The sequence below is a fragment of the Burkholderia paludis genome (genome assembly GCF_000732615.1).
GTDB classification, from domain to species: Bacteria; Pseudomonadota; Gammaproteobacteria; order Burkholderiales; family Burkholderiaceae; genus Burkholderia; species Burkholderia paludis.
This window is the reverse complement of record NZ_JPGL01000018.1, coordinates 1-55343: the sequence shown is the minus strand read 5'-3', so window position 1 is coordinate 55343 and position 55343 is coordinate 1. Positions and strand designations below refer to the sequence as shown.

The 55343-nt window shown below is 69.2% G+C and carries 56 protein-coding genes (2 of these 56 only partly in view); 44 read left to right on the top strand and 12 right to left on the bottom strand.

The features are described from left to right. Positions 1–10 carry the 3' end of a type II secretion system major pseudopilin GspG gene (gene gspG / locus GQ56_RS0113375; RefSeq protein ID WP_265183112.1) on the top strand. The gene continues 470 nt to the left of window position 1, outside the view, so 10 of the gene's 480 nt are visible here — the last part of the coding sequence; its start codon lies off the left edge, out of view; it ends in the stop codon at positions 8–10. Beyond that, on the top strand, positions 1–527 hold the 3' portion of the coding sequence (locus tag GQ56_RS0113370; RefSeq protein ID WP_081894903.1) for a GspH/FimT family pseudopilin. The gene continues 16 nt to the left of window position 1, outside the view; only the last 527 of its 543 coding nucleotides appear in the window; its start codon lies off the left edge, out of view; it ends in the stop codon at positions 525–527. The genes gspG and GQ56_RS0113370 overlap by 26 nt, the downstream gene beginning before the upstream one ends. Positions 528–699: 172 nt before the next feature. Further along, positions 700–1446: a secretin and TonB N-terminal domain-containing protein gene (locus GQ56_RS0113365; protein WP_031399137.1), complete on the top strand. Its 747-nt coding sequence runs from the start codon at positions 700–702 to the stop codon at positions 1444–1446. A 6-nt stretch (positions 1447–1452) separates the two neighbouring features. Beyond that, positions 1453–2001, top strand: coding sequence for an RNA polymerase sigma factor (locus tag GQ56_RS0113360; RefSeq protein WP_031399136.1), 549 nt, complete (start codon positions 1453–1455; stop codon positions 1999–2001). Between the two features lie 11 nt (positions 2002–2012). Then, positions 2013–3008, top strand: a complete 996-nt coding sequence (locus tag GQ56_RS0113355) for a FecR family protein (protein WP_031399135.1) — start codon at positions 2013–2015, stop codon at positions 3006–3008. A gap of 258 nt (positions 3009–3266) precedes the next feature. Beyond that, the gene (locus tag GQ56_RS0113350; RefSeq protein WP_235212697.1) at positions 3267–3518 is read left to right on the top strand and encodes a FecR/PupR family sigma factor regulator; all 252 of its coding nucleotides are present in this window, start codon (positions 3267–3269) and stop codon (positions 3516–3518) included. A 268-nt stretch (positions 3519–3786) separates the two neighbouring features. On the opposite strand, the gene GQ56_RS0113345 is transcribed toward GQ56_RS0113350, so the two are convergent. Further along, positions 3787–4611: a hypothetical protein gene (locus tag GQ56_RS0113345; RefSeq protein WP_031399133.1), complete on the bottom strand. Its 825-nt coding sequence runs from the start codon at positions 4609–4611 to the stop codon at positions 3787–3789. 182 nt (positions 4612–4793) lie between these two features. On the opposite strand from GQ56_RS0113345, the gene GQ56_RS0113340 reads away from it, so the two are divergent. Beyond that, positions 4794–6431, top strand: coding sequence for a transposase (locus tag GQ56_RS0113340; RefSeq protein WP_031399132.1), 1638 nt, complete (start codon positions 4794–4796; stop codon positions 6429–6431). A 270-nt stretch (positions 6432–6701) separates the two neighbouring features. Here GQ56_RS0113340 and gspK read toward each other — a convergent pair whose 3' ends face one another. Then, the gene (gspK, locus tag GQ56_RS0113335; RefSeq protein ID WP_031399131.1) at positions 6702–7697 is read right to left on the bottom strand and encodes a type II secretion system minor pseudopilin GspK; all 996 of its coding nucleotides are present in this window, start codon (positions 7695–7697) and stop codon (positions 6702–6704) included. A gap of 36 nt (positions 7698–7733) precedes the next feature. Further along, a complete protein-coding gene (locus GQ56_RS0113330; protein ID WP_031399130.1) occupies positions 7734–8297 on the bottom strand; it encodes a hypothetical protein in 564 nt (187 codons plus the stop codon). A 640-nt stretch (positions 8298–8937) separates the two neighbouring features. Between GQ56_RS0113330 and GQ56_RS0113320 the strand changes: the two genes are divergently transcribed. The 16 genes from GQ56_RS0113320 to GQ56_RS0113240 all read left to right on the top strand — a co-directional run bounded on the left by GQ56_RS0113320 (position 8938) and on the right by GQ56_RS0113240 (position 24952). Beyond that, positions 8938–10107, top strand: a complete 1170-nt coding sequence (locus tag GQ56_RS0113320) for a TIGR03032 family protein (RefSeq protein ID WP_235212696.1) — start codon at positions 8938–8940, stop codon at positions 10105–10107. Further along, entirely contained in the window at positions 10104–10748 is a 645-nt protein-coding gene (cysC, locus tag GQ56_RS0113315) for an adenylyl-sulfate kinase (protein WP_034197699.1), read from the top strand. The genes GQ56_RS0113320 and cysC overlap by 4 nt, the downstream gene beginning before the upstream one ends. 149 nt (positions 10749–10897) lie before the next feature. Further along, positions 10898–12550: a ShlB/FhaC/HecB family hemolysin secretion/activation protein gene (locus GQ56_RS0113310; RefSeq protein ID WP_235212695.1), complete on the top strand. Its 1653-nt coding sequence runs from the start codon at positions 10898–10900 to the stop codon at positions 12548–12550. Between the two features lie 67 nt (positions 12551–12617). Continuing rightward, positions 12618–14414, top strand: a complete 1797-nt coding sequence (locus tag GQ56_RS0113305; RefSeq protein WP_031399126.1) for a DUF2341 domain-containing protein — start codon at positions 12618–12620, stop codon at positions 14412–14414. A gap of 19 nt (positions 14415–14433) precedes the next feature. After that, entirely contained in the window at positions 14434–14844 is a 411-nt protein-coding gene (locus GQ56_RS0113300) for an ExbD/TolR family protein (protein WP_011354695.1), read from the top strand. 4 nt (positions 14845–14848) lie between these two features. Continuing rightward, positions 14849–15547 carry a TonB C-terminal domain-containing protein gene (locus GQ56_RS0113295; protein ID WP_031399125.1) on the top strand — a complete coding sequence of 233 codons (699 nt, stop codon included), beginning with the start codon at positions 14849–14851 and terminating at the stop codon, positions 15545–15547. Between the two features lie 92 nt (positions 15548–15639). Continuing rightward, on the top strand, positions 15640–17451 hold the full coding sequence (locus tag GQ56_RS0113290) for a putative porin (protein ID WP_031399124.1): 1812 nt from the start codon (positions 15640–15642) through the stop codon (positions 17449–17451). Positions 17452–17463: 12 nt separating this feature from the next. Then, positions 17464–18147 (top strand): hypothetical protein, encoded by a 684-nt coding sequence (locus GQ56_RS0113285; protein ID WP_031399123.1) that lies wholly within the window; start codon positions 17464–17466, stop codon positions 18145–18147. Between the two features lie 59 nt (positions 18148–18206). Beyond that, positions 18207–18785 carry a YbjN domain-containing protein gene (locus GQ56_RS0113280; protein WP_031399122.1) on the top strand — a complete coding sequence of 193 codons (579 nt, stop codon included), beginning with the start codon at positions 18207–18209 and terminating at the stop codon, positions 18783–18785. 208 nt (positions 18786–18993) lie between these two features. Then, entirely contained in the window at positions 18994–19884 is an 891-nt protein-coding gene (locus tag GQ56_RS0113270; RefSeq protein WP_031399120.1) for a peptidylprolyl isomerase, read from the top strand. Positions 19885–19892: 8 nt separating this feature from the next. Beyond that, positions 19893–20756: a hypothetical protein gene (locus GQ56_RS0113265; RefSeq protein ID WP_031399119.1), complete on the top strand. Its 864-nt coding sequence runs from the start codon at positions 19893–19895 to the stop codon at positions 20754–20756. A 46-nt stretch (positions 20757–20802) separates the two neighbouring features. Further along, positions 20803–21180 (top strand): hypothetical protein, encoded by a 378-nt coding sequence (locus tag GQ56_RS0113260; protein ID WP_031399118.1) that lies wholly within the window; start codon positions 20803–20805, stop codon positions 21178–21180. Between the two features lie 65 nt (positions 21181–21245). Next, on the top strand, positions 21246–22679 hold the full coding sequence (locus GQ56_RS0113255; protein WP_031399117.1) for a Do family serine endopeptidase: 1434 nt from the start codon (positions 21246–21248) through the stop codon (positions 22677–22679). A gap of 60 nt (positions 22680–22739) precedes the next feature. Beyond that, a complete protein-coding gene (locus GQ56_RS0113250) occupies positions 22740–23219 on the top strand; it encodes a hypothetical protein (RefSeq protein ID WP_031399116.1) in 480 nt (159 codons plus the stop codon). A 99-nt stretch (positions 23220–23318) separates the two neighbouring features. Next, positions 23319–23798: a type 6 secretion system effector deamidase TecA gene (tecA, locus tag GQ56_RS0113245; RefSeq protein ID WP_031399115.1), complete on the top strand. Its 480-nt coding sequence runs from the start codon at positions 23319–23321 to the stop codon at positions 23796–23798. 260 nt (positions 23799–24058) lie between these two features. After that, positions 24059–24952: an IclR family transcriptional regulator gene (locus GQ56_RS0113240; RefSeq protein ID WP_031399114.1), complete on the top strand. Its 894-nt coding sequence runs from the start codon at positions 24059–24061 to the stop codon at positions 24950–24952. 47 nt (positions 24953–24999) lie between these two features. Here GQ56_RS0113240 and GQ56_RS0113235 read toward each other — a convergent pair whose 3' ends face one another. The 3 genes from GQ56_RS0113235 to GQ56_RS44245 all read right to left on the bottom strand — a co-directional run bounded on the left by GQ56_RS0113235 (position 25000) and on the right by GQ56_RS44245 (position 26904). Further along, positions 25000–25302, bottom strand: coding sequence for a DUF1330 domain-containing protein (locus GQ56_RS0113235; RefSeq protein ID WP_031399113.1), 303 nt, complete (start codon positions 25300–25302; stop codon positions 25000–25002). Positions 25303–25448: 146 nt separating this feature from the next. Continuing rightward, positions 25449–26528 (bottom strand): porin, encoded by a 1080-nt coding sequence (locus GQ56_RS0113230; protein WP_031399112.1) that lies wholly within the window; start codon positions 26526–26528, stop codon positions 25449–25451. A gap of 160 nt (positions 26529–26688) precedes the next feature. Then, on the bottom strand, positions 26689–26904 hold the full coding sequence (locus tag GQ56_RS44245; RefSeq protein ID WP_152601747.1) for a hypothetical protein: 216 nt from the start codon (positions 26902–26904) through the stop codon (positions 26689–26691). Positions 26905–26971: 67 nt separating this feature from the next. Here GQ56_RS44245 and GQ56_RS0113225 point away from each other — a divergent pair, with 67 nt between their 5' ends. The 15 genes from GQ56_RS0113225 to GQ56_RS0113155 all read left to right on the top strand — a co-directional run bounded on the left by GQ56_RS0113225 (position 26972) and on the right by GQ56_RS0113155 (position 41018). Next, the gene (locus tag GQ56_RS0113225; protein WP_027789384.1) at positions 26972–27289 is read left to right on the top strand and encodes a non-heme iron oxygenase ferredoxin subunit; all 318 of its coding nucleotides are present in this window, start codon (positions 26972–26974) and stop codon (positions 27287–27289) included. A gap of 1 nt (position 27290) precedes the next feature. Continuing rightward, positions 27291–27602 carry a recombinase-like helix-turn-helix domain-containing protein gene (locus GQ56_RS0113220; protein WP_031399111.1) on the top strand — a complete coding sequence of 104 codons (312 nt, stop codon included), beginning with the start codon at positions 27291–27293 and terminating at the stop codon, positions 27600–27602. Positions 27603–27659: 57 nt separating this feature from the next. Further along, positions 27660–28733, top strand: a complete 1074-nt coding sequence (locus GQ56_RS0113215) for an aromatic ring-hydroxylating dioxygenase subunit alpha (protein ID WP_031399110.1) — start codon at positions 27660–27662, stop codon at positions 28731–28733. Beyond that, positions 28726–29496, top strand: a complete 771-nt coding sequence (locus GQ56_RS0113210; protein WP_031399109.1) for an SDR family oxidoreductase — start codon at positions 28726–28728, stop codon at positions 29494–29496. Before GQ56_RS0113215 ends, GQ56_RS0113210 begins: the two co-directional genes overlap by 8 nt. Positions 29497–29525: 29 nt before the next feature. Further along, positions 29526–30053 carry a cupin domain-containing protein gene (locus tag GQ56_RS0113205; protein ID WP_031399108.1) on the top strand — a complete coding sequence of 176 codons (528 nt, stop codon included), beginning with the start codon at positions 29526–29528 and terminating at the stop codon, positions 30051–30053. Positions 30054–30071: 18 nt separating this feature from the next. Continuing rightward, on the top strand, positions 30072–30968 hold the full coding sequence (locus tag GQ56_RS0113200; RefSeq protein ID WP_031399107.1) for an alpha/beta fold hydrolase: 897 nt from the start codon (positions 30072–30074) through the stop codon (positions 30966–30968). Further along, positions 30965–31819: an IclR family transcriptional regulator gene (locus GQ56_RS0113195; protein WP_031399106.1), complete on the top strand. Its 855-nt coding sequence runs from the start codon at positions 30965–30967 to the stop codon at positions 31817–31819. The genes GQ56_RS0113200 and GQ56_RS0113195 overlap by 4 nt, the downstream gene beginning before the upstream one ends. After that, positions 31816–32613, top strand: a complete 798-nt coding sequence (locus GQ56_RS0113190) for an SDR family oxidoreductase (protein WP_031399105.1) — start codon at positions 31816–31818, stop codon at positions 32611–32613. The genes GQ56_RS0113195 and GQ56_RS0113190 overlap by 4 nt, the downstream gene beginning before the upstream one ends. Further along, the gene (locus GQ56_RS0113185; protein ID WP_031399104.1) at positions 32606–34273 is read left to right on the top strand and encodes a thiamine pyrophosphate-binding protein; all 1668 of its coding nucleotides are present in this window, start codon (positions 32606–32608) and stop codon (positions 34271–34273) included. Before GQ56_RS0113190 ends, GQ56_RS0113185 begins: the two co-directional genes overlap by 8 nt. Next, positions 34266–35081, top strand: coding sequence for an aspartate dehydrogenase (locus tag GQ56_RS0113180; protein WP_031399103.1), 816 nt, complete (start codon positions 34266–34268; stop codon positions 35079–35081). Before GQ56_RS0113185 ends, GQ56_RS0113180 begins: the two co-directional genes overlap by 8 nt. Before the next feature lie 72 nt (positions 35082–35153). Then, positions 35154–36644 carry an aldehyde dehydrogenase gene (locus tag GQ56_RS0113175; protein ID WP_031399102.1) on the top strand — a complete coding sequence of 497 codons (1491 nt, stop codon included), beginning with the start codon at positions 35154–35156 and terminating at the stop codon, positions 36642–36644. Positions 36645–36662: 18 nt separating this feature from the next. Continuing rightward, positions 36663–37625: a VOC family protein gene (locus GQ56_RS0113170; RefSeq protein WP_031399101.1), complete on the top strand. Its 963-nt coding sequence runs from the start codon at positions 36663–36665 to the stop codon at positions 37623–37625. Beyond that, positions 37622–38866, top strand: a complete 1245-nt coding sequence (locus tag GQ56_RS0113165; RefSeq protein ID WP_031399100.1) for an NAD(P)/FAD-dependent oxidoreductase — start codon at positions 37622–37624, stop codon at positions 38864–38866. The genes GQ56_RS0113170 and GQ56_RS0113165 overlap by 4 nt, the downstream gene beginning before the upstream one ends. 30 nt (positions 38867–38896) lie before the next feature. Next, positions 38897–40297, top strand: a complete 1401-nt coding sequence (locus tag GQ56_RS0113160) for an MFS transporter (RefSeq protein WP_031399099.1) — start codon at positions 38897–38899, stop codon at positions 40295–40297. A 169-nt stretch (positions 40298–40466) separates the two neighbouring features. Further along, positions 40467–41018: a GNAT family N-acetyltransferase gene (locus tag GQ56_RS0113155; protein ID WP_031399098.1), complete on the top strand. Its 552-nt coding sequence runs from the start codon at positions 40467–40469 to the stop codon at positions 41016–41018. A gap of 30 nt (positions 41019–41048) precedes the next feature. Here GQ56_RS0113155 and GQ56_RS0113150 read toward each other — a convergent pair whose 3' ends face one another. Both GQ56_RS0113150 and GQ56_RS0113145 read right to left on the bottom strand, forming a co-directional pair. Next, the gene (locus GQ56_RS0113150; protein WP_031399097.1) at positions 41049–41441 is read right to left on the bottom strand and encodes a hypothetical protein; all 393 of its coding nucleotides are present in this window, start codon (positions 41439–41441) and stop codon (positions 41049–41051) included. Positions 41442–41483: 42 nt separating this feature from the next. Further along, entirely contained in the window at positions 41484–42410 is a 927-nt protein-coding gene (locus GQ56_RS0113145) for an ADP-ribosylglycohydrolase family protein (protein ID WP_031399096.1), read from the bottom strand. Between the two features lie 553 nt (positions 42411–42963). Between GQ56_RS0113145 and hcp the strand changes: the two genes are divergently transcribed. From hcp to GQ56_RS0113125, 4 genes are all read left to right on the top strand, one after another. Further along, positions 42964–44631, top strand: a complete 1668-nt coding sequence (gene hcp, locus GQ56_RS0113140; RefSeq protein ID WP_031399095.1) for a hydroxylamine reductase — start codon at positions 42964–42966, stop codon at positions 44629–44631. A 13-nt stretch (positions 44632–44644) separates the two neighbouring features. Further along, positions 44645–45673 (top strand): 2Fe-2S iron-sulfur cluster-binding protein, encoded by a 1029-nt coding sequence (locus GQ56_RS0113135; RefSeq protein ID WP_031399094.1) that lies wholly within the window; start codon positions 44645–44647, stop codon positions 45671–45673. A gap of 132 nt (positions 45674–45805) precedes the next feature. Further along, on the top strand, positions 45806–46219 hold the full coding sequence (locus GQ56_RS0113130) for a PPC domain-containing DNA-binding protein (RefSeq protein WP_031399093.1): 414 nt from the start codon (positions 45806–45808) through the stop codon (positions 46217–46219). Between the two features lie 75 nt (positions 46220–46294). Then, complete coding sequence (locus GQ56_RS0113125; RefSeq protein ID WP_031399092.1) at positions 46295–46807, top strand: DUF4274 domain-containing protein; 513 nt, start codon at positions 46295–46297, stop codon at positions 46805–46807. Between the two features lie 116 nt (positions 46808–46923). Here the strand turns inward: GQ56_RS0113125 and acnB are convergent, their stop codons facing one another. Together acnB and GQ56_RS0113115 are read right to left on the bottom strand one after the other, a co-directional pair. Further along, positions 46924–49509, bottom strand: a complete 2586-nt coding sequence (acnB, locus tag GQ56_RS0113120; RefSeq protein ID WP_031399091.1) for a bifunctional aconitate hydratase 2/2-methylisocitrate dehydratase — start codon at positions 49507–49509, stop codon at positions 46924–46926. A gap of 356 nt (positions 49510–49865) precedes the next feature. Continuing rightward, the gene (locus tag GQ56_RS0113115; protein ID WP_031399090.1) at positions 49866–50339 is read right to left on the bottom strand and encodes a nuclear transport factor 2 family protein; all 474 of its coding nucleotides are present in this window, start codon (positions 50337–50339) and stop codon (positions 49866–49868) included. Between the two features lie 212 nt (positions 50340–50551). Between GQ56_RS0113115 and GQ56_RS0113110 the strand changes: the two genes are divergently transcribed. Next, positions 50552–51934 (top strand): lysozyme inhibitor LprI family protein, encoded by a 1383-nt coding sequence (locus GQ56_RS0113110; protein WP_052001181.1) that lies wholly within the window; start codon positions 50552–50554, stop codon positions 51932–51934. Positions 51935–52002: 68 nt separating this feature from the next. Here the strand turns inward: GQ56_RS0113110 and GQ56_RS0113105 are convergent, their stop codons facing one another. Next, complete coding sequence (locus GQ56_RS0113105) at positions 52003–52251, bottom strand: hypothetical protein (protein WP_031399088.1); 249 nt, start codon at positions 52249–52251, stop codon at positions 52003–52005. A gap of 672 nt (positions 52252–52923) precedes the next feature. Continuing rightward, positions 52924–53358 carry a universal stress protein gene (locus GQ56_RS0113095; protein WP_031399087.1) on the bottom strand — a complete coding sequence of 145 codons (435 nt, stop codon included), beginning with the start codon at positions 53356–53358 and terminating at the stop codon, positions 52924–52926. A gap of 370 nt (positions 53359–53728) precedes the next feature. Here GQ56_RS0113095 and GQ56_RS0113085 point away from each other — a divergent pair, with 370 nt between their 5' ends. Beyond that, entirely contained in the window at positions 53729–55213 is a 1485-nt protein-coding gene (locus tag GQ56_RS0113085) for an amidase (protein WP_031399086.1), read from the top strand. Positions 55214–55343 lie beyond the last annotated feature (130 nt).

Here is a 55343-nt window from a genome sequence, read left to right as displayed (position 1 = left end):
GTGGCAGTAAGGGCACGTGCATCGCGCACATGAAGCGCACGAACGCGCCGCGGCGATCGCGCCGATATCGTCAATCCGGCTTCACGCTGCTGGAGATGCTCGTCGTGCTCGTGATCGTCGGGCTGCTGGTCGCGGTCGTGACGCTCGCGCCGTCGCGCAATCGTCGCACCGATCTCGCCGAGGAAGCGCAGCGGCTGGCGAACCTGCTCGAATCGGCCGGCGACGAAGCGCAGGTGCGCTCGATGCCGATCGCGTGGCAGCCGGTGGGCGGCGGCTATCGGTTCGTGCAGCGCACGGAAAACGGTGCGTGGGCGCCGATGACGGACGACCTGTATCGCGCGCGTCGCTGGGGCGGCGAGGTGACGGGCGTGTCGGTGCGTTACACCGGCGGCGGCGAAACGCCGTCGCAGATCGTGCTCGGCAGCGAAAGCATCGACGTGCCGGTGACGATCACATTGTGGTCCGGCGACGTGCGGATGGCGGTGGTGGGCACCGGCATCGGCAACTTTGTCGTGCGCCGGCCATGAACCGCATGCGACGCCGGCGAGCGCGCGGAGCGCCGGATTGAATCGCGTCGCGACATGCTTCACCTGACTGTCATAGTGCCCGCTCACAATCTGACGTTCGTTTGTCGCGTAACCGCTCACGGGGGTGCGCGTTTCGCCGGCAACGTGCAACTCCACTTCCGTCCAGGGATTCATGACTCGTTCACGGGCGCCGACCGGTGTCCTGGCGCTCGTCGCGTGGCTGGCGTTCGTCGTGCCGTGCATGCACGGCATACACGCGCAGGAGACCGGTTCCATCGTCCGCCAGACGGGCAGCACGGTGCGTTTCGATTTGCCCGCGCAGCCGCTTGCGAAGACCTTGCGGGATTTCGCGCGGCTCACCGAGCTGCTCGTGCTGGCGCCGGCGCCGCTGCTCGACGGGCGCACGAGTGCGCCGGTGCAGGGCGACTTCGCGCCGCGCGACGCGCTCGAGCGGATGCTGGCCGGAACGGGGTTGCGTGCGGAATTCTCGCGTCCGGACGAAGCGATCATCGTCGCGCAGCCGGCCGCCGAGCAGGCGCCCGCGCCGGCCGACACGCCGGCGGATGCGGCCTTGCCGATCGACGGGATCGGCGATTCCGGCGAGCGGCACGCGTTCGCGGGCCTGCTGCAGGCGCATCTGATCGATGCGCTCTGTGCGCAGCCGGCAGCGGTGCCGGGCAGCTATCGACTCGTCGCGCAGGTGCGCATCGACAACAGGGGGGCGGTGGTGGCGGTCAACATGGTGGCATCGAGCGGTTCGGCCGCCCGCGACGCGGCGGTGATGCGCGCGCTGCGCGCATTGAAGCTGGACGACGCGCCGCCGGCGGACCTGCCGCAGCCGGTCACGATCCTGCTGCGTCCGGCCGGCAACGGCGTGCATTTCCGCTGTCCGGCGCCGCAGCCGGCCGTTCGGGGCTAGGCCGCGATGAGCGACAGCAACCGCACCGGGCTCAGGAAGGTGCTGGCGACGCGCTATGCGTACCTGGTCAGGCGCCTCGAACGCGTGACGGGGTCGAAGGACGGCGCCGCCGACGCGCTGCACGAAACCTGGCTGCGTCTCGAGAACGCGAACGTTTCGACGCAGGTGACGAACGCGGACGCCTATATACTCGGGATGGCGAACAATGTCGCGATCGACCAGCATCGCCGCGAACGCCGGCATCTGCACGACGACGATGTCGAGACGTTGCTGGAAATGCCCGACGAGCTGGCCGATCCCGAGCGGATCGTCGCGGCGCGCCGCAAGGTCGAGACATTGAAGGACGTGCTGCGCGGCTTGCCGCCGCGGCGCCGCGCGATCCTGCTGGCCGCCCGCGTGGACGGCCTGCTGAACCGCGAGATCGCCGAGCATTTCGGCATTTCGCTGCGGCTCGTCGAAAGCGAGCTGAGCGCGGCAATGAAGTACTGCCTGCAGCGCATGCAGGAAGACGGTGATCCGTACACGGGTTCGCGAGGCGGCCCGCGTAAATTTTGAGCATCCGGACGATGACGAAAGCCCAGGCCGAACCTGCCCACGACGAACTCGACGAAGCGAGTGCGTGGCTGCTGCGTCTGCGCTCGGGAGACGCGAGCCAGGCGGAAGCCGATGCGTTCGAGCGCTGGTGCGCCGATCGTCCGCAGGCCGCCGGCCTGCTGCGCGATACCTGGAGTTCGCTGCGCACGGCCGCGACCGAACTGGCGCACGAGGAGCGCGCGGCCGCAGCCTGGGCAAACGTTGCCAAGCGCGAGCGCACGATGCGCACCGGGCGGCGCGCATTCATCGGCTTCGCGGTCGCGGCGGGCGCATCGTGGCTCGCAGTGCGCCCGCCGATGCAGTTGTGGCCGTCGCTCGGCGATCTCGCGGCCGATTACCACACGGGCACCGGCGAGCAGCGCAGCGTCGCGCTGTCGTCGCGCGTGACGGTCGAGCTGAATACGCAGACGCGTCTCGATGTGCTGGCGGCGAGCGATGCCGCGCACGGCGTCGAAGTGGTCGCCGGCGAAGCGGAGATCGACGCGGCCGCACCGCCGGCCGGCCGCGCGACGCCGATCCAGCCCGTCACCGTGGTGGCGGGCGGCGGCCGCATGCAGGCGACAGTCGCGCGCTTCAACGTGCGGCGCACGGGGTCGCAGGTTTGCGTGACCTGTCTGTCCGGCACGGTTGCGCTTGCGCATCCGCGCGGTGCGCGCACGCTCGCGGCCGACGATCAGGTCGTCTACGACGATCGCGGCGTGCAGCCCGTGGCGCGCATCGATCCGGGCGCGGTCAGCGCGTGGCGGCGCGGCATGCTGGTGTTCAACGGCGTGCCGCTCGCGCAGGTCGTCGACGAGATCAACCGCTACCGGCGCGGCAAGGTCATCCTGCGCAGCGCGTCGCTCGGCGAGAACCGGATGCAGGCGCAGTTCCCGATCACGCGGCTCGACGACGTGATCGACATGGTCGGCCGCCTGTACGGCGCGCACATCACGCGGCTGCCCGGCAACATCGTGCTGCTGAGCTGACGGGCTTCCCCCGTTTCATTTCCTCTGTCTTCCCTCCGCCGGCGATGCGTTCGCGGCGCTTCCGGCCGTCCGCGCCCTGCGGGTTACGGCCGCTCGATACGACCTGATCAATGAGGGCCGGCAAACGCCGGGCTGCCCTTCATGGCGGCCCGGTGTGACGTCGTCGGACCCGAGGCGTGGGTGGCAAGCGCCCCGGCCGCGCAGCGATGCGCGGTGCGGGGGATGTGTGTCGATGGAGCTTCGGGCGGTGGCGTGATCATGAACGAATCGCAACGGGACACGGATCCCGGCGACGCGAATACGCGCGCCGATTCGATCCGCGAGGGCGCCGTGCGCTGGCTGCTGTGGTTACGCGCCGGCGACACGACGGAGCAGGAACTCGACGTTTTTGCGCGTTGGCGCGCGCAGAGCGACGAGCATGCTCGCACGGTCCGCGAGCTGATCTGGATGTGGGCCGTGCTGGAGACGGTCGGCCGTCAGGAGCCCGGCGGGCCGACACGCACGCATTGACGCGGCGCGGCGCAAGCCGTGCACCCGGGCGGTGCGCAAAACCGCGCCGGCGCCCGGGCGCCGCAAGAAAGTCTGCGGGTTAGGCGGGTTTGCTTCGACCTTGTATATGAGAGAGCGAGGGGGCCGTGAAGAGGGGCCGTGCAGAGAGGGCGGTGAAGCGGAGACCGGGGAACGGGGGCCGGAGACGGCTCCCGGATCGCCGTCCGGCCGCGCTGGCTCGCGGGTGGCCACGAGGTGCCGGTTGCGTCGCGCCAGCCCGGTTCACGATTCAGGCGGGCGACTGCGGCTGCAGGCCGGCGCGTGCGCCGTTCCAGGCGGCGTCGAGCGGATCGCCGGCATCGCGCAGCGGCTCGCGCAGAAAGGGAAAGCGTTCGACGAACGGTGCGGATTCTTGCAGGGCCACGATATGGTTGACCATCCATTGCAGCAGATCGCCGCCGTGCCGGACCTGTTCCGGGCGCCAGTCCGGCATCGTCGAGAAGAGGGCCGAGAAGCCGCTCCAGCGCGACGGGCGGTCGTTGTCGCCGGGCCGGAAATAGGTGTTCATCGCGACGTCCCGCGCATCGGTCAGCATGCCGACGAACAGCCCGTGCGGTGTCGGCACGCCGATCTGCTGCCAGCCTTCCGCGAGGGCGAGCGAGCGCATCACGCGCGCCGCGACGAAGGCGATACGGGTTTCATGTTCGATTTCCGCCAGCGACATCACGCCGTTGCGCTGCATGCAGCGCGCGACCGCGTGCGGGCGGATCGCGTTCGACGCGAAGCTGCGCAGCACGAGGTCGGGCACCGTCAGTTGCAGCTGGAATTCGCGCAGGCCGTGCTCGGCGCTCATCGTCGAGAAGTTGACGAACAACCCTTCGGCATGACCGAGCGCGCCGACATATGGCTCGAGCCCGAGGCGCGCGAGCTTCGGCGCGATCTGGCGTTCGAGCAGCCGCATCAGGTTGCGGCGATTGCGCACGCCCGTGAAATCGTCGAGGCCGCGCGTGACGACGTCGCTGATTTCCCAGCGGCGTTCGTCGGCGACGAGCCGCGGGGAGCCGCTCAGGTCGAACCGGGCGCGGCCATGGGCCACGCGGGGATCTACGTACATGCCGGTGCCTCGTGCATCGATTGCGGGCGGACCGCCGCGGCGGCGCGTCGCCGCGCGGGTCCGGTCGCCCACGATGCTGCGGCGTCGCGGGCGGCTCGTCAAGTGCGCGCGTATCGCGCCGCACGCGTGCGCGTGCCGTTGCAGCGGCGCGTGCGATCAACCAGACAGTGTGGGGTAATCCGATGATGCGCACGATCGTGGAACGCTTTGTCGAGCAGAGTCCGATGACGATCATGGCGCGGCTCGTGTTGCAATGCGCGTTGCACGACGATTGGATTGGCGTCGCGGCGGACGCCGGCGACGCGCTCGACGGCGAGTCGATCCGCGAGACGTTGTTCACCCTCGCCGTCGACGCGATCGCGTCGATGGCCGCGCGGCAGCGGACGCCGGATGCCGGCGTGGCCGCCGCGCCGGGGTTTGGCGCGGCGGTGACGGCACTGCACGATTGCATGAGCCGATGGCGTTCCGGCTGGGGGCGCGCGCTGGCAAAGGACAGCGTCGAACTGCTGCTGCCGGTCGCATCGGTGCGCAAGGTCGACGGTACGCGTGCCGTCGACGGGATGCGGTTGCGCGTGCTGGACGGTACCGGCGAGGCCTGCGCGCCACAGGCCGGCGGGTGCGACTGCGGACGCTCGTGCGACGACCCCGCACGCGATGCGGCGGCGGACGGTGCGCGCGTCCTGCCGGTCTACGATCCGGAACTCGGGATGATCGTCGACCTGCTGCCGTGCGAGCGTGGCCGAACGAACGAGCGTGCATTCGTCGGCGCGTTGCTTGAAACGGTCCGGCCCGGCGAGCTGTGGATTGTCGACGGGGGCTTCGATACGGACGCGCTCCTTTCCGGCTGGCCGCGCCGCGGCGGCGCGTTCGTGTTGCGCGAATACGGCCGCTCGGCCGCGTGCCGGCCGCTTGGTGCCTGGCAGGAGAGCGGTGCGTTCGGCGACGGACGCATTCGCGAACAATCCGTCGGGATGGCCGGCGAAGGCGGCGTGTCGGGCGTATTTCGGCGGATCGAATGGCACCGCACGGATTCCCCCGGCGAAATCGTCACGCTGTTGACCGATCTGCCGGCCGGGCGATTCGACGCACCGCAGGTCGTGGCGCTGTCGTGCCGGCGCTGGCGCGACGCGTTGCCGCTGGCGCTCGAGTCCGTCACGGGCGGCGCGTCGTTCGGCGCCGTGCCCGCCCGCGCGGCGCTGCTGGCGAGCGGGATCGCCGCATTTGCATACAACGCGTTCAGCGTGATGACGCGCGTCGTCGGCGGTGCGCTCGATCTCGATGCGCGCGACGTCGACCGCTTGCCGTCGCTGATCGCCGACGGCGTGGCGGCGACCTATGCGGGCATGATGATCGCGCTGCCGCCGGACTGGTGGCAGCGATACGACCAGTTGCCCGCGACCACGCTCGGCCAGATCGTGCGGATGCTCGCCGTGCACGTCGACCCGCGCAGCGAGCGGCGTCGACGCCGCGACAACCGGCTGTCCGCGAAGTCGCAGGCGTTGCTGCGTGCAGCGACGCTCGAACGCCTGATGCACGACGACGGCGACGATCCGGCTTCCAATGTGTTCAGCCTGCGCACGATCGCGATGGCGACGCGCGACTTCAGCAGCAATCCGTCGAAGGCGCTGCGGCATGCGGGCGAGGCGCTCGTGATGGTGACCAAGTACAACCGGCCTATCGCGCTGCTCGTGTCGATCGACGACTGGAACCGGCTGCTCGGCGAAGTGCGCGAGACGAGCTTCACGCGGCTGTCGTTCGATGCGGCGGTAACGCCGCAGGGGGAGCGTGCGGTCGGGTTGGGCGAATTGTCGCGGGTCTAGCGTTCCGTTTTGGCGACTCGCGGTTGTCGACAGTGGTGTGTTTCGAGCAAGGCGCCGGCCGGGATCCCGTTGCGACGGCATCGGGATCGCATCGGGACCGGGATAGCAGCCAAACCGCGACCATGCGAGACAGGACGGGGCGCTCGCCCGTCGCGGCTCATCGGCGCTCCGGCTACTCGGGATCATTTGCCGGATGGGCTCATCCGACGCGGCGTTCCGGCATGAAGTACGTCGGCCCGTGTACGCATCGAGGCCACCCGTGCGTCGGCTTCAACTGGTGAGCCGTCGCACCCAGATGACCGACGTCCACGCGAAATTGCCGCTGCCGTAGCGCGCGATCAGCGTGTCGATACGCGTGTTGATCCGCGCTGAATGCACACGGCAATGCACGATGAAATAGCCGCTGTTCACGCCGATGGCCGAGCCGTCAGGCAGCGTCGGGTTGCCGCCCTGCGCCGGCAGCAGGTATTCGGCGACGTCGCCGGTGCTGACGAAATAGGCCGTCGCGCGCCGGTCCACGAGCCGCCTGGCCTGGCTCGGCGACAGCGTCGGAATCGCGGCAACGAGCACGGGTTCGGCCGCGGTGTTCGCGTTGACGACGGTCAGGTCGGGCAGGATCGTCACGAATGGCGCGATCGCTTCGATCGCATGCGCGTCGTAGCCGGGAATGCGCGCGAGATCGTCGACGGACACGAGCTGCAGCGGCCAGCCGCCCGGGCCGTTCGCGTCGCGCAGCGAGCGCAGCATGTAGTCGGCCGTCGATTGCGCGAGCGCGGGATCGAGCGACAATTGGCCGAGCAGGCGCCGGTAAGCCAGCACGCCTTCGCCGCTGGACTGCCAGGGCTTGCCGGGCGCGATGCGCGACACGAGGTTCGTCAGGTTGAAGCGCGCCTGCGCGTCCTCGACACTGCCCGAGATCCACGCGCGCGACAGTTCGGCGTTGACCGCGATCGCGTCGGACGGCAGCAGGTCCGCGAGCCGCACGTCGGCGACCGGTGCCGACCACGGCTGCCCGACGAACGTGACGTTCGACGTTGCGCTTTGCGCACGCAGCGTCGAGCGTGCCCACTCGACCGCGGCGCGCTCGATCCACATCGTCTGAGTCGCGAGCCGCTGATTCTCGACGTCGCGGGTCGCGACCTGCTGGCGCCACAGCACGCTGGCGGCAAGCGTGGCCGCCAGCGCGACGACGAGCAGCACCGTCACGATCGCGATGCCGCGTTCGCGTCGTGCGTGCGCCGTTCTTCCCGTCCCGTATCGATGCATCCGCGTGCCTCCACAGTGTCTGTCGGCGCGGTGCGCTCAAACCTCGAACGCCAGCCACGCATGCGCGATGCTCGCATGCGCAGATGACGTGACGCCGAACAGCGCGGCGAGCCCCGCGATCCAGCCCGCGAGCGTCGCGGGACGCATGCCGTCGTTTGCAAGCGGGCCGACCAGGCTGGCGATCGCGTGCGAGCGCCACAGCAGCAGCACGAACAGCGCACAGCCGACGGTCATCGCGATGCCGAACATGTGTGCCGCGACTACCGGACGCCGCGTGAACGGCAGGCGGTGATGCCGTTGGTTCGTCGCGACGATCGCGACCCCGTTTGCGACGGGCACGATCGTCATCGCCAGCCCCCAGAACAGCGGCTGGTCGCTCGACGGATTGATCAGCAGCAGCGTGCCGATCATCCAGATCGGCGGCGCGAGCAGTGTGAGCAGGGACCATGACAGCAACTGCCACGCGAGCCACGGCGCGCGCCAGCGCAGCGGCGGAATCGGCGCGGCATGAGCGGCGGGCGGAAGCGGCCGGCCCGGCAATCCGGCGGTGCCGGACAATCGCCCGGCGAGCCATCGTACGAGCATCGTGGCGAATGACATGGAGGTCCTGTCGTTGACGTGTGCTGTTCTCAATAGCTAGGACGAAGCGGGAGGCCGCAATCCGCAGGATTTCGCACGTGCCGGCGCTTGGCCGCGCTGCGCATCGCGATTTCGCGGCGCCGCGCAAACGGTCTCGTCGATCGCTTGCCGTGTTTTGCGAGCGTTTCGTGAATATCTTCAGCGGAATGTCACAAAAACTTCCCTGTTGAAACCCGAGGATTGTCGGGCCGCACGCCGGCACGTCGCACCTTTCGCGCGTTGACCGGCCGGACGGCGACACGTTTGCCGGTCGTCCGCGCGCAACGGCGGACCGCCGGGCGCAACACGTCGGCCGCGCGACGACACGTACACGAAACGGGGGGCCACGCAAGGTCATGCGCCGCATCTCGCAAGTCTTGCGCGAGGGGCGGCTGCGCGTGCATCGCAGCCCGCTTGCGTCGATCGTTTCCCCGTACAGGCGGATCGGTCGACGTCACGCAAAAAACATTGCGGCAATGCGCGCTTCGTTCCGTCTAGGTAGGTGGGAGCTGCGACTTGGTGTGTCGTACGCGGCCCCGACGCGCCGTGCCGGCGCGCGGGAACACGCGGATACGAACATTTTTTTCTCATCAGGCGGCATGAAGCCGACAGGTGCACGACAGTGAAACAGTTCGAGGAAAGCAGGCCGGCCGGCGATGGCGGCGCGCCAGCGGACGACGCATCGGCGCGGCGGGAGGAAGCGCTGTCGCCGGTGATCAACCTGCGCGACACGGGGCGCTTCCTGCAGGTGCTCGAGGCGCTCAAGTGCTCGCTGGCCGTGAGCCGCCGTCCCTCCGGCGTAGCCGTGATCGGCGTTGACAACGGCGTTCCCACGCTGTCCGCGTGCCTTTTGCCGCGCTCGATGGGCATGGCCGTGTCGGGCAACCGGCTCGCGGTCGCGACGATCCACGAGCTGATGGTGTTCGCGAACGTGTCGACGCTTGCGCCGCGCTATCCGGCTCGCCCGGACCACTACGACGCGATGTTCGTGCCGCGCATGTCCTACTACACCGGTGATCTCGACCTGCACGACATGGCGTTCGACAAGCACGTGCTGCTCGCGGTCAACACGCGCTATTCGTGCATCAGCGTGATCGACGGCTATTTCAACTTCACGCCGATCTGGCAGCCGCCGTTCGTGACGGAGACCGTGCCGGACGATCGCTGCCACCTGAACGGCATGGCGTTTGCCGACGGCAAGGTGCGTTTCGTGACCGCGCTCGGCATGAGCAACGAGCCGTTCGGCTGGCGGAGCGGGATGGCGAACGGCGGCATCGTGATGGAGGTGCCGTCCGGCCGGGTCGTCGCGTCGGGGCTGTCGATGCCGCATTCGCCGCGCGTGATCGGCGGGCGGCTGCATGTGCTCGAAGGCGGCCGCGGCCACGTGCTGCAGATCGATCCGCAGTCCGGTGCGCGGCGTGTGCTCGCGAAGCTGCCGGGCTTTACGCACGGTCTCGCGGAGTACGGCGGCGTGTTGTTCGTCGGGCTGTCGAGGCTGCGTGACAAACGCGGCCCGCAGGGGCTGCCGATCGAAAGCGAATCGGATGCGCTGATCGCGGGGGTTGCCGCGCTCGATGCGAATACCGGTGACGTGCTCGGCATCCTTCAGTTCTTCAACGGCGTCGACGAGATCTTTGACGTGCAGGTGCTTCCTGACGTGCGGCGCGCCGAAATCCTGAGCCCGCATCAATGGGCCGAGAGCCCTTCGATCGTGACGATGCAGGGCGGTTTCTGGCAGACGCGTCCGCGCGAGGAAGACGAGCCCGCGAACGCCGAAGGGAAAGCACGATGAACGTCGATCGTTGCGGGTTGTCCGGCGTCGTTCCGTCCTTATCGGTAGACGCTGCGCATGCGGCGTGCGGCGCGTCGCCGCTGCGGTCGGGCGGGGTGCTGTGGCTCACGGGGCTGTCGGGTGCCGGCAAGACGACGCTGGCCGATGCGCTCGCGGTGCGATTGCGCGAACGATACGCGCGTCCGGTGGTGCTGGACGGCGACCGGCTGAGGGCCGGGCTGAACCGGGATCTCGGCTTTACGGTGCAGGACCGGTTCGAGAACGTGCGGCGCATCGCCGAAGTCGCGGCGCTGTCGAGTGAATCCGGCGCGCTCGCGATCGTCGCGGTCCTTTCGCCGCTTGCGGCGATGCGCGATCAGGCGAGAGCGATCGTGGGGGCGGCATTCCGGGAAGTGTATGTCAGCACGTCGCTGGCCTGTTGCGAGGCGCGTGACCCGAAAGGGCTGTACGCGAAGGCGCGGCTCGGCGTGCTGCCGGAGTTCACGGGTGTTTCAGCGCCGTACGAGCCGCCCGTTCGGGCCGACCTTGCAATCGATACGGGCAACGAGTCGATCGCGAAGTGCGTCGATACGTTGATGCGATTCGCGTGCACGCAGTTCGGCCGGCAGGCGGAGCGTCCGGTGCAGGTGCGTCGCGGCTGAGTCGGAAGCGAAGAACGGGAAAGCATTGTCCACGTCATGCTAAGGATGACGAACGAAACGTCATCAAAGTGAAACAGGCATTTGATAACGGGGCGAACGGCTGGCGCGATGCGCACGCTTCGATCCGGAACAACAAAGGGGAATGGCGCATGCCGCCGAGAGTAGACCGCAAGTCACGCGAACGATGGCGGCTGAACGGCCGATGCCTGGCCGGCGCCGTGCTGGCCGGAGGGCTCGGCCTCGCGCCGGGTGTTCAAGCGCAGGAAGCCGCGCCGGCCGCGAAGGCGGCGCCGGCCGCACCGCAGTCGTTCGACGTGAATGCCTTCGTGGTGCGCGGCAACACGACGTTGCCGGCGCTCGAGATCGAGAAGGCCGTGTACCCGTTCGAGGGGCCGGGCCGCACGCTCGCCGACGTGAACGCCGCGCGTGACGCACTGCAGAAGGCGTACCAGGATCGCGGCTACCAGTCGGTCGTCGTCGAGCTGCCGCAGCAGCAGGTGAAGAACGGCGTGATCCTGCTGCAGGTGACCGAAGCGAAGGTCGGGCGCCTGCGCGTCGACGGCGCGAAATACAACTCGCCGCAGAACATCCGCGACGCGGTGCCCGCGCTGGCCGAAGGCCAGGTGCCCGATTTCAACCAGGCGCAGCAGCAGCTCACCGACCTGAACCGTTCGGCGGACCGTCAGGTGATTCCGGTCCTCAAGCCCGGCACGCTGCCGCAGACGGTCGACGTCGACCTGAAGGTCGACGATCACAGCCCGCTGCACGGCTCGCTGGAACTGAACAACGACAACAGCCCCGGCACGTCGACGCTGCGCACGACCGCGAACCTCAGCTACTCGAATCTGTGGCAGCTCGGTCACGTGATTTCCGGCACCTATGTGCTCGCGCCGCAGCATCCGAACGACGCCCGCGTCTACGCGTTCTCGTATCTGGCGCCGATCCGGGATTCGCACTGGAGTTTCCTCGCGACGGTCGTGCACTCCGACAGCAACGTCGCGTCGGTCGCCAGCACCAACGTGCTCGGCAAGGGAACGACCTACGGCTTCACGGCGATCTATGCGCTGCCGGCGTCGGACACCTACGCGCACTCCGTCAGCGTCGAGATCGACCGCAAGCATTTCGACGAAAACGTGTCGATGCCGGGCCAGGCGGGCTCGACGGCGCCGCTCACGTACGTGCCGGTGACGCTGTCGTACAACGGCCAGCTGAGCCTGAAGAACTCGCAGACGTCGTTCTCCGCGTCGGTGACGACGAACATCCGCGGCATCGGCAGCGACTGGGGCGCATGGGACAACAAGCGCTACAACGCGACGCCCGATTTCGTGTACGGCAAGTTCGACATCAACCACACGCAGCGCTTCGCGAACGACATGCAGGCCAACGCGCACGTGAACGCGCAGATCTCGAACTCGCCGCTCGTGTCGAGCGAGCAGTTCGCCGCGGGCGGGATGAACAGCGTGCGCGGCTACATGCAGGCGGAGGACACGGCCGACAGCGGCGTGATCGCGTCGCTCGAGCTGCGCAGTCCTTCGCTCGCGAAGTGGCTCGGCGGTGCGGTGGGCAGCCGCGTGAACGAGTGGCGCTTCCATGCGTTCTTCGACGCGGCGCACCTGTGGCTGCTGAGCCCGCTGCCCGAACAGACGTCGCGCTTCAACCTGATGAGTGTCGGCGTCGGCACGCGGGTGCAGCTCATGAAGTACGCGAGCGCGGATTTCGAGGCGGGGTGGCCGTTGAAGGCGGGCGTCTATACGCGGCAGTACAGCCCGCGGTTCGATTTCTACGTAAGGCTGGGTTTCTGACGGATTTTTTTTGATCGTGCCGGGGCGATGCGACGAGCGCGGCGCCCGCACATTCGGGGAGTGGATCGTGAAGCGAGTCTTGTTTTTCCTGTTGGCGGTGATGCTCGGTGTGCTGCCCGGCATCGCGAACGCATGGTGGCAGAACGACTGGTCGTACCGGAAGGCGATCACGATCGACGCGAGCCCGAAAGGCGCGAATCTCGCGGAATCGGCCGGCCGCGTGCCGCTGCTGATCCGCCTGCACTCGGGCAACTTCCAGTTCGACGGGCTGGCCGACAACGGCGCGGACATCCGCTTCGTCGCCGCCGACGACAAGACGCCGCTGAACTATCACATCGAACAGTACGACCCGGTGCTCGGCGTCGCGCTGATCTGGGTCGACATTCCGAAGATGCCGGCCGGCGCCGCCGAGTCGATCTGGATGTACTACGGCAACAAGAAGGCGCCGGACGGCGGCAAGCCGGCCGAGACGTTCGATGCCGACTACACGCTCGTCTACCACTTCAACGGCGCGGCGGGCGCGCCGCCGAAAGACCTGACCGCGTACGGCAACCACGCGCAGAACGCGTCGTTCCGGACGATCGAGGACGGCATCGTCGGCAAGGGCGCGCGGTTCGACGGCAGCGGGTCGCTGACGCTGCCGGCGAGCCCGTCGCTGAACGTGCCGGCGGGTGGCAGCTTCACGTTCAGCGCATGGGTGAAACCGTCCGCGCTCGCGCCGAACACGCTGCTCTACAGCCGCCGCGACGGCGCGAACGCGCTGCTGGTCGGGCTGGACAACGGCGTGCCGTTCGCGGAAGTCGACGGCGGCGCGGCCCCGGTGCGCACGCCGGCCGCCGCGCCGGTTGCCGCGAACCAGTGGACTTATCTCGCGGTCACGGCCGACGGCAAGAACCTGACCGTGTACGTGAACGGCAAGCAGGCGGCGCAGGTCGCGGCGGCGCTGCCCGCGCTGAGCGGCGCGGCAACGGTCGGTGCGGACGCAACGGGTGCGCCGGCCGGGTTCGCCGCGTATGCGGGCGCGCTCGACGAACTGCGCCTGTCGAAGATCGCGCGCACGCCGGCCGCGATCGCGGTCGACGCGCTCGCGCAGGGCTCGGAATCGAAGCTCGTCGCGTACGGCGCCGACGAGAAGCAGTCGGGCTTCGGCTTCGGCTACTTCGGGGTGATCGTGCAGTCGGTGACGGTCGACGCGTGGGTCGTGATCACGATCCTGCTGGGCATGGCGCTCGTGTCGTGGATCGTGATGTGGACGAAGGCGCGCTACGTCGGCGCCGTCGACAAGGCGAACCAGTACTTCGTGAAGCGCTTTCGCGAAGTGGCCGGCCGCCACCTGGTCGGCCTCGCGCATGTCGACGAAGCGAGCGACGACGGCCGCCGGCTGTACCAGTCGTCGCTGTACCGGCTGTACAAGGCCGGCGTGCACGAAATCCACAGCCGCATGGACGGCAACGGCCGCACGGTGATCACCACCGAATCGATCGAGGCGATCCGCGCGTCGATGGACGCGACGCTCGTGCGCGAGAACCAGCGGCTGTCGAAGTCGATGGTGCTGCTGACGATCGCGATCTCGGGCGGGCCGTTCCTCGGCCTGCTCGGCACGGTGGTGGGCGTGATGATTACTTTCGCCGCGATCGCGGCAGCCGGCGACGTGAACGTGAACGCGATCGCGCCGGGTATCGCGGCCGCGCTGCTCGCGACGGTCACGGGCCTGTTCGTCGCGATCCCCGCGCTGTTCGGCTACAACTACCTGCTGATCCGCAACAAGAACGTGACCGCGAACATGCAGGTGTTCGTCGACGAATTCGTCACGCGCCTCGCCGAAGCCCACCGCGCGCCCGATCACGCGGTGCTGGCCGACTGACCGCACGCAGGAGACCACCATGCAGGTTCAGGACGACGACAAGCCGTACGACGACATCAACATCACGCCGATGCTCGACCTCGCGTACGTGCTGCTGATCATCTTCATCATCATGACGACCGCGTCGGTGCAGGGCATCAAGGTCGATCTGCCGAAGGCGAGCTCGTCCGCGAGTCTCGCGAAACCGAAGACGAAGGCGATCACGGTCGCCGATTCGGGGCAGGTGTTCCTCGACGCATACCCGGTGACGATGGACGAGCTCGAGAGCCGGCTGCGCACCGAGAAGGCGACCAGCCCGGAGTTCCCGATCGTGCTGAAGGGCGACGCGGGCGTGCAGTACCAGAAGGTGATGGACGTGCTCGACCTGCTGCGCCGGCTCGACCTGTCGCAGGTCGGCCTCGTGACCGGCAAGGCGAAGCAGGGCGGCTGACGCGATGGAAATGACCTATAACGGCGGCCCGCCGGACAAGGGCCCCGGCCGCTACGTGAAGCCGGTCGCGATCGCGCTGGTGCTCGCGGGGCTGGCCGCGCTGATCTGGCATTACGCGGGCGACACGGCCGGCGTGAAGCGCGTGAGCGCGCCGCAGGTGACGACGGTGATCCCGCTGCCGCCGCCGCCTCCGCCGCCGAAACAGAAGCCGCCGCCCGAGAAGATCAAGGAAGAGGTCAAGACGCCGGTCGACCGGCCGACGATCGCGCCGAAGCCGTCCGAGGCGCCGAAGCCGTCGGACAACCAGCCGAAGCAGATGACGATGAATGCCGACGCGCAGGCCGGCAGCGACAACTTCGGCATCGGCGCGGGCGACGGCTCGGGGCAACTGGGCAGCGGCGGGGGCGGCAAGTTCGGCAATGCGAGCTATGCGCAATACATGGTGTACGTGCTGCAGCGCGCGATCGAGCAGGACAGGGGCGTGCAGGAAGCCGGCGGCGCGCGTTTCGCGGGCAGCCTGAACCTGTGGATGGATGCGGCGGGGCGGATCACGAAGGTGACGGTCGCGCAGTCCACCGGCGACGCGAAGATCGACGCGGCCGTCGTTGCGGCGGTCGAGGCGCTCGGCAAGGTCGACGAGGTGCCGCCGCCCGCGACCGCGTATCCGGTGCTCGTGAAGCTCCAGGGGCGCAAGCCGGCATGACGATGCGCGCGCGAAACGACGAAAGAATCATGGGGTGGCGCCGTCGCACGGATGCCGCCGGAAAAGAAACGAAAATTGTTCGGAGTGCTTCGATGATTGGGAAGATGAACGGACGGGGTGGGGTGCCCCGCAACGGCGCGCCGCCCGCGCGCCTGTCGCGCGCAGGCGCGGCGGTGCTGATGTTCGGGTTGACGTGCGCGTCCGCCGCGCACGGGCAGTCGCTCGAGGCGCAGGCGGCGTCGGGGAAGGCCGCGCCGACCGAGAGCGTGGTGATCAACCTGATCAACCTGCTGGTGAAGCGCGGCGTGCTCACGCAGCAGAACGCGAACGAGCTGATCGCCGAAGCGCGCAGCGAGGCCGTGCAGGCGAAGTCGGCGCGCGCAGCGGGCGCGCCGGTCGTGGCGGGCGGCATGGTCAACCCGCCGACGCAGCCGGGCGACGTGGCGGTGCCGTACGTGCCGCAGCTCGTGCGCGACCAGATCCGCGACCAGGTGAAGCAGGAGGTGATCGCGCAGGCGAAGGCCGAGAACTGGGCGCAGCCGAACACGTTCCCCGACTGGGTGTCGCGCATCAAGCTCGACGGCGACCTGCGCGTGCGCGACGAGTATCACTTCTACGGCAGCGGCAACACGAACGGCGTGACGAATTTCGCGGCGATCAATCAGGCCGGCGGCTTCGACATCAACCAGAACACCAACAACACGCAGATTCCCACGCAGAACACGCGGGAGAACCGCAACAACCTGCTGCGCTACCGCGCGCGGCTCGGCGTGACGGCGACGCTGTCCGACGACATGATCGCCGGCATCCAGCTCGCGAGCGGCAACGACAACGGGCCCGTGTCGACCACGGCGACCGCCGGCGGCGGCTTCGCGAAGAAGAACATCTGGCTGAACAAGGCGTTCTTCGCATACAAGCCGACGTCGTGGCTGAACCTGACGGCCGGCCGTTTCGACAACCCGTTCTTCAAGTCCGACCTGGTGTTCTCCGACGACCTGATGATGGACGGGATCGCCGCGAACCTGCGCCATGCGCTGCCGTGGAATCCCGATGTCACGCTGTTCGGCACGCTCGGCGTGTTCCCGATCCAGTACACGAGCGAGAACTTCCCGTCGAACAGCACCGAGAAGGCCGGCAGCGACACGAAGTGGATGTTCGGCGCGCAGTTCGGCGCGGACTGGAAGATCGACGCGAAGAACCGGCTGCGCGGCGCGGTCGCGTACTACGACTTCCAGAACATGCGCGGCACGCTGTCGTCGCCGTGCGCGCTGTATCTCGGCGCGACGAGCTGCAGCACCGACAACGAGGCGCCCGCGTTCATGCAGGGCGGCAACACGCTGATCGCGCTGCGCAACATCGTGCAGAACCCGAACCTCGCGCCGGGGATGACGCCGCAGCCGCAGCTGTTCGGCCTGGCCTACAACTACCGGCTGCTCGACCTGAAGGCGCAGTGGGACACGGTGGTGGCCGATCGCTTCAAGCTGCGCCTCGACGGCGAATACGTGCGCAACCTCGCGTACAACGACAACAAGGCGTTCGCGGCGGCGTCGCTGCCGGTCAACAACTACGACACGACGTCGCTGAACGCGTCGCGCGCCGACTACCGCAGCGGCCCGAACGGCTTCCTCGCGAAGGCGACGTTCGGCGAGCCGGAGCCGCGCGAGAAGGGGCAGTGGAACTTCTCGATCGCGTACAAGTACCTGCAGCCGGACGCCGTGCTCGATGCGTTCAACGATCCCGACTTCCATCTCGGCGGCACCAATGCGCGCGGCTACGTGCTCGGCGCCGCGTATGCGGTTGCGCGCGACACGTGGGTGTCCGCCCGCTACCTGAGCTCGAAGGAAGTGTACGGGCCGCCGGTCTCGATCGACGTGCTGCAGATCGAGCTCAACGCTCGCTTCTGACCGGAGCCGCGCATGAATACGATCACTCGAACGATGCTGGCGGCCGCCTTCGGCGGCACGCTGCTGCTGGCGGCCGGCGGCGCGCACGCACAGGGCATCGAGGACAAGCTGCGCAGCCAGTTGCGCTCGACCGTGCAGGAGCTGCGCCAGTTGCAGGACAGCCAGGCGCAGTTGCAGAGCGACAAGGCGGCAGCCGAGAAGCAGCGCGACGACGCGCTTGCGCAACTGAAGGCGCTGCAGGGGCAGCTTGCGTCCGCGCGCGGCGATTCCGGCGCCGAGGCGGCCGCGAAGCGTGCGCTCGCGCAGGAGCGGGCCGGCCGCGAGCAGGACGGGAAGTCGCTGGCGAAATACAAATCCTCCTACGAGGATCTGCTCGCCGTGTCGCGCGCCCGCGATGCGCAGCACGCGCAACTGCAGAAGGATGCCGCTGCGCGCGACACACAGCTGAAAACCTGCCAGGCAGGGAATGCCGAGCTGTATCGCGTGGGGCACGAGATTCTCGACGCGTACGAGCATGTCGGGCTCGGCACGCTGTTGTCGTCGCGGCAGCCGTTCGCGCAGTCGGCGCGCGTGAAGTACGACGATATCGCGCAACGCTACGGCGATGCGCTGTATGCAGGCAAATACGACCCGGCCGCGCGGCCCGTTGCCGCCACGCCGGTGCCGGCGTCGGCCGCGTCGGCGGGCGCGCCGTGAGCGCGCGGCGCGCAGCCGGGAATGCACCGATCCATTCTTTGAATACGGAGAAGACAGACATGCAGGACAAGCAACCGAACGCCGGCGACGAACGCGCGGCATCCGACGCGCCGATCGAGGCGATCAGCGCCGACCGTCTCGCCGACGTGCTGCGCCGCGCGGGCTACCGCGTGACGGCGGCCGAGCAGAACGGCGCGGTGCAGTTGATGAGCGCAAGCCAGGGCATCGGCTTCGCGGTGCGCTTCGGCAACCCGGCCGTCGCGCTCGCGCCGCAGGGCGCCGATGCGCAGCCTGCCGCGCTGCCGTACATCGACTACACGCTGTCGTGCGTGCTGCAGGTGCAGGGCGACCTGCCGGCCGAGCTCGTCGCGGACTGGAACCGGACCAAGCGCTTCGCGCGGCTCGCGAGCCATGGGGCGTTTCTCGCGCTGGAGATGGACGTGGTCGTCGCGGGCGGCGTGTCGGAGCGTTACCTGCGCTCGACGATCGAGCTGTGGGATCGCCTGATCCAGGAATTCCTGCTGCACCTGCGCAACCGTCCCGCGATGGCCGAGCGGGAAGCGGCGACGCGTGCGGCGGCCGACGAGCGGCCGACCGAATCGGCCGCCGGGGCGGCCACGGTGGCGGCCGCGCAGTGACGCTCGCGGCGGGCCAGGGCGCGGATCGCCGGCCGCACGATCGGCGCCGCGCGGCCGGTTGCCGGGCCGCGCGCGCCGCGCTCGTCGGCCGGCCGGGGGCGCCGCCGCCGGGCGGGATGACGCAGCCGCGAGTGCTGCGCGTGATGCCGACGGACGCGCGCCGACGCAGCGTCCGCATTTCGAGGGTAATCCGGAGGGCAGTCGAACGATGATGACGAAGATGAAGTGGCTGGCAGCGGTGGCGGGCAGTCTTGCGCTGGGCGTGCCGCCGGTGGCGCACGCCGGGGACGACGTGATCGCGAACGCCGCGCAGGCGTCGGTCACGCAGGCCGATATCGCGGGGTTGTTGAAGACGGTGAGTCCGGAGGGACGCGAGCGTCTTGCGGCCGATCCCGCGACGCTGGACCAGATCGTGCGTTCGACGCTCGCGCAGAAGGCCGTGCTGGCCGAAGCGAAAGCGAAGGGCTGGGACCGGCAGGCGCAGGTGCAGGCGGCCGTCGAGCAGGCGCAGCGCGACATCGTCGTGCGCAGCTATCTCGCGTCGGTCAGCGCGCCGCCGGCCGATTACCCGTCGGACGCGGAGCTGCAGTCCGCGTACGACCGGAACCGCGCCGCGTTCAACGCGCCGCGCGCGCTGCATGTCGCGCAGATCTACATCGCGGTGCCGCCGAACGCCGATGCCGCGACGCTCGACAAGGCGCGCAAGCAGGCGGCCGAGCTTGCGAGCCGCGCGCGCGGCGGCGATTTCGCGGCGCTGGCGAAGGCGAATTCGCAGGACCAGGCGAGCGCGGCGAACGGCGGCGATCTCGGCTTCGTGCCCGATCAGCTGATGGTGCCGGCGGTCCGGCAGGCGGCCGACGCGCTGAAGCCCGGCCAGGTGTCCGCGCCGATCCAGACGCCGGCCGGCTTTCACGTCGTGAAGCTGATCGACGTACGCGCGGCCGCGCCGCGCCCGTTCGCCGACGTGAAGGCGCAACTGCGCGAGATGCTGCGCGCGCAGCGCACGCAGCAGAATGCGCAGGCGTATCTCGCGAAGCTGGCCGCGAACGCGCCGATCAACGAAGACGCGCTGAAGAAAGCGCTGGCATCCGCCCGGTAGGCGCGCGCATGGCAACCGTCCGTTCGACGCCGCGCGTCGAGGCCCCCGACGCGCGTACCCCCGGGCGCCGCCGCCCGGCCGCGGCCGCCGACCGCCCACGCATGCCGAAGGCCAACCCGTGGCCGGGCCGGCCCGGCGAGTGGCCCACGCATTGTCCGCTGTGCTTCGGCGCGCTGGAGCCGTTGCCCGGCGCCGGCGGCTATGCACGGCACCGGAGTGCGCGGTGTTCCGCGCAATGCGTGCTCACGACGCGCCAGTACCAGCCGGAGGAGCTGACGATTCGCGGCTCGCGCGACGTGCAGGTCGCCGCCGATCATCGCGAACGCTTCGTCGCGCAGTGGGCGCGCCATTACGCGCTGATGCGGCGCGCGTGGCCCGCGCTCACGATCGCGCGCTTCGTCGCGGTGATCGACTGCGTCGACGTCGCGGATCTCTGGTCGTACCGGATGCTGCGCGACGACGATCTGGCGGCCGTGCTGCTGGTGCTGGCCGGCTTCCTGCGCGTGCCGGAGGCGTCGGGCGCCGTCGAGCCGGGCGCCGCCGCACCGGGTTCCGGCGATGCGCCGGGCAGCGACGCGCATGCGCCCACCGCGCGCTGGGTGCGGTTCTGGTTCGACGCGAGCGTGCGCGACGTCGGCGATCTGTGGACGGCCGGCAGCGAGGCGCCGCCGCTGTTTCGCGTCGACTACCGCGAACCGCTCGTCACGCCGTATCCGACCGGCGCACAGGTGCATGCGTGGCAGCCGGTCGACGGCATGCGCGACGCATGGACGCGGCACGCCGATGCGCGGGAGCCGGCCGTCGGCGCAGCCGATCGCGCGGCATTCGCGCGATTTCTGGCGCGCGCGTCGGCGCGGGGCGCGAACCCGTGATGCCGGCGGCGCGAGTGCAATGGAGCCCTTTCCGAAGGAGGCGCGCATGAAGATGAGACGAAGCGTCGTCGCGACGGTCGTCTGCCTGCTGCCGGCCGCCGCCGCGCACGCGCAGGGCGGCCACGCGGCGGGGAGTGCGGCGAGTGCGGCCGCGTCGGCGGCGGCCGCGAAGCCGGTGTGCGTCGATGCGGAAGTCGACGGCCGGCGCGCACTGTCGTACGACTGCCTGAGCCAGCAACTGAAACCGAAGGCCGATCCGCAGGCGGGCGCATCGCAAACGGATTCGGAGCGGTTGTCGAAGCAGCCGTCGAACCGTCTCGGCACGTTCAACCTGTCGACCGAGCGGAACCGTTTCGGTTCGAACTGGGGGCGGTCGGTCACGCCGCAACGGCCCGATGCGCCGGTCGCGGTGCCACCGAAGTGATGCACGCGGCCAACCGTGCGGCGCGGGTGGCGATGCACCGGCGCGCACCGACGAGGAACCTCGACATGAAAGCGGGCAGGCACACAGGCCGGGCGGCGCGGCCGCGGGCGATCGCGGGCGTGCTCGCATGGGTACTCGCATGCGCGTGCGTCGACGCCTGCGCAATCACGCCGGCTGCCGAACGGCCCGCGCGGGCGGCCGCTGCGCCGCCGCCCGTCGCGCTGCCGAACTTCGCCGAGCTGGTCCGGCGCGTCGGCCCGGCTGTCGTCAACATCAGCGTCACGCGCGAAGTCACGCAGATGGGCATCCAGCTGCCGCCCGGCATCGCGCCCGATCATCCGCTCGCGCCGTTTCTCGCGCGGCGCGTGATCGGCAACCGCGAGGAGGTGAGCCTCGGTTCCGGCTTCATCGTCAGCGCCGACGGCGTGATCCTGACCAACCGGCACGTGGTCGGCGATGCGGTCGCGATCGACGTGAAGCTGACCGACAAGCGGCAGTTCACGGGTCGCGTGATCGGCAGCGATCCCGTGTCCGACGTCGCGGTGATCCGCATCGACGCGCACCATCTGCCGGTCGTCGCGACCGGCGATCCGGCGCGCACCGAGGTCGGCGACTGGGTGATGGCGATCGGTTCGCCGTACGGGTTCGCGAACACGGTCACGCAGGGCATCGTCAGCGCGAAAGCGCGTTCGTTGCCCGGCGAGCGCGCGATCCCGTTTCTCCAGACCGACGTGCCGATCAACCCCGGCAATTCGGGCGGCCCGCTGTTCGACCTCGACGGCCGCGTGATCGCGATCAACTCGATGATCTTCTCGAAGACGGGCGGCTATCAGGGGCTCGCGTTCGCGATCCCGATCGACATCGCGCTCGACGTGAAGGACCAGTTGCTGCGCACCGGCAAGGTCACGCGCGGCCGGCTCGGTGTGGCCCTGCAGGAGGTGAGCCAGGCGCTCGCGCGTTCGTTCGGCCTCGCGAGCCCGGACGGCGCGCTGATCACGGTGGTCGAGCCGGACGGCCCGGCCGCGCGCGCCGGCCTGCAGCCCGGCGACGTCGTGCTCGCGCTCGACGGCAGGCCGGTGGCCGAATCGGCGGACCTGCTCGGCATGGTCGCGGGCATGCGGGCCCGGCGGCAAGCCGATCTGCTCGTGTGGCGCGCCGGCCGCGCGATGCACGTGAGCGCGACGATCGACACGTTCGACAGCGGTACGGGGGCGGCCGGCGGCGAGCCGGGGCCCGCGCGCTTCGGGCTCGCGCTGCGCGCGGCCACGGAGCAGGAGCGGCAGCGGCTCGGCGTCGGCCAGGCGCTGGTGGTCGAGCAGGCGAGCGGTCTGGCCGCCCGCGCGGGGCTGCAGCCCGGCGATGTCGTGCTGTCGGTCAACGGTACGCCGGTCGCGAGCGTCGCCGCGCTGATGACCGAGATCGACGCCGCGCGCGGCAATGTCGCGCTGCTCGTCCAGCGCGGCGCCGCGCGGCTGTATGTACCGATCGGGCTCGGTTGACGGCCGGTCGACCGGCCGGGCGGCGCAGGGCAACGGCGAACCATCGAAACGGGAGGCGGGATGAAGCGAATGCAGGCGTGGTGGGCATCGAAATGGGGGCGGGCGCTCGCCGTCGCGTCTGCGCTGGGTGTGGGCGCCGCGCCGGCCGCCGCGCAGACGGCCGACGTGCCGCAGGCGTGGCTGCGCTACGGGCAGCTCGCCGGGCAGCAGTTCCAGGCGTGGCTCGAAGCCGACGGCGACGCGGCCGACCGTCTGCACCGTTACTTCGAGACGCGCGTGCTGAACGCGAGCGCGGACGCGCCGCTGCCCGCGATCGTCGTGAGCGCGTGGATCGGCGCGAACGGCGCCGTCACGCGTGTCGAGTTCGCGTCGCTGGGCGATACCGACGCGGACGCGACGCTGCGGCAACTGCTCACGGCCGGCCCGCTGGCGGAGCCGCCGCCGCCCGACATGCGCCAGCCGTTGCGCGTGCGGCTGAGGCTGGCGCCGAATCCCGCCGCGGCCGCCGACGCGCCCGCGGCGGCGGCGCGCATGCCGTGACGCGCACGATCAGGCCGAGGGTGGCGGATATCGTAATAAGATAAGACGTTATCGCGTCGGCGGGACCATGACGCCTTTCTTCTTCAACAGGAGCCACCCATGCAACTGACCCCGTTGGGCGGGCACGTCGCCCAGTCCGGTTTCACCGAACGGCAGAAACACGGCCAGGCGCTGATGTTCGGCATGGCCGACATCAACGAGTATGTTTCCGGCGGCGTCTGCTACGACGCCGCGGCCTATGTCCGCTATCTGCTGCGCAGCGATGCGATCATCGCGCCCGGTGCGCTGCTCGACACGATCGGCCAGCACTGGCGGGCCCGGTTCAACTTCGAGACCGGCGGGCAATGGGACGGGCGCGCGAGCATTCCGGCCGGCACGGCGGTCGGCTTTTCGCGAGGCGGCACGGTGTTCCATGCCGCGATCGCGGTCGGCGGCAGCCGGATCCGCGCCGTGAACGGCGGGCGCCTGGGCAGCGGATGGATGTATGCGGTCGATCTGGCGCGCGTGCTCGAACCCGATACGGCCGGCGGCTTTACGTACGACCGCGCGAACGTCCGGGTTCACCTGTCGCGCCTGTAGCCCGCCGTCGGGCGGCCGATTCGGCGGCGCATGCCGTGCCGGCCGCCATCCCCCGGCTGCTCGCCGCGTACGCGGCCGGGCGGACGTCCTGCCGGCGTCCGGCGATGTCCGCATGGCGTCGCGCCGTCCATCGCTGCTATCCTCTCGACCGTGAATGACTCTTCATGGCGTCGTGGATGCGCGTGCCGGCACGGCACGACCGGCTGTCCGCGACGATCCGCGACCTGTTTCGTGACTGATTTCCTACCGTCCATGTCCACATGGTCAAGACAACGATGAGCGACGCACCCGAACCCGCGGCGCCCGGCGACGACGAATCGTCCGGCGGCGCTTCGTCCTATCTGGTGCCGGGGCTCGAACGCGGGCTGCGGATCCTCGCCGAATTCTCGGCGCGCGAGCCCGTGCTCGGCGCGCCCGAGTTGTCGAAGCGCATCGGCATTCCGCGCACGACCACGTTCCGCCTGCTGCAGACGCTCGAGGCGCTCGGCTTCCTCGAGCGCGTGAACGGCGACCGCCATTTCCGGCTCGGCGTCGGCGTGCTGCGGCTCGGCTTCGAATACCTGAATTCGCTCGAACTGACCGACCTCGGCGGGCCCGTGCTCGAACGGCTGCGCGACGCGACCGGCCTGTCGACGCATCTGTTGATCCGCGACCAGCGCGACGTCGTGTTCGTCGCGAAGGCGCAGAGCAACGCGTCGATGTTCGGTTCGGTGAAGGTGCACGTCGGCACGCGCCTGCCCGCGCACGCGACCGTGCATGGCCACGTGCTGATGGGCGACCTGACCCGCGATGCGCTGCGCCAGCTGTATCCGGAAAAGCGGCTCGAGCAGTTCACCGAACGCACGCCGGGCACCGTCGACGAGCTGTACGAGCGCGTGCGCCATTACGCGCGGCTCGGCTACGCGGTCAGCGAGGCCGCGTTCGAGAGCGGCATTTCGGCCGTGACGGCGCCGGTGCGCGATCATTCGGGCTCGATCGTCGCGGCGATCACCGCGACGGTGCCGCGCTCCGAGATCGGCGAGGCGGGCGAGAAGGAGCGGCTCGTCGAAGCCGTGTGCGGCGCGGCGGTCGACCTGTCGCAGCGGCTGAACTATCGTCCGCTCGAAAGCGATCCGACGTTCGCGCACGCGCGCCACAAGGTCGCGATGTTCTGACGGCGTAGGCGTCGGTGTAGGCGTCTCGGCCCGGCCCGCCGCCGGGCTTACGCGCGCGGCGCGGGCAGGCCGTGCACGAGCAGCGCGAGCGTGTCGGCGCCCGCGTGGCGATCCTCGGAAATCTCCCGGTAGTCCGGCGACTCGACGAACCGGCGCGCCGCCGCCTCGTCGGGAAACGACATCAACACCACCTTGTCGCGGTCCCATGCGCCCTCGAGGGCGACCGGCGCATCGTCGGCCGCGAGCAGGCGCCCGTCGAACCGGCGGAATACCTCCATGAAGCGCGCCTGATACCGGTCGTATGCGTCGCGGTGCGTGAAGCGAAGTTGCGCCAGCAAATAGACTGCCACGGTCGTCTCCGTCGGTCGGGATGCCCTGATGCTACCCGTTGCCGGCCCGCCGCGCGCGGCGGCCGCGCCATCGCGGCGCGCCGGCGAAAAAAAAGCGGCCGCGCGGGCCGCTCCTGCCGGGTCGGGCGCCTGCCGCCCGGCGCCGCTCAGAACGAGTGGTGAATCCCGGTGAGCACGACCACCTGGTTCGCGGTGCTCGATACGCCGGCCGTGAAGAACGCGGCCTGCGCGCCGCCCGAGCCATGCTCGTACAGCACGTTCGCATATAGCTGCGTGCTCTTCGACAGCGCATAGATGTCGCCGAGTTCGACCTGCGTCCAGCGCCGGCCGGCCAGCGTCGTGGTCGCCGCCCCGCCCGCGATCGTGTTGAACGCGCTGCTCTGGTAGTTCACGCCCGCGTCATAGCTCTGGAACGTGTCCGAGAAGCCGTTCGACTGCATCTTCGTGCGCGTGTAGAGGCCGTGCACGAGGAAGTCGCCGAGCTGGTAGGACGCGCCCGCGCCGATGTTCTCCACCTTGTTCGCGGTGTAGCCGTTCGCGGTGTTCTGCCCCTGGAACGTCGTGATGCCGGTCGTGCTGATCAGGATCGAGCGGTCGTGCTCGTTCGAGTAGACGGCCGACGCCTTGAACGGCCCGTTCGCATAGTTCAGCGCGACGCCGACCGACTTGCCGGTCGAGAAGTTGGTCGTGTTGCCGAGCGCCATCGTCGTCGCGGCCGTGAAGCCCGCGAAGGTCGGCGAGCGGTACTTGACCGAGTTGTTGTACGGCACGTTGCCGGTCGCGGCGAGCCCGTCGATGTTGCCGGGGTGGAACGCGTACCAGCTCATCGCGAGGTAGGCCGTGCTGAGCGGATCGAGATAGTCGAACGACAGCGGCGTCTGGCGGCCGAGCGTCAGCGTGCCGTAGCGCTCCGAGCTGAGGCCGACGTACGCCGCGCGGTTCCAGAGCGTGTTCGCGGTCGCGAGCTGGCCGTTGTTCGTATAGAAGCCGTTTTCGAGCTGGAAGATGGCCGACACGCCGTCGCCGAGATCTTCCTTGCCCTTCAGGCCCCACCGATCGGGCTGCGTGTTGCCCTGGATCATCGCCCACTTCGCCTGGCCGCCGACGTTGTTCACGTACGCGACGCCGGCATCCAGGCTGCCGTACAGCGTGACGCTGCTCTGCGCCCACGCGCCCGACACGGCGCCCAATCCGATGACTGCTGCTGCTACCGCTTGCTTGACCATTTGATCTCCTGAATCTCCAACCTGATGAAAACGTGCCGTGGCGGCGCGAGCGGGAACGGCCGGGCGTCGCGCGGGATTGCCATGGATGGGCATTCGTATGTTCCATACAAGGAACAGTGTGCCTCTGATGGAATGGAGTATAGGGGCGTCGGCCGCCGGATCAAAAATAAATTTTTCGGGACGGACCGGCTTCCGGCGGCTGCGCGGCAACGCTGCGCCACACCCGGGAAAAGGCGGTAAATCCCTGCTGTAAAACAAAAAAATACTTCCGGCAAGGCGGCAGAAAGCGATCGGCGACCGGTCGGTCGGTGTTTTCCCTAGGACATGCAGCTTTTTGTTTTACTCGTGGAAAGTCGCTCCTATAATCACCATCCATAAACTGCTGTTCCTGGTATGGAACAAATCGGAGACAACCGAGCGTCGCTCAGAAGGAAGGGTGTGAGATGTCTGAACAATGGATTTGCGCCGGGCATGCCGGCGCGCTGTCGGAGGACACGCCGATCGAGTTCAAGCGGACCGACGGCGTCGAAATCGGGATCTACCGCGTCGGCGACGACGTGTATGCGCTCGAGAACGTATGCCCGCATGCGTATGCGCTGCTGACGCAGGGCTTCGTCGACGAGGGCACCGTCGAATGCCCGCTGCACGAGGCCGTGTTCGACATCAGGACGGGCGAATGCCTGAAGGGGCCGGGCGGGCGCGCGCTGAAGCAGTACGCGGTGCGCCTCGCCGGCGAGGAAATCCAGATCAAGGTGGAATGACATGAAAGAAGCGACCGTCAACTTCAATCCCTTCCTGAAGCCGTGGGTGGCGCCGCAGCCGAACAACGTCGCGGGCAAGGGGCAGATCGAGATCCCCGGCCAGGCCGGGAACCAGGTCTGGCAGAACCGCAAGGCCGCGCCGACCCAGTACGAGAACGACCTCGGCGATGCGCTGGAGCGCGTGTTCGAAGCCGGCGCGGTCGAGCTGGACGAGGTCGTCGCGGGCCTGAACCGCATCGGCTTCCGTGCGCCGGACGGCTCGCCGTGGACCGCCGAGCGCTTCCGCGCCGAGCTGGCCGCGCTCGCGGAATGAGCGCGCCGAGCGCGTGAGACCCGACGATCCGACGACAACCGCATCCGGAGCACACTGATGACGTCCCCCGTACAACACAACACGACACAACCCGACCCGGTCCGCGACTATCTCGACCGCGGCATCAAGAACTACTGGCATCCCGTCGCGCCGAGCTGGCAGGTGTCGAACGCGCCTGTCGGCCTCACGCGCCTGTCCGAGCAGATCGTGCTGTGGCGCGATCACGACGGCAAGGTCCACGCGCTGGAGGATCGCTGCCCGCACCGCGGCGCGCGGCTGTCGCTCGGCTGGAACCTCGGCGGCAACATCGCCTGCTGGTACCACGGCATCGAGGTCGACGGCGGCGGCACGGTCAGCCGTGTGCCGGCCGTGTCGAACTGTCCGCTCGAAGGCACGACGTGCGTGAAGTCGTATCCGGTCGAGGAGCGTGCCGGCGCGATCTTCCTGTGGTTCGGCGACGACGCGCATCGCGAGCCGGCGCCGCTGAACCTGCCCGAGGAACTGGTCGACGACGAGTACGCGCACTTCCTGTGCGTGTCGAACTGGACGTGCAATTACCAGTACGCGATCGACAACGTGATGGACCCGATGCACGGCGCCTACCTGCACGCGACGTCGCACTCGATGGCCGAAGGCGACAAGCAGGCCGACATGCGCGTGCGCAAGACGGACACGGGCCTGATGTTCGAGAAGATCGGCCAGCGCGACGTGAACTTCGACTGGGTGGAGCTCGGCGAAACCGGCTGCCTGTGGATGCGTCTCGCGATTCCGTACAAGCAGAAGTTCGGCCCCGGCGGCAACTTCGGGATCATCGGCTTCGCGACGCCGGTCGACGGCGACCACTGCCAGGTCTACTTCTGGCGCACGCGCAAGGTCGGCGGCTGGCAGCGCGACGTGTGGCGCTTCATGTACCGCAACCGTCTCGAGGGCCTGCACTGGGACGTGCTCGAGCAGGACCGCTACGTCCTCGAAAGCCTCGCGCCGCAAGCGCGCGATCACGAATACCTGTATCAGCACGACGTCGGCATCACGCGCGTGCGCCGGATGCTGCGCCAGCGCGCGCAGGAACATCTTTCCGCGCTTGACGCGCATCGCGCGGCGCAGGCCGCGGCGGAGCCGGCAAATGGCTGAGCACGCACCGGTCGTGTCGCTCGCGGGGCGTCGGGTGCTTGTCACCGGCGGCGCGCGCGGGCTCGGCGCGGCGTTCGTGAAGGCGCTGGTCGCGGCGGGCGCGCAGGTCGCGTTCGGCGACGTGCTCGCCGACGAGGGCCGCGCGCTGGCCGCGCAGCTCACGCAGGCCGGCCACGCCGCATTTTTCTTCACGCTCGACCTGGCCGATCCGGCGAGCGTCGACGCGTTCGTCGCGCAGGGCGCGGCGGCGCTCGGCGGCATCGACGCGCTGATCAACAACGCGGCGATCACGAACTCGGGCGGCAAGCTGTCGACGGAGCTCGACGTGTCGACCTGGGACGCCGTGATGAACGTGAACGTGCGCGGCGTGTGGCTCGTCAGCAATGCAGCGCTGCCGCACCTCGCGCAGTCGGGCCGCGGCGCGATCGTGAACCTCGCGTCCGACACCGCGTTGTGGGGCGCGCCGAAGCTGCTCGCGTACGTCGCGAGCAAGGGCGCGGTGATCGCGATGACGCATGCGCAGGCGCGCGAGTTCGGCGCGCACGGCGTGACGGTCAACGCGATCGCGCCCGGGCTGACCGAAGTCGAGGCGACGGCCTACGTGCCGGCCGAACGCCATGCGTTCTACATGCAGGGCCGCGCGCTGACGCGCGCGCAGGTGCCCGACGACGTGACGGGCCCCGTGCTGTTCCTGTTGTCGGACGGCGCGCGCTTCGTGACGGGCCAGTTGCTGCCGGTGAACGGCGGCTTCGTAATGAATTGATGTTTTTACCCTTGATGAAGGAGAGGACGATGGCGGACGCCGATCTCGAACGCAAGTCGTGGGACCAGCCCGAAGACGCAAGCTTCGGCGACTGGATGGAAGGGCGCGTGGCGCGCTACGCAACGCGGCGCTACGACTGGGACGCGCTGAAGTTCCAGGCCGACTACGACCCGAAGTACCGCCGCGCGCAGATGCGCTATGTCGGCACGGGCGGCACGGGCGTCGCGAAGGACGTCAACACGGTGCCGGCCGGCAACTTCACGTTCTCGACGATGGTCATTCCGGCCGGCAACATCGGCCCGAGCCACATCCACATCGACGTCGAGGAAATCTTCTTCGTGCTGCGCGGCAAGATGAAGGTGATCTGCGAGCGCGACGGCGAGACGTGGGAAGCGATCCTCGGCGAGCGCGACCTGATCTCGGTGCCGCCGGGTGTGTATCGCACGGAAATCAACATCGGCGAGGAAGACGCGCTGATGTGCGTGATGCTCGGTTCGTCGAAGCCGATCACGCCGACGTATCCGCCCGATTCGCCGCTCGCGAAGATCAAGCGTTGAGACGGAGCGGGCAAAGCAATGCGTGTCATCGACAAACGTGATCAGGGCCGTCCGTCGGCATTCGCCGCGCTGCTCGGGCAGTTTCCCGAGCAGCGTTGCGCGGCCGGCGTGGCCGGCACGATCGGCTATCGCGAAGCCGGCGCGCAGCATGCGGGCCGTACGCTGCCCGTCGTGCTGCTGCACGGCATCGGCTCGGGCGCCGCGTCGTGGGTGCGCCAGCTCGACGCGCTCGGCGCGTCGCGCCGCGTGCTCGCCTGGGATGCGCCCGGCTACGGCGTGTCGACGCCCGTGTCCGGCGCGTCGCCGGTCGCCGCCGATTACGCGGCGTCGCTGAACGCGTGGCTCGAGGCGCTCGGCATCGAACGCTGCGTGCTGGTCGGCCATTCGCTCGGCGCGATCGTGGCCGGCGGGCTGGCCCGCGCGCTGCCCGGGCGGATCGCCGGCCTGCTGCTGATCTCGCCCGCGGGCGGCTACGGCAGCGCGCCCGCCGACACGCGCGAATCGCGCCGCGACGCGCGGCTCGCGATGCTCGCGGAACTCGGCCCTGCCGGGCTCGCCAGGCAGCGCAGCGGCAACATGCTGTCCGGTTTCGCGAGCGAGGACGCGCGCGCCTGGGTGCGCTGGAACATGGCGCGCATCGTGCCGCACGGCTATGCGCAGGCCACGCACCTGCTTGCGAACGCCGATCTCGCGGCCGATCTCGCCGGTTTTCGCGGCCGCACGGCCGTGGCCGTCGGCGCGAACGACGCGATTACGCCGCCGGCCGCATGCGAGCGGATCGCCGCGGCCGCGCAGGTCGGGCTGCAGGTGATTCCGCAGGTCGGTCACGCCGGCTACGTGGAAGCGCCGGAGGCCTATTCCGCGCTGATCGAAACCTTCTGCCGTCAGTGCGACCTGCAACGGGGGCGCGCATGAGCGAACCGCTGCAACAAGCGCCCGACAACGGCAAGGCCGACGCCGGCTACGTGGTGCCCGGCCTCGAACGCGGGCTGCGGATTCTCGCGGAGTTCTCGCCGCGCGAGCCGGTGCTCGGCGCCCCCGAGCTGTCGAAGCGGCTCGGCATTCCGCGCACGACGGTGTTCCGTCTGCTGCAGACGCTCGAATCGCTCGGCTTCCTCGAGCGCGCCGACAAGGACCGCAATTACAAGCTGGGCATTGCCGTGCTGCGGCTCGGCTTCGAATACCTGAGCTCGCTCGAGCTGACCGATCTCGGCCTGCCCGTGATCGAGAGCCTGCGCGACGCGACGGGCTTCACGACGCACATCGTGATCCGCGACGGCCGCGACGTGGTGTTCGTCGCGAAGGCGCAGAGCCAGTCGCCGGTGTTCAGTTCGATCCGCGTGAACGTCGGCACGCGCCTGCCCGCGCATGCGACGACGCACGGCCACGTGCTGATGGGCGACCTGTCGCTGCAGGAGCTGCACGTGCTGTACCCGGAAGGCACGCTGAACCGGATGACGAGCGCGACGCCGGAGACGGTCGACGCGCTGTACGAAGTGATCCGCGAGGATGCGCTGCGCGGTTACGGCGTCAGCAACTCGTCGTTCGAGCGCGGCATCTCGGTGGTCACCGCGCCGGTGCGCAACGAGACGCAGCGGATCGTCGCGTGCATCACGGTGACGGTGCCGCGCCCGGAGATCGACGCGGCGCTGATCTCGGACGGGCTGATCGACAAGGTGCAGCGCGCGGCGGCGGAACTGTCGCGGCGGCTCAATTACCGCTCGGATGACGAGCATACGTTTCTGAAGGCTTTAGGACTCCGATGATTGAGATCGATCTGACCGGGCAGGTGGCGGTGGTGACGGGCGGTTCGTCCGGCATCGGCCTCGCGACCGCCGAACGCTTCCTGCAGGCCGGCGCGTCGGTCGCGATTTGCGGCCGCGACAGCGACCGTCTCGCGCGCGCCGAGGCCGGGCTTCGCGCGAAACATCCGGACGCGCAACTGCTCGCCGCGCGCTGCAACGTGCTCGACGAAGCCGACGTGAGCGCGTTCGCGCAAGCGGTCGCCACCCGCTTCGGCCGCGCCGACATGCTGATCAACAACGCCGGCCAGGGCCGCGTGTCGACCTTCGCCGACACGACCGACGACGCATGGCGCGAAGAACTCGAGCTGAAGTACTTCAGCATCATCCGCCCGACGCGCGCGTTCCTGCCGCTGCTGCGCGACGCGCACGCGCCGACGGTCACCTGCGTGAATTCGCTGCTCGCGCTGCAGCCCGAGCCGCACATGGTCGCGACGTCGTCGGCGCGCGCCGGCGTGCTGAGCCTCGTGAAGTCGCTCGCGGCCGAACTCGCGCCGCAGCGCATCCGGGTGAACTCGATCCTGATCGGCATCGTCGAGTCGGGCCAGTGGCGCCGCCGTCACGAGGCGCAGGCGCAGCCCGGCGAAAGCTGGGAAGACTGGACGGGCGCGCTCGCCCGCAAGAAGAACATTCCGCTGAATCGCTTCGGCAAGCCCGACGAGGCCGCCTGGGCGCTTTTTTATCTCGCAACGCATCTGTCGTCCTACACGACGGGCAGCCATATCGACGTTTCTGGAGGCTTTGCACGCCATGTCTAAAAAAACCACGGTTGGCGAGCTGATTGCCGCCTTTCTCGAGCAGTGCGGCGTGAAAACCGCATTCGGTGTCATCTCGATCCACAACATGCCGATCCTCGACGCGATCAATTCGCGCGGCAACATCCGGTATGTCGGCGCGCGCGGCGAGGCGGGCGCCCTGAACATGGCCGACGGCCTGGCCCGCGTGTCGGGCGGCCTCGGCGTCGCGTTCACGAGCACGGGCACCGCCGCCGGCAACGCGGCCGGCGCGATGGTCGAGGCGCTGACGGCCGGCACCGCGCTGCTGCACATCACCGGGCAGATCGAGACGCCGTATCTCGACCAGGATCTCGCGTACATCCACGAAGCGCCCGACCAGCTGTCGATGCTGGACGCGATTTCGAAGGCCGCGTTCCGCGTGCGCACGGTCGAGACCGTGCTGCCGACGATCCGCGAAGCCGTGCGCATCGCGCAGACCGCGCCGACGGGCCCCGTATCGGTCGAGATTCCGATCGACATCCAGGCCGCCGAAATCGAATGGCCGGAAGACCTCGCGCCGGCGCACGTCGCGGTGCGCGAGCACGACGCCGCCCGCGTGGCGAAGCTCGCCGACGCACTCGCCGCGAAGCGCCGCCCGCTGCTGTGGCTCGGCGGCGGCGCCCGCCACGCCCGCGCGGAAGTCGAACGGCTCGTGAAGCTCGGCTTCGGCGTCGTGACGAGCGTGCAGGGCCGCGGCGTGCTGCCCGAGGATCATCCGGCGACGCTCGGCGCATTCAACGTGCACGCGTCCGTCGAAGCGTTCTACAAGACCTGCGACGCGCTCGTCGTCGTCGGCTCGCGCCTGCGCGGCAACGAAACGCTGAAGTACAAGCTCGCGCTGCCGCAGCCGCTGTTCCGTGTCGACGCCGACGCGCTGGCCGACAACCGCGGCTATCGCAACGAGCTGTTCGTGCACGGCGATTCGAAGCGCGTGCTGGCCGAGCTGGCCGACCGCCTCGAAGGCCGCCTGGCGGTCGACCCGCAATTCGCGGCCGATCTCGCGGCGGCGCGCGAGCAGGCGTCGGCCGACGTGGCGAAGGGCCTCGGGCCGTACAAGACGCTCGTCGACACGCTGCAGGGCGCGATCGGCCGCGACTACAACTGGGTGCGCGACGTGACGATCTCGAACAGCACCTGGGGCAACCGGCTGCTGAAGATCTTCGAGCCGCGCTCGGGCGTGCATGCGCTCGGCGGCGGCATCGGCCAGGGCATCCAGATGGGCATCGGCGCGGCGCTGGCGGACGCGGCGGCAAAGACCGTCTGCCTCGTCGGCGACGGCGGCCTGATGGTCAACGTCGGCGAGCTCGTGACGGCCGTTCAGGAAAACGCGAACGTGATGATCGTGCTGATGAACGACCAGTGCTATGGCGTGATCCGCAACATCCAGGACGCGCACTACGGCGGCCGCCGCTGTTTCGTGCAGTTGCACCAGCCCGATTTCGCGCAGTTCTGCGCGAGCTTCGGCCTCACGCATTACCGGATCACGTCGCTCGATCAGGCCGAGGCGATCGTGCGCGAGGGGATGGCGAAGGAAGGGCCGGTGATGGTCGAGGTCGACATGCTGTCGGTCGGCTCGTTCGCGTCGGCGTTCGCGGGCCCGCCGGTGAAGAAGGAAGCGCCGACGGAGCGCCAGTATGCGTAACGCGCACGCTCCCGTCGATGTCGCGATGATCGGCTTCGGCGCGATCGGCGCGGCCGTGTACCACGCGGTCGAGCACGACGCGTCGCTGCGCGTCGCGCACGTGATCGTGCCGGAGCACCAGCGCGCGGCCGTGCAGGGCGTACTCGGCGCGGCGGTGGAAGTCGTGTCGTCGGTCGACGCACTGGCTTGCCGCCCCGCGTTCGCGCTCGAATGCGCGGGCCACAGCGCGCTCGTCGATCACGTCGTGCCGCTGCTGAAGGCCGGCACCGATTGCGCGGTCGCGTCGATCGGCGCGCTGTCCGATCTCGCGCTGCTCGACGTGCTGTCGCAGGCGGCCGACGAAGGCGACGCGACCGTGACGCTGCTGTCCGGCGCGATCGGCGGCATCGATGCGCTGGCTTCCGCGAAGCAGGGCGGCCTCGACGAAGTGCTGTACGTCGGCCGCAAGCCGCCGCTCGGCTGGCTCGGCACGCCGGCCGAGGCGCTGTGCGACCTGGGCGCGATGCGCGAGGAAAAGGTGATCTTCGAGGGCACTGCGCGCGACGCCGCGCGCCTGTATCCGAAGAACGCGAACGTCGCGGCGACGGTGGCGCTCGCGGGCCTGGGCCTCGACGCGACGCACGTGCGCCTGATCGCCGATCCGGCCGTGACGCGCAACGTGCACCGCATCGTCGCGCGCGGCGCGTTCGGCGAAATGTCGCTGGAAATGAGCGGCAAGCCGCTGCCCGACAACCCGAAGACGTCCGCGCTGACGGCGTACAGCGCGATCCGCGCGCTGCGCAACCGTGCGGCCCGCTGCGTGATCTGACCGGGCCATTGAAGGTCCGCCCGCGCCACGGCGAGGGCGGACGTGCAGACACAGATTTGTGGGACTTGTGACATGACTCCTTTCGATACGAGCCTCGTGCCCGACGGCAACATCCTGATCGGCGGCGAGTGGCGGCGCGGCCGTGGCGCGCCGTACACGAGCGTCTATCCGGCCGACCAGTCGCCGAACATGGAAGTGTCGACCGCGAACGCGGAAGACGCGGCCGAGGCCGTCGAGGCCGCCGACGCGGCATGGCGCCGCGCCGACTGGGCCGGGCTGAAGCCGCACCAGCGCGCGCAGGTGCTGTACCGCATCGCGGATCTGATCATGCAGCGCCACGAGGCGCTCGCGAACCTGCAGCGCCGCGACAACGGCAAGCCGATCGGCGAGACGCGCGTGCTGGTGGCCAGCGCCGCGAACACGTTCCGCTATTTCGCGGCGTGCCTCGAAACGCTCGACGAGGAACTGACGCCGTCGCGCGGCGACTACCTGACGATGAGCGTGTACGAGCCGATCGGCGTGATCGCCGCGATCACGCCGTGGAATTCGCCGATCGCGTCCGATGCGCAGAAGCTCGCGCCGGCGCTCGCCGGCGGCAACGCGGTGGTGCTCAAGCCGGCCGAAGTCACGCCGCTCGTGTCGCTCGCGCTGGCGCGCATCTGCGAGGAAGCCGGCGTGCCGAAGGGCGTGCTGAGCGTGCTGCCGGGCAAGGGCTCGGTGATCGGCGACGTGCTCGTGCGGCATCCGCTGGTGAAGAAGGTGTCGTTTACGGGCGGCACCGAGGTGGGGCGCGGCATCGCGCGCCTCGCGGCCGAGAAGCTGATGCCGGTGTCGCTCGAACTCGGCGGCAAGTCGCCGACGATCGTGTGCGACGACGCCGATCTCGACCACGCGGTCAACGGCGTGCTGTACGGCATCTTCAGTTCGTCGGGCGAAGCGTGCATCGCGGGCTCGCGGCTGTTCGTGCAGCGCTCGGTGTACGACGCGTTCATGGCGCGCCTGGTGGCCGGCGCACGCAAGCTGCGCGTGGGCGACCCGACCCGCCCCGACACGCAGATGGGGCCGCTGATCACCGCGAAGCATCGCGAATCGGTGGAGCGCTACGTCGCGCTCGGTCTCGAGGAAGGCGGCCGCCTGCTGTGCGGCGGCGAGCGTCCGACGGGCGACGGGCGCGAGCACGGCTTCTTCTATCAGCCGACGATTCTCGAAGGCCTGCCGAACAGCGCGCGCATCTGCCGGGAAGAGATCTTCGGGCCCGTGCTCGTCGCGATGCCGTTCGACGACGAAGCGTCGCTGATCGCGCAGGCGAACGACAGCGTGTTCGGGCTCGCGGCCGGCATCTGGACCCGCGACTACAAGCGCGCGTGGCGCATTGCGCGCGCGCTGGAGACGGGCACCGTCTGGATCAACACGTACAAGCTGTTCTCGATCTCCACGCCGTTCTCGGGCTGGAAGGAGAGCGGGATGGGCCGCGAGAAGGGGCGTCTCGGCATCCGCGAGTACATGCAGCAGAAGAGCCTCTACTGGGGCTTGAACGACGCGCCGCTGCCGTGGGCGAACTGAGCGAAGGGGAATGACGCAATGAGCATCTTGGGAATCGAGCAGATCACGTATGGTGTCGACGATCTCGCGACCTGCCGGCGCTTTTTCGCCGACTGGGGGCTGAAGGAAGTCGCGCACGACGAAACGCAGGCGCGCTTCGAGACGCTGAACGGCTGCACCGTGCTGGTCGTCAAGGCCGACGATCCGGCGCTGCCGCCCGCGTTCGAGGCGGGCCCGACGCTGCGGGAGGTCACGTGGGGCGTCGCGACGCAGCAGGAACTCGACGCGCTGCGCGGCAAGTTCGCGGGCCAGCCCGGTTTTTACGCCCGGAAGGATGCGCTCGGCTGCACCGATCCGAACGGGATGGCGATCCGCGTCGAAGTCACGCGCAAGCGCGAACTCGACATTACCGGCTCGCCGTCGAACGTGTGGGGCCGTACGCTGCGCGTCGACCAGCCGAGCCCGATCTATGCGCGTGCGGAGCCGGTCGAGGTCGGGCATGTCGTGTTCTTCACGAACTGCCTCGACGCGCAGGAAACGTTCTATCACGACCTGCTCGGCTTCGAGACGTCGGACCGCTATCCGGGCCGCGGCGCGTTCATGCGCTGCGCGCCGCACGGCGGCCACCACGACCTGTTCCTGCTCGCGCTGCCTACGGCCAAGCGCGGCCTGAACCACGTCGCGTTCACCGTGCGCGACATCCACGAAGTGTTCGGCGGCGGCATGCACATCGACCGCTGCGGCTGGGAAACGCAACTCGGCCCGGGTCGCCACCCGGTGTCGTCCGCGTACTTCTGGTACTTCCAGAACCCGGCCGGCGGCCTGATCGAATACTACGCGGACGAGGACATGCTGACGCCCGAGTGGCAGCCGCGCGAATTCGAGCCGGGCCCGACCGTGTTCGCCGAGTGGGCCGTCGACGGCGGCCTCGACGGCAACACGCGCCGGCAGAAGGACGCGAAGGCGCCGGAAGGCAAGTTCATGACGGAGCGCAAATCATGAGCGAAGCGAACACGCAGGCGCAGGCCGCGCCCGGCACGGTCGTCGTGATCGGCGGCGGCCAGGCCGCCGGCTGGGTGCTGAAGACGCTGCGCGCGCAAGGGTATGCGGGCCGTCTCGTGATGATCGCCGACGAGCCGCACCTGCCGTACGAGCGCCCGCCGCTGTCGAAGGCCGTGCTGGCCGGCGACGCCGACATCGAGACCGTGCGCGTCGTGCATCCCGACGAATTCGACGCGCTGAACGTCGAAGCCTGGCAGCCGGAACGCGCGGCATCGATCGACCGGGCGCGCCGCGTCGTGCGCACGGAAAGCGGCCGCGAGATCGAATACGACCGCCTCGTGATCGCGACCGGCGGCACGTCGCGCCGCTTGCCGGACGCGCTCGTGAAGACGCCGCACCTGCATTACCTGCGCACGCTCGACGAGGCGGCCGCGCTTGGCGGCAAGCTGCGCGCCAGCCGGCGCGTGCTCGTGATCGGCGGCGGCTGGATCGGCCTGGAAGTGGCGGCGACCGCGCGCAAGCTCGGCGTCGACGCGGTCGTGGTCGAGGGCGCGCCGCGGCTGTGCGGCCGCTCGGTGCCGCAGATCGTGTCGGATTTCCTGCTCGACCTGCATCGCGCGAACGGCGTCGACGTGCGGCTCGGCGCGGCGCTCGCCTCGCTCGACGCGCAGCCGGGCGACGCGTCGAAGGTGCGCGCGACGCTCGCCGACGGCACGACGATCGACGCCGATTTCGCGGTGGCCGGCATCGGCCTCGCGCTGAACGCGTCGCTGGCGAGCGACGCGGGGCTGGCCGTCGACGACGGCATCGTCGTCGACGAGTTCGGCGCGACGAGCGACCCGGCGATCTTCGCGTGCGGCGACGTCGCGAACCATCACAACGGCTGGCTGAAGCGGCGCGTGCGGCTCGAATCGTGGGCCAACGCGCAGAACCAGGCGATCGCGGCCGCGAAGGCCGTGCTCGGCGAGCGCGCGCCGTACGCGGAGATTCCGTGGTTCTGGTCCGATCAGTACGACGTGAACCTGCAGATCCTCGGCGATCTGCCGGCCGATGCGCAGCTCGTCGTGCGCGGCGAGCTCGCCGCGCGCCGCGCGACGCTGTTTTTCCTGGGCGACGGGCACGTGAGAGGTGTCATCGCCGTGAACAACGCGCGCGAGCTGAAGCTGGCGCGCAAGTGGATGAACCAGGGCCGGGCAGTGGATACGGAAGCCCTGGCGGACACGAGCAAGGCACTGGCCTGACCGGGCGCCGAGACCAAGGAGACACCCCGCATGAGCACTTTCGACAACGTCGTGGCCGGCCGCGCCACGATGGACGCCGCCGCCGCCACGCCCGGCACGATCATCGCGCGGCTCGAGCGGCTGCCGGCCAACGCGATGCAGATTCGCGCGCGCGTGCTGATCGGCGCCGCGACGTTCTTCGACGGCTTCGACGTGATCACGATCGCGGCGACGCTGCCGCTGCTGATTCACAAATGGGGGCTGTCGCCGACGCAGATCGGCCTGCTGATCGCATCCGGCGCGATCGGCCAGCTGGTCGGCGCATTCCTGTTTCCCGCGCTGGCCGAGAAGCATGGGCGGGTGAGGGCGATCGCCTGGAGCTCGGCCGTGATCGGCGTCACGAGCATCGCCTGCGGGTTCGCGCCGACCTTCGAGATCTTCGTGCTGTTGCGGATCCTGCAGGGCCTCGGCCTCGGCGGCGAGCTGCCGGTCGCGGCGACCTACATCAACGAGATCACGCGCGCGCATGGCCGCGGCCGGTTCGTGCTGCTGTACGAGATCGTGTTCCCGATCGGCCTGCTCGTGTCGATGGCGCTCGGCGCGTGGCTCGTGCCGCGCTTCGGCTGGGAGATCATGTACTTCGTCGGCGGGCTGCCGCTGATCCTGTCGCTGGTGCTCACGCGCCTCGTGCCGGAATCGCCGCGCTGGCTCGCGTCGCGCGGGCGGCTTCCGGAAGCCGGGCGTGCGGTGAGCGCGTTCGAGGCGTCGGTGCGCGGCGAGCTGCCGCCGGTCACGCAGGCGGCCGCATTCGACGAGATGGTGCGCCAGCATCCGAAGCGCAGGATGAGCGACCTGTTCAGCGCCGCATATCGCAAGCGCACCCTTGCGGTGGCGACGCTGTGGGCGACCTGCGGGTTCATCCAGTACGGGCTGTCGACGTGGCTGCCGACGATCTACAAGAACTTCTATCACGCGCCGCTGCAGCTTGCGCTGAACCTCGCGGTGATCGGCTCGGTGATGGGCGTGCTCGGGTCGCTCGCGTCGGCGCTGCTGGTCGACAAGCTCGGCCGCAAGCCGGTGATCGTGTGGTCGTTCGTGCTGTGCGCGCTGTCGCTCGGGTTCGCGGGCATCTATCACGCGTCGTCGGTGTACGTCGTCGCGATCTTCTGCTCGCTGTCGCTCGGGCTGATGGCGTCGGGTTTCATCACGGCCTACGTGTACACGCCGGAACAGTATCCGACGAGCATCCGCGCGTCGGGCTGCGGGCTCGGCAGCGCCTGGCTGAAGATCGCGTCGTTCGTTGCGCCGATGGTGGTGCCGCACGCGATCATCGGCGGGAATCTCGCGCCGGCGTTCTACCTGATCGGCGTCGTGCCGCTGATCGCGGCGGCGACCGTGCATTTCGTCGGGATCGAGACGAAGGGGAAGGTGCTCGAAGCGCTCGAGGCGTAAGCGCGGCCGGCGGTAGCGGATGACGTGACGAGGCCCGGGCGATGCCCGGGCCTTGTGTCGTGCGGCGCGCCGGTTGCCGCGGCGGGCCGCGCCGTGCAAACGCGCGCGATGGCCGACTGGCGGCTTGCGTGTTCTAATTCACGATCCCGTTTTTCGACCGACTGTCGCCATGCCCCTGTTCGAACCCGTCACGCTGGAAACTTCCCGCCTCGTCCTGCGGCCGCTGCGCGAAGCCGACGCGCACGCCTTCTTCGAGATTTGGTCGGATGCGGAAGCCATGCGCTATTTCTCGTTCTCGCCGATGACGCACATCGAACAGGCAATCGAGCGCGTCGCGCGCAACCTGAAGACGTCGGCGAGCGGGCAGGACCTGATCTGCGTGCTCGAACTGCGGGAAACCGGTGAAGCGCTGGGCGAATGCGTGCTGTTCCATGCGAACGAGCAATGCCGGCGCGCCGAGATCGGCTTCAGCCTGCGGCGCACGTTCTGGCGCGGCGGATACATGCGCGAAGCGGCCTCGGCCGTGATCGAACACGCGTTCGGCACGCTGCGGCTGAACCGGCTCGAAGCCGATATCGACCCGCGCAACGTCGCGTCGGCGGGGCTGCTCGAACGGCTCGGATTCGCACGGGAAGGGTTGCTGCGGGAGCGCTGGATCGTCGGCGACGAAGTGTCGGACAGCGCGCTGTACGGGTTGCTGGCAAGCGACCGGCGCGCGTGACGCGGCCGGGCCGGTGAGGGCCCGGTCATGTCATTCCCAGCGGCTGTCGTCCATGTCGGCCTCCACGTCGGCGGTTCCGCCGAAGCCCAGCTGCTCGAGCCGCGCGTAGTAGCGCGTGTAGTCGAATTCGCCGTCCGCTTCCCACGGTTCGAGATTCCAGATCGCGTCGGCCATCCACGGAATCCAGCGCGGCGGAGGCGGCCATTTCAGGAAGTAGGTCACGCGTTCGCTCGCCTGCCACGCACGCTGCTCCCACCATTCCTGAAACACCATCATGAACGTTTCGCCGCCCCCCATTCGCCACCCCATGCTGTACGGGTGCGAATCGGGCGCGATGACCCACGGTGGCGGAACCGTGCCGTACTGCGCGGTGTAGTCGGCCACGCCTTGTTCGTACCAGTCTTCGTCTGCGTACTGCCCCATCCGGTCTCCGTCTGCTGTTGGCTGCGTATTCTCTTCGAGCGCTCACGATTTCGCGAGCCGGCCCTCGACCTGTTCTTTCCCGCGCAGCGCCGCGACCCACCGGCCGGGTAACGCGTGCTCGCCGTACAGCGCGCCGGCGAGGCTGCCGGCGATGGCCGCCGTCGTATCCGTGTCGTTGCCGAGCGCGATCGCGCGCTTCACGCAGTCTTCGTAGCTGCGCGTCGACAGCAGGCAATGGATCGACGACCAGAAGCTGTCGACCACGTAACCGGACCCTTGCGGCGCGTCGAAGCGGCCGTCGAGCACGACCTTCAGTTCGACCTCGTCGGCGGTGCCCGCGTAGCGCGTCAGCAACTCGTCTTCGGCCGCGCGCACCGCATCGGGCGCCGGTTGTCCTTCGACGATGCCCATTGCGGTCAGGCCATAGAGCGCACAGCACAGCTGCGAGCGCACGTGGCCGTGCGTGACGACGCTCTGCTTGCACGCGAGCCGGATCGTTTCGTCGCGCGAGGCGGCGACCATCACGACCGGGAAGCAGCGCATCAGCGAGCCGTTGCCGTTGTCTTGCTCGCCGCCGGGGCCGGCAACGGCGGGCGCCGCGCCGGCTGCCAGCGCGTGGAACGCACGCTGCGTCTGCAGGCCGACGTCGAATACGCGGCCGTCCGGCGTGAAGGCGCCGCGATGAAACCAGTCCTGCAGGTTGCGGGCGAACGTGTCGAGATTCAGGTCGCGGTCGTCCGACAGCGCGTCGAGTAGCGCGAGCGCCTGCGCGCCGTCGTCGCTCCAGGTGCCGGGCGGCACGCCGTCGTGCGCGCGTGCAAAGCCGGGCGGCGGCGTCATGTCGATCGCCGCGGGCGGCGGGATCGACGCGGCGTCGTGGAATTCGTACGGGACGCCCAGCGCGTCGCCGATCAGCAGGCCCAGCAGGCCGCCGCGCAGGCGGGATCGTCGGTTCGGAATCGTTGTCATCGGAAGCGGTTCGGGTTGGCGGCTTGCGTCGCGAAACACCGTGCAGACTAGACCAATCGCGTGCGCGTGCCTAGCCGGCGCGATGAACGCGACGGGGAGGCAATCGCTCTAGCCGCATGCGGCAACCGGGCGAATGGGCGAATGGGCGAATGGGCAAACGGGCAAACGGGCGAACGGGCAAACGGGCAAACGGGCAAACGGGCAAACGGGCAAACGGGCAAACGGGCAAACGGGCAAACGGGCAAACGGGCGGGCGACGACGGGCATCGCGACGGTGGGCAGGCCATCGAATGCACGGATGCCGGCCATGCAGGCCCGCCCGGAGACGTTCGCGCGGCCGACGCCGGCAAGCCGTCATGGCGACAAGTTGCCTCACCGGTGCGCCTGCCGCTTCTTGATCTGCATCACGGTGGCGCAACGCGCGCGGAAACATCATGAAAAAGATTCATGCAGCCGGCATCGTTGAGCGGGCGGGATGCCCGGCGGCCCGGAGCCCGCGTTCCGCCGCCGTTCGCGCCGACCTGCGCCCCCATGATCGAGAAAGGAGAGCACCGTGTTCTGCTATCAATGCGAACAGACCGACCGCACCGGCGCACGGCCCGGCTGCGCGTCGGTGAAAGGCAACTGCGGCAAGGATGCGACGACGGCCGGCCTGCAGGACCTGCTGGTCCATGCGGTGAAGGGCATCGCGCAATACGGCGCGATCGCGCGGGCGATGGGCGTGCCCGATCGGGACGCCGACCGCTTCATGCTGTATGCGATGTTCACGACGCTGACCAACGTGAATTTCCATGCGGCGCGTTTCGTCGCGCTGCTGCGCGAGGCGGCGCAGGTGCGCGATCGCGTGAAGGCCGCGTGCGAGGCGAGCGTGCGGGCGGCGGGCTCGATTCTCCCGGCGCAGCACGGGCCGGCGATGTGGCAGCCGGCGGACGATCTGGCCGGCCTGCTGGAGCAGGCCGCCGGCGCCGGCATCGACGCGGACCGCGACGAGGTGGGCGAGGACATTGTCGGCCTGCGCGCGCTGGTGCTGTACGGGCTGAAGGGCGTGTGCGCGTACGCGCATCATGCGCGGGTGCTCGGCTACGAGCGCGACGACGTCTACGACGGGATCGAGACGGCGCTCGCGTTGCTTGCCCGCGCGCCCGTCGATATGGACGTGCTGCTCGCGCAGGCGCTCGAACTCGGCCGGTTGAACCTGACGGTGATGGAGTTGCTCGACAGCGCGAACACCGGCCGTTTCGGCGCACAGCAGCCGACCGCCGTGCGCGTGTCGCCGGTGGCGGGCAAGGCGATCCTCGTGTCGGGCCACGATCTCGGCGATCTGCACGCGCTGCTCGAACAGACGGCCGGCACGGGCCTCCATGTGTACACGCACGGCGAGCTGCTGCCGGCTCACGCATATCCGGTGCTGAAGGCCTTCCCGCACCTCGTCGGCAACTACGGCGGCGCATGGCAGGACCAGCAGGCCGACTTCGCGCGTTTCCCCGGGCCGATCCTGATGACGTCCAACTGCATCGTCGAGCCGCTGGCGCCGTACCGGCAGCGGATCTTCACGACGGGGCCGGTCGGCTGGCCGGGGGTGCGCCATCTCGAGCATCGCGATTTCTCGACGCTGATCCGCGCGGCGCAGGCGTTGCCCGGTTTCCCGGCCACGCCGCCGGCGGAGACGATCACGGTCGGGTTCGGCCGCCACGCGGTGCTCGGCGTGGCGGATCGCGTCGTCGACGCGGTCCGGGCCGGACAGATCCGTCATTTCTTCCTGATCGGCGGGTGCGACGGCGCGGCGCCGGGCCGCGACTACTACACCGCGTTCGCGGAGCAGACGCCCGGCGATACGGTCGTGATGACGCTCGGCTGCAACAAGTACCGGTTCAACCGGCACGCGTTCGGCGAGATCGGCGGCCTGCCGCGCCTGCTCGACATCGGGCAGTGCAACGACAGCTATTCGGCGATCCGGATCGCGACCGCGCTCGCCGATGCGCTCGAATGCCGCGTGAACGACCTGCCGCTGTCGTTCGTGATCTCCTGGTTCGAGCAAAAGGCGGCGGCCGTGCTGCTGACGCTGCTCGCGCTCGGCCTGCGCAACATCCGGCTCGGGCCGACGCTGCCGGCGTTCGTCACGCCGGGCGTGCTCGCGGTGCTGGTCGAGCAGTTCGGCATCCGGCCGATCGGCGACGCAGCGGCCGACCTGGCCGAGTCGCTGGCGCATCCGGCGGCCTGAACGGGATCGACCGATGACCTACCGGATCGACATCACGACGCGCGACGGCGCGCGGTTCGACTTCGGCTGCGATGCCGGGCAGGATCTGCTGTCGGCGGCGGCCGACGCGGACATCACGCTGCCGTCGCAATGCCGGCGCGGCAGTTGCGGCGTGTGCCGGGCGACCGTCGTCGACGGCCCGTACGAGAGTCGGGACGACGGCGCCGGCGTGCGGCCGCCGGGCCCGCGCGAGCGCGGTGAGGTGCTGCTGTGCCGGACCCTGCCGCGCGGCGACCTGCGGATCGCCGCGCCGTACGACAGAGCCAAGGTGCTGCTGCACCCGGTGCCCGTGCGCACCGCGCGGATCGCGACGCTCGAGCCGATCGCGGCCGGCACGATGCGGGTCGAGCTGCAGGTCGAGCCCGACGACGCATTCGGCTCGGCGGTGGAGTTCGAGCCCGGCCAGTTCGCCGAGCTGGAGGTGCCCGGCAGCGGCCGGCGCCGCCCGTATTCGCTCGCGAACACGAGCAACTGGGACGGTCGCCTCGAATTCGTGATCCGGCTGCGGCCGGACGGCGGGTTCTCGACATACCTGGGCGAGCGCGCGCGGCCCGGCGATCCGCTGACCGTGCGCGTGCCGATGGGCGGCTTCGGGCTGTTCGCGGACAGCCTGCGGCCGCGCTGGTTCGTCGCGGGCGGCACGGGCCTCGCGCCGATCCTGTCGATGCTGCGGCGCATGGCGGAGTTTCAGGAGACGGTCGACGCGCGGCTTTTCTTCGGCGTCAATCAGGAAAACGAACTGTTCATGCTCGATGCGCTCGCGCAATTGCAGGCCGACCTGCCGCGGTTGCACGTCGATCTGTGCGTGTGGCGGCCGGGCGCGGCGTGGGCGGGGTATCGCGGCACGCCGGTCGACGCGTTGCGCGCGGCGCTTGCACAGACGGGCGCGCTGCCGGATCTCTACGCGTGCGGGCCGCCGCCGCTCGTGCAGGGAGCACGCGAAGCGGCCGCGGCGGCGGGCGTGCCGGACGCACAGTTCGTGAGCGAGTGTTTTACCGGTTGATGCCGGTGCAGGTGCAGGTGCAGGTGCAGGCACCGCCGCAACCGCGCGGTGCCAGCGGGTGCGGGCGGCTTGCCGGATTCGCGAGGCGAACGTACGCTTGGTTGATCCCCCTCCATCGGCAGGTGCCCGACCATGCAAGCCCATCCCCTGCGTCTGTCTCCCGGCGACGATCTGCGCGCCTCCATCGAGGTGGCGTTGCGTCGTCTCGGCGCGAACGCGGCATTCGTGATCCAGGGCATCGGCAGCCTGAGCGTCGCGCAGTTGCGCGTTGCCGGCGCCGACGCGCCGACCGAGCTGCGCTGCGATCTCGAAATCCTGACACTGGCCGGGTCGGTATCGCCCGACGGCGCGCATCTGCACATGGCCGTTTCCGACGGGGGCGGGCGCGTGTCGGGCGGCCATGTCGCGAGCGGCTGCGTGGTGCGCACGACGGCCGAGATCCTGCTTGCGCTGCTGCCCGCGCATCGCTTCGCTCGCGAACCCGACCCGCGCACCGGCTTCAACGAACTGGTGATCCGCCGCGAGCCGGGCGGCAAGCGCGCGTGAGCGTCGCGAGCGGCGGTAGAATCGCCGGTCGTTCGGGGCTTTCCCGCTATCCACCATTCCACGAGGGCACCATCCATGGACGATCCGGAAATCGAACAGAAAGCGTGGGATATCGTCCGCACCTGGCTCGAGGGCGCGACGCCCGAGCAGTGGCACCGGTTCGCCGCGCGCTCCAATTACGACGGCAACGACTGCGAGCTGCGCTGGCTGCTCGACAACCGCCAGGTCGATCGCGCCACCGCGCTGCTGATCTACTGGAATCTCGGCGCTGCCTGGTACGTGCAGTACGCGAACGAAAGCGACCTGGGCGACGGGTCGATTCACCTGGACACGTTCCGGCTGCTGCGCGAAATCGAGCGGCGCTATGCCGACGGCCATTACGCCGATCACGGCATCCGGTTCGATCCGCACGACTTCGAGGGCGCGGGCCCGGACGACTATCCCGACGTGCCGGTTGTGCGGCCGGTGCCGGCGCTGATGCTGCAGCCGACGAGCGGCAGCGTGTACGTCGATCTCGACGAAGCGGAAGGGTACGACGAAGGCTTGCCGTTCGACGTGGCCGAGCGGCTCTACGCGCTGTACGACTGAGCGGGCCGCGGCCGCCTGCCGGCGCCGCATGAAAAATGGCGCCGCCGGCTGAATGCCTGCGGCGCCATTGCGCGATGCTGCGACGTCGACCGCCCGTCGCAGCCCGATGCGCGTGCTTACAGCTGCACGGTGTCGGCCACTTCCTTGAAGTCTTCGATCTGGTCGAAGTTCATGTACTTGTAGATCTTGTCGCCGTTGGCGCTGAGCACGCCCATGTCGGCCATGTACTCTTCCTTGGTCGGGATCTTGCCCAGACGCGAGCAGATTGCCGCCAGCTCCGCCGAGCCGAGGTACACGTTGGTGTTCTTGCCCAGGCGGTTCGGGAAGTTGCGGGTCGACGTCGACATGACCGTCGCGCCTTCGCGCACCTGTGCCTGGTTACCCATGCACAGCGAGCAGCCCGGCATTTCCGTACGCGCGCCGGCCGTGCCGAACACGCCGTAGTGGCCTTCCTCGGTCAGCTGCTTCTGGTCCATCTTGGTCGGCGGCGCGACCCACAGCTTGACCGGGATGTCGCGCTTGCCTTCGAGCAGCTTCGACGCGGCGCGGAAGTGGCCGATGTTGGTCATGCACGAGCCGATGAACACTTCGTCGATCTTGGCGCCGGCGACGTCCGACAGCGTCTTCACGTCGTCCGGGTCGTTCGGGCAGGCGACGATCGGTTCGTGGATGTCGGCGAGGTCGATCTCGATGACGGCCGCGTACTCGGCGTCGGCGTCCGGCGACAGCAGTTGCGGGTCGGCCAGCCATTGTTCCATCGCCGCGATACGGCGCTGCAGGCTGCGCGGATCCTGGTAGCCCTGCGCGATCATCCACTTCAGCAGCGTGATGTTGCTGTTCAGGTACTCGATGATCGGTTCCTTGTTCAGGTGCACCGAGCAACCGGCGGCCGAACGTTCGGCGGATGCATCCGACAGCTCGAACGCTTGCTCGACCTTCAGGTCGGGCAGGCCTTCGATTTCGAGGATGCGGCCGGAGAAGATGTTCTTCTTGCCTTGCTTGGCGACCGTCAGCATGCCCTGCTTGATCGCGTACAGCGGAATCGCGTTGACGAGGTCGCGCAGCGTGACGCCCGGCTGCATCTTGCCCTTGAAGCGGACCAGCACCGATTCCGGCATGTCCAGCGGCATCGTGCCGGTGGCGGCCGCGAACGCGACCAGGCCCGAGCCTGCCGGGAAGCTGATGCCGATCGGGAAGCGCGTGTGCGAATCGCCGCCGGTGCCGACGGTGTCGGGCAGCAGCATGCGGTTCAGCCACGAGTGGATCACGCCGTCGCCCGGGCGCAGCGCGATGCCGCCGCGCGTGCTGATGAAGTTCGGCAGCGTCTGGTGCGTCTTCACGTCGACCGGCTTCGGATACGCGGCGGTGTGGCAGAACGACTGCATCACGAGATCGGCCGAGAAGCCGAGGCAGGCGAGATCCTTGAGTTCGTCGCGGGTCATCGGGCCCGTGGTGTCCTGCGAGCCGACCGAGGTCATCTTCGGTTCGCAGTACGTGCCCGGACGGACGCCCTGGCCTTCCGGCAGGCCGCAGGCGCGGCCGACCATCTTCTGCGCGAGCGAGAAGCCCTTGCCGCTGTCGGCCGGCTGGTGCGGCAGGCGGAACAGCGTCGACGGCGCGAGGCCCAGCGCTTCGCGCGCCTTCGCGGTCAGGCCGCGGCCGATGATCAGCGGAATGCGGCCGCCGGCGCGCACTTCGTCGAACAGCACGTCGGACTTGACCTGGAAGTCGGCGATCACCTTGCCGTCCTTCAGCGCCTTGCCTTCATACGGGCGCAGTTCGACCACGTCGCCCATTTCCATCTGCGACACGTCGAGCTCGATCGGCAGCGCACCGGCGTCTTCCATCGTGTTGTAGAAGATCGGGGCGATCTTGCCGCCGAGGCACACGCCGCCGAAACGCTTGTTCGGAACGAACGGGATGTCCTCGCCGGTGAACCACAGCACCGAGTTGGTGGCCGACTTGCGCGAGGAGCCGGTGCCGACCACGTCGCCCACGTACGCGACCAGGTGACCCTTTTCCTTCAGCGATTCGATGAACTTGACCGGGCCGCGCTTGCCGTCTTCTTCCGGCGTGATGCCCGGGCGCGCGTTCTTCAGCATCGCCAGCGCGTGCATCGGGATGTCCGGGCGGGTGGTGGCGTCCGGGGCCGGCGACAGGTCGTCGGTGTTGGTTTCGCCCGTCACCTTGAAGACGGTGATGGTCAGGCTTTGCGGCACTTCCGGACGGCTCGTGAACCATTCGGCGTCGGCCCAGCTTTGCAGCACGGCCTTCGCGTGCGCGTTGCCCTTGTCGGCGAGTTCCTTCACGTCATGGAACTGGTCGAACATCAGCAGGGTTTTCTTCAGGGCGTCGGCTGCGACGGCCGCGACGGCCTCGTCTGACAGCAGTTCGATCAGCGGCTGGATGTTGTAGCCGCCGAGCATCGTGCCGAGCAGCTCGGTCGCTCGCGCGCGGGAGATCAGCGGGCTGACGGTCTCGCCCTTGGCGACGGCGGCCAGGAAGCCGGCCTTCACGCGGGCGGCTTCGTCGACGCCGGCGGGCACGCGGTGGGTGATCAGGTCGAGCAGCGTCTGCTCTTCGCCGGCGGGCGGGTTCGTCAGCAGTTCCACCAGTTCGGCGGTCTGCTGAGCCGTCAGCGGCAGGGAAGGAATACCGAGCGCGGCGCGGGCGGCCACGTGAGCACGAAAGTTTTCAAGCATGGGGAGACCTGCTGATATTGCGTTTGAGGGGAAGGCCTTGCCGGCACTCCGGGCTGTTCCAGGCACTGCTTTGAGCGGGATTCTAATCCCAATGCTCTTTAACGTCAAATGTCTTATGTCTTATATAAGAGTTGAGGCGGGCGATGCGGCGACGGATGGCCGGACGAGGCGGCGGCGGGTGCGGGCGTGGTGCGCCCGCGCGCCCGGGAGCCCTTGCCGGCCGGGCAAGGTTGCGACGGAGGGCTGTCAAATTCGGGTGGGGAAGCGGGTGGGATCGATCCCGGGCGGCATGCCGCAGGCGATGGCGTCCGTCCGGCATGGCCGGTGCGGCGATGCAGCCGCGCGCGGCGCGTGCGCTAGCGTCGTTTGGCCCGATACGCGTCGAGATTCCTGCGCGCCTGCGCGCGGATCGCGCGTTGCACGAACGGCGTCCAGCCGAGCAGCGCGCCTTTCAACCCGAGCGCCTGACGCGACCAGCGCCACAGGTCGAAGCTGTCGCGATGCTCGACGATGCGGCCGTCGAGAAACCGGAAACGCGCGTCGATCCGGTTGACGACGATGCGGCCGGTCGGGCTGAACCGGTAGTGGGCGATCCATTCGGCGCGCCCGGCCCGTTGATCCGCGTCGACGTCGCCGAACGTCAGTGAAAACTCCTGCGCGCGCGCCACCAGCATGCGCCACATGTCGCGTGCGTGTTCGCCGCGCAACTCGCCGAACGCGGGATCGCTGAACACGATGTCGTCGGCATAGCAGGCGAGCATCGCGTCGACGTCGCGCTGCTGGAATGCCGTGTAGAAGCGCTGGATCAACGCGGTGTTCGGGTGGCTCATCTGTCGATTGGCTTTCGTTGTCGATGCGGCGGCGAGTCGTCGCGGCAGCCCGATGGCGGGCAAGCCACTGTAGCGGAAATCGCTCAGGCTGTCGCTCGCGCGCGACGACCGCGGCCGGCTGTTTCGCTGGCCGGTCAATTGGTGGACAATCCGGCGCGGGAGGCCGCCCGCGCCTCGTCCGCAGAGCCCGCGTCGACCGTCGAGACCGATCCATGACCTTCCGCATTGAAGCGCCGTTCCGGCGCGCGTTGTTGCCCGTGCTGCTCGCCGTTGCATCCCGTACCCCCGCTGCGGGGCTCGACTGCGCGCACGCGGGCAGCCCGACGGAACAGGCCGTGTGCGCGTCGAGCGACCTGCACCTGGATGACGGCAGGCTGTCGGCCTTCTACCGGAAACTGTCCGATGCGTTGCCGCAGGGGCCGCGCGCCGCGTTGCGCACCGAACAGCTCGGCTGGCTGAAGGCTCGCGACCAGTGCGGCGCGGATCGAGGCTGTATCGAACAGCATTATCGGTCGCGGATCGGCGATCTGCAGACACGGCTGGTGGCGGTGTTCGCGTACCGCCCCGACGCCGAGGACCGAGCCGCGCTCGACGATTTGCGTGCGCTCGTCGAGCAGGCGCGCCGGACGGATCCGGTCTCGCCGGTCGAGCAGGTCATCGAGCGGTTGCGGGTCAGGACGGCGGTCGCGCAGTTCTCCAGCGCGTCCGACGACGGGCAGGACGCGGCGTTTCCGACGGCCCGGCCCCGCGACGTGACGGTCGACGAATGGAAGGCGTTGCACGCGTCGCACATCGACGCCGGCGACACCACGACGCGCGCGTTCTACACGCTGATCGACCTCGACGGCGACGGGCAGCGCGACCTCGTCGTCGAATCCGCGGCGGAGGGGACCGGCCTGTGGTCGTCGGTCGACGTATGGCGGCGCAACGGTGGCCGGTTCGAGGTGCCCGCCAGCTCGAACGAGGCGCTCGATCGCAACCTGTACACGACGAACGGCCGCGGAGCGAATCAGGCGGCCGATTGGGTGCGACTGCGCGGGCGCGTCTATGCGCTGTATCGCGACAGCCACTACGGCGTGGACGAGTATTACCTGCTGCGGCCGTTTACCGTCGTCGATCGGGTGCCGAAGCTGACGGTCCACTATCGCTACCGGCTGTCGGTGCCGATCGAGCAGCGCGACGACGGCAAGGCCGCTGCGACGACGCTCGACCGCACGCTGCACGCGGCCCTCGAACGGGCGCTGCGCGACGTGAGCGACAGCACCGCGCGCGATGCCGGCTCCGACACGCCGCTGTGTCCGATTCCGGCTTCGGTGCAGGGCGACGATCGCAGCGAGTACATGAGCTACGGGCCCGGTCACTACACGTTCGAGATCGTCGGCGACATGCCGGTCCGGGTCGGCGGCACGTGCTACATCGGCCGGCTGATCGACTGGTTCGGCGGATACGGCAAGGACGGCCTGTTCGCGCAGATATCGATGCGCGTGCCCGGCAGCGACACCGATCGCGAACAGACGTTCACCGTGAACGGCGTGCGGGCCGTCACATCGGTCGCGACGTCGATCGAGAAAATGACGGTGAACAGCGGGGATTGACGTGGAGGGGTGCGGCTCCGGTTCGGCCGGTTCGGCCCGAACCCGAGCGACGCGCCGCCGGACGCGCGTCAGCGGTTCGCCAGCGCGACCTCCTGGTTGCCGCGCCCCGTCACGAGGCAACCCGACATGAATGCCTCGCTCTGGCTGCCGGCGGCTGCGTCGCCGAAACCGCGGCCGAGCGCGTCGGCCTTCACCTGCGCGGCGCCCTGTTCGCAGGCCAGCGGGCTCGCGTCATGCCCCTGCGCATGCAGGATCGCGCGATCCGCGATGAGATAGGCCAGCAGCGCGAAAACAGCGATATGTACGGCTCGTCTCATGGTTCGTCTCCTCGTCGCTCAAGCGTAACGCGGACACGTTCGACGTGGCACTTGGGGGTTCCCCCGGTAAACGTCTGCTGAAACGGGGCCGGGCAGGGTGATCCTGTCCCGTTTTTTTGGCGAATCGCGAGCGAAAGGAGCGGGCGCTCTTCAGGCGGGCGGCGGGCGGCTTCAAGGCGTGCGGCGCCCGCAACCGGATGCGCGGTGCGACGATCGCGCGGCGGTTTTCGGCGCGGCAGGCGGGCGATTCACGCGAGGTTGACGAATGTCAGGGTCCGGGCGGGGCCGGGCGGTCGCGGGGCCGCTCGGGGCGATAGCATGAATGCATGATTTGACGGAACGGGAACGCGGAAGAACGCACCGGTTCCGGCAAGCAGGTGTGCGTTGAATATCGCTATCGAAATAGTGAGGAATCCAAATGCTTAACGTCTCTTCGGTTCTGATCAGTCTCGCCCCGATGTGGGCCATCCTGCTGGTTGCGTCGTCGGCGGCCGCGTATTTCGTGTTCTGGCGCAAGGCCGTCAAGTAGGCGTCGCAGCCGCCGCCGGTGCGCGTGCGAATGGCGCCGCGCACATGTGGCGCGCCGTTGGGTGCCGTCGCCAGCGCCGATCCGGGGCCTGCCTCGGGTCCGTCAGCGGCGGGCTGCCGCCGCGCGGCAGCCGGTCATTCCCGTCATTGCACGGCCGTTACCGGCACATTCGAGATCCGCACCAGCCGGTCCATCACGCTGCGACGGAACAGCGACATCAGCGCGTGCAGCGGATCGTGCCTCGGCGCGACAACCACGATTTCGTCGCATCCCGTCTCCGCGGCCACGGCCGCGATCGTATCGGCCACCGGGCCCACCTTCATCACGACGCTGTACTTGACGCCGGCTTCCCGCAGGATCCGCTCGGCCATGGTCAGATCGTCGGACGCAAACTTCTCCTCGATCGAGCGCAGCCGCGACAGCGGATGATAGGCCTCGAGCCGCGTCGACTCGAGCGGCGCCTGTACGTTGATCAGCACGATTTCCGACGCGCAGCGTTCGCGATACAGGAACGTCGCGTGGCGAACGGCCTGGAGCGAGCGTGGCGAGTGACCGACCGGAACCAGCAGCTTGAGCATGAATGTTGTCCAGGGAACGATATGCTTCCAGCGTAGCGCGCGGCCGGCGCGCCCGACCTAAAGAGATCGGGCGGCCGCGTAAAAATGTCGTTAACGGGCGCCGCCGCATGACACGCCCGTTTGAAATATAAGAAATTTAAGTTTATGCGCATAAACGATTTCATCGACCGGGCGGAGGGCGCGAACGGCCCGGCGCGCCTCGCGCCGATTCAGTCGGTTCCGCAATGAATCGCGACCGAAAATATCGGAGGTCGCCGATCCGGCGTCGCGTAGAGTAGAGCGTCGGTCGCGGCGCGGCCGCTCCGGGGCGGTTCGGGAGCGGCCGCCGCCACGCGGCCCGCCATTCCATTTCGCCTCCAGGAGACCTCGCATGCCGCACGGCGCCCCGCAGTTTCTCGCTCCCGCTTCCATTTCCGTCGATCCGATCGTGCGCCTGTCGGCCGGCGAGCTCGCGGCGGCGATCCGCGGCAAGGCGGTGTCGTGCGTCGAGACGATGCGCGCGTATCTCGACCACATCGAGCGCGTGAACGGCGCGGTCAACGCGATCGTCGCGCTGCGCGAGCGGGAGGCGCTGCTGGCCGAAGCCGCGGAAAAGGATGCCGCGCTGGCGCGCGGCGAGTATCACGGCTGGATGCACGGGATGCCGCAGGCGCCCAAGGATCTGGCGATGACGAAGGGGCTGCGCACGACCTACGGTTCGCCGATCTTTCGCGAGAACGTGCCGCAGGCCGATTCCGTGGGCGTCGCGCGGATGCGCGCGGCCGGCGCGATCTTCATCGGCAAGACCAATACGCCGGAGTTCGGGCTCGGTTCGCATACGTTCAACGAGGTATATGGTGCGACGCGCAACCCGTACGACCTGACGAAAAGCGCGGGCGGCAGCAGCGGCGGCACGGCGGCGGCGCTCGCGTCGCGGATGCTGCCGGTGGCGGACGGCAGCGATTTCGGCGGCTCGCTGCGCAATCCGGCCGCGTTCTGCAACATCTACGGCTTCCGCCCGTCGCAGGGCCGCGTGCCGCGCTGGCCGGGCGTCGACGTGTTCGTCCAGCAGCTCGGCATCGAGGGGCCGATGGGCCGCACGGTCGGCGACGTCGCGCAGCTGCTCGCGATCCAGGCCGGGCATGACCGCAACGATCCGCTGTCGCTCGCGGAGGATCCTGGCGTGTTCGCGCAGCCGCTCGACGCCGATTTGCGTGGCAAGCGCGTCGCCTGGGTCGGCGACTGGAACGGCTATCTCGCGACCGAGGCCGGCGTGCTGGCGCTGTGCGAGCAGGGGCTGGCGACGCTGCGCGAGACAGGCTGCGACGTCGAGGCCGCGCTGCCGGCGTTCGCGCCAGACCGGATCTGGCGGCTGTGGCTCACGCACCGCCATCTGCTGTCCGGCGGCGGGTTGCTCGCCCACTATCGCGACCCGGCGCGCCGTGCGCTGCTGAAGCCCGAGGCGATCTACGAGGTTGAAGGGCTGCTCGCGCTGCAGGGCGCGGCGGTGTTCGACGCGAGCGTCGAGCGCACCGCGTGGTATCAGGCCGTGCTGAGCTTCTTCGACCGTTACGATTTCATCGCGGCGCCGACCGCGCAGGTGTTTCCGTTCGACGTCGACCAGCGTTGGCCGCAGGCGATCGCGGGCCGCACGATGGACACCTACCACCGCTGGATGGAAACGGTCGTGCCGTGGACGCTGGCCGGCTGCCCGGTGGTCAGCGTGCCGGTCGGCTTCAACGAGGCGGGGCTGCCGATGGGGATGCAGCTGATCGGGCGTCCGCGCGCCGATCTCGCGGTGCTGCAGCTCGCGCACGGCTACGAGCAGGCGGTCGGGCCGGCTGGCCGACGGCTGCCGGCCTGGATGGCCGCGTGACGCCTGACCCGGATATCTGACCCGGCCCCGGCCCCGGACACGGACACGGACACGGACACGGACACGGACACGGACACGGACACGTGTCCGTGTCCGTGTCCGTGTCCGTGTCCGTGTCCGTGTCCGGGGC

Bases quoted from the DNA above. Each gene is read 5' to 3' on its own strand.
- GQ56_RS0113365 (WP_031399137.1), top strand. From the start codon at position 700: ATGACTCGTTCACGGGCGCCGACCGGTGTCCTGGCGCTCGTCGCGTGG.
- GQ56_RS0113360 (WP_031399136.1), top strand. From the start codon at position 1,453: ATGAGCGACAGCAACCGCACCGGGCTCAGGAAGGTGCTGGCGACGCGC.
- GQ56_RS0113355 (WP_031399135.1), top strand. From the start codon at position 2,013: ATGACGAAAGCCCAGGCCGAACCTGCCCACGACGAACTCGACGAAGCG.
- GQ56_RS0113350 (WP_235212697.1), top strand. From the start codon at position 3,267: ATGAACGAATCGCAACGGGACACGGATCCCGGCGACGCGAATACGCGC.
- GQ56_RS0113345 (WP_031399133.1), bottom strand. From the start codon at position 4,611: ATGTACGTAGATCCCCGCGTGGCCCATGGCCGCGCCCGGTTCGACCTG.
- GQ56_RS0113340 (WP_031399132.1), top strand. From the start codon at position 4,794: ATGATGCGCACGATCGTGGAACGCTTTGTCGAGCAGAGTCCGATGACG.
- gspK (WP_031399131.1), bottom strand. From the start codon at position 7,697: ATGCATCGATACGGGACGGGAAGAACGGCGCACGCACGACGCGAACGC.
- GQ56_RS0113330 (WP_031399130.1), bottom strand. From the start codon at position 8,297: ATGTCATTCGCCACGATGCTCGTACGATGGCTCGCCGGGCGATTGTCC.
- cysC (WP_034197699.1), top strand. From the start codon at position 10,104: ATGAACGTCGATCGTTGCGGGTTGTCCGGCGTCGTTCCGTCCTTATCG.
- GQ56_RS0113310 (WP_235212695.1), top strand. From the start codon at position 10,898: ATGCCGCCGAGAGTAGACCGCAAGTCACGCGAACGATGGCGGCTGAAC.
- GQ56_RS0113300 (WP_011354695.1), top strand. From the start codon at position 14,434: ATGCAGGTTCAGGACGACGACAAGCCGTACGACGACATCAACATCACG.
- GQ56_RS0113295 (WP_031399125.1), top strand. From the start codon at position 14,849: ATGGAAATGACCTATAACGGCGGCCCGCCGGACAAGGGCCCCGGCCGC.
- GQ56_RS0113290 (WP_031399124.1), top strand. From the start codon at position 15,640: ATGATTGGGAAGATGAACGGACGGGGTGGGGTGCCCCGCAACGGCGCG.
- GQ56_RS0113285 (WP_031399123.1), top strand. From the start codon at position 17,464: ATGAATACGATCACTCGAACGATGCTGGCGGCCGCCTTCGGCGGCACG.
- GQ56_RS0113280 (WP_031399122.1), top strand. From the start codon at position 18,207: ATGCAGGACAAGCAACCGAACGCCGGCGACGAACGCGCGGCATCCGAC.
- GQ56_RS0113270 (WP_031399120.1), top strand. From the start codon at position 18,994: ATGATGACGAAGATGAAGTGGCTGGCAGCGGTGGCGGGCAGTCTTGCG.
- GQ56_RS0113265 (WP_031399119.1), top strand. From the start codon at position 19,893: ATGGCAACCGTCCGTTCGACGCCGCGCGTCGAGGCCCCCGACGCGCGT.
- GQ56_RS0113260 (WP_031399118.1), top strand. From the start codon at position 20,803: ATGAAGATGAGACGAAGCGTCGTCGCGACGGTCGTCTGCCTGCTGCCG.
- GQ56_RS0113255 (WP_031399117.1), top strand. From the start codon at position 21,246: ATGAAAGCGGGCAGGCACACAGGCCGGGCGGCGCGGCCGCGGGCGATC.
- GQ56_RS0113250 (WP_031399116.1), top strand. From the start codon at position 22,740: ATGAAGCGAATGCAGGCGTGGTGGGCATCGAAATGGGGGCGGGCGCTC.
- tecA (WP_031399115.1), top strand. From the start codon at position 23,319: ATGCAACTGACCCCGTTGGGCGGGCACGTCGCCCAGTCCGGTTTCACC.
- GQ56_RS0113240 (WP_031399114.1), top strand. From the start codon at position 24,059: ATGGTCAAGACAACGATGAGCGACGCACCCGAACCCGCGGCGCCCGGC.
- GQ56_RS0113230 (WP_031399112.1), bottom strand. From the start codon at position 26,528: ATGGTCAAGCAAGCGGTAGCAGCAGCAGTCATCGGATTGGGCGCCGTG.
- GQ56_RS44245 (WP_152601747.1), bottom strand. From the start codon at position 26,904: ATGGATGGTGATTATAGGAGCGACTTTCCACGAGTAAAACAAAAAGCT.
- GQ56_RS0113225 (WP_027789384.1), top strand. From the start codon at position 26,972: ATGTCTGAACAATGGATTTGCGCCGGGCATGCCGGCGCGCTGTCGGAG.
- GQ56_RS0113220 (WP_031399111.1), top strand. From the start codon at position 27,291: ATGAAAGAAGCGACCGTCAACTTCAATCCCTTCCTGAAGCCGTGGGTG.
- GQ56_RS0113215 (WP_031399110.1), top strand. From the start codon at position 27,660: ATGACGTCCCCCGTACAACACAACACGACACAACCCGACCCGGTCCGC.
- GQ56_RS0113210 (WP_031399109.1), top strand. From the start codon at position 28,726: ATGGCTGAGCACGCACCGGTCGTGTCGCTCGCGGGGCGTCGGGTGCTT.
- GQ56_RS0113205 (WP_031399108.1), top strand. From the start codon at position 29,526: ATGGCGGACGCCGATCTCGAACGCAAGTCGTGGGACCAGCCCGAAGAC.
- GQ56_RS0113200 (WP_031399107.1), top strand. From the start codon at position 30,072: ATGCGTGTCATCGACAAACGTGATCAGGGCCGTCCGTCGGCATTCGCC.
- GQ56_RS0113195 (WP_031399106.1), top strand. From the start codon at position 30,965: ATGAGCGAACCGCTGCAACAAGCGCCCGACAACGGCAAGGCCGACGCC.
- GQ56_RS0113190 (WP_031399105.1), top strand. From the start codon at position 31,816: ATGATTGAGATCGATCTGACCGGGCAGGTGGCGGTGGTGACGGGCGGT.
- GQ56_RS0113185 (WP_031399104.1), top strand. From the start codon at position 32,606: ATGTCTAAAAAAACCACGGTTGGCGAGCTGATTGCCGCCTTTCTCGAG.
- GQ56_RS0113180 (WP_031399103.1), top strand. From the start codon at position 34,266: ATGCGTAACGCGCACGCTCCCGTCGATGTCGCGATGATCGGCTTCGGC.
- GQ56_RS0113175 (WP_031399102.1), top strand. From the start codon at position 35,154: ATGACTCCTTTCGATACGAGCCTCGTGCCCGACGGCAACATCCTGATC.
- GQ56_RS0113170 (WP_031399101.1), top strand. From the start codon at position 36,663: ATGAGCATCTTGGGAATCGAGCAGATCACGTATGGTGTCGACGATCTC.
- GQ56_RS0113165 (WP_031399100.1), top strand. From the start codon at position 37,622: ATGAGCGAAGCGAACACGCAGGCGCAGGCCGCGCCCGGCACGGTCGTC.
- GQ56_RS0113160 (WP_031399099.1), top strand. From the start codon at position 38,897: ATGAGCACTTTCGACAACGTCGTGGCCGGCCGCGCCACGATGGACGCC.
- GQ56_RS0113155 (WP_031399098.1), top strand. From the start codon at position 40,467: ATGCCCCTGTTCGAACCCGTCACGCTGGAAACTTCCCGCCTCGTCCTG.
- GQ56_RS0113150 (WP_031399097.1), bottom strand. From the start codon at position 41,441: ATGGGGCAGTACGCAGACGAAGACTGGTACGAACAAGGCGTGGCCGAC.
- GQ56_RS0113145 (WP_031399096.1), bottom strand. From the start codon at position 42,410: ATGACAACGATTCCGAACCGACGATCCCGCCTGCGCGGCGGCCTGCTG.
- GQ56_RS0113135 (WP_031399094.1), top strand. From the start codon at position 44,645: ATGACCTACCGGATCGACATCACGACGCGCGACGGCGCGCGGTTCGAC.
- GQ56_RS0113130 (WP_031399093.1), top strand. From the start codon at position 45,806: ATGCAAGCCCATCCCCTGCGTCTGTCTCCCGGCGACGATCTGCGCGCC.
- GQ56_RS0113125 (WP_031399092.1), top strand. From the start codon at position 46,295: ATGGACGATCCGGAAATCGAACAGAAAGCGTGGGATATCGTCCGCACC.
- acnB (WP_031399091.1), bottom strand. From the start codon at position 49,509: ATGCTTGAAAACTTTCGTGCTCACGTGGCCGCCCGCGCCGCGCTCGGT.
- GQ56_RS0113115 (WP_031399090.1), bottom strand. From the start codon at position 50,339: ATGAGCCACCCGAACACCGCGTTGATCCAGCGCTTCTACACGGCATTC.
- GQ56_RS0113110 (WP_052001181.1), top strand. From the start codon at position 50,552: ATGACCTTCCGCATTGAAGCGCCGTTCCGGCGCGCGTTGTTGCCCGTG.
- GQ56_RS0113105 (WP_031399088.1), bottom strand. From the start codon at position 52,251: ATGAGACGAGCCGTACATATCGCTGTTTTCGCGCTGCTGGCCTATCTC.
- GQ56_RS0113095 (WP_031399087.1), bottom strand. From the start codon at position 53,358: ATGCTCAAGCTGCTGGTTCCGGTCGGTCACTCGCCACGCTCGCTCCAG.
- GQ56_RS0113085 (WP_031399086.1), top strand. From the start codon at position 53,729: ATGCCGCACGGCGCCCCGCAGTTTCTCGCTCCCGCTTCCATTTCCGTC.